Source organism: Lysobacter sp. A421 (assembly GCF_054052145.1).
Genome location: NZ_JBSVRL010000001.1, coordinates 747,011 through 804,681, shown reverse-complemented (window position 1 = coordinate 804,681; position 57,671 = coordinate 747,011). Strand labels below are relative to the sequence as shown.

The 57,671-nt window shown below is 64.3% G+C and carries 45 protein-coding genes and 2 pseudogenes (2 of these 47 running past the window's edge); 29 read left to right on the top strand and 18 right to left on the bottom strand.

The features are described 5' to 3' along the window. Nucleotides 1-742 carry the 5' portion of an asparagine--tRNA ligase gene (gene asnS / locus ACW7G6_RS03630; RefSeq protein ID WP_456979505.1) on the bottom strand. It extends 659 nt beyond the left edge of the window, so only the first 742 of its 1,401 coding nucleotides appear in the window; the start codon lies at nucleotides 740-742; its stop codon lies off the left edge, out of view. Nucleotides 743-883: 141 nt separating this feature from the next. On the opposite strand from asnS, the gene ACW7G6_RS03625 reads away from it, so the two are divergent. From ACW7G6_RS03625 to ACW7G6_RS03600, 6 genes are all read left to right on the top strand, one after another. After that, nucleotides 884-1,222, top strand: a complete 339-nt coding sequence (locus ACW7G6_RS03625) for a HesB/IscA family protein (RefSeq protein ID WP_456961592.1) — start codon at nucleotides 884-886, stop codon at nucleotides 1,220-1,222. Between the two features lie 171 nt (nucleotides 1,223-1,393). Beyond that, nucleotides 1,394-1,867 carry a 30S ribosomal protein S6 gene (gene rpsF / locus ACW7G6_RS03620; RefSeq protein ID WP_456979504.1) on the top strand — a complete coding sequence of 158 codons (474 nt, stop codon included), beginning with the start codon at nucleotides 1,394-1,396 and terminating at the stop codon, nucleotides 1,865-1,867. 26 nt (nucleotides 1,868-1,893) lie between these two features. After that, nucleotides 1,894-2,124: a 30S ribosomal protein S18 gene (gene rpsR, locus ACW7G6_RS03615; RefSeq protein WP_456961590.1), complete on the top strand. Its 231-nt coding sequence runs from the start codon at nucleotides 1,894-1,896 to the stop codon at nucleotides 2,122-2,124. 63 nt (nucleotides 2,125-2,187) lie between these two features. Next, entirely contained in the window at nucleotides 2,188-2,640 is a 453-nt protein-coding gene (gene rplI / locus ACW7G6_RS03610; protein WP_456979503.1) for a 50S ribosomal protein L9, read from the top strand. A 223-nt stretch (nucleotides 2,641-2,863) separates the two neighbouring features. Next, nucleotides 2,864-4,288, top strand: a complete 1,425-nt coding sequence (locus ACW7G6_RS03605; protein WP_456979502.1) for a replicative DNA helicase — start codon at nucleotides 2,864-2,866, stop codon at nucleotides 4,286-4,288. A gap of 123 nt (nucleotides 4,289-4,411) precedes the next feature. Next, nucleotides 4,412-5,113 carry an OmpA family protein gene (locus ACW7G6_RS03600; protein WP_456997544.1) on the top strand — a complete coding sequence of 234 codons (702 nt, stop codon included), beginning with the start codon at nucleotides 4,412-4,414 and terminating at the stop codon, nucleotides 5,111-5,113. Nucleotides 5,114-5,243: 130 nt separating this feature from the next. Here the strand turns inward: ACW7G6_RS03600 and ACW7G6_RS03595 are convergent, their stop codons facing one another. Both ACW7G6_RS03595 and ACW7G6_RS03590 read right to left on the bottom strand, forming a co-directional pair. Next, entirely contained in the window at nucleotides 5,244-7,712 is a 2,469-nt protein-coding gene (locus ACW7G6_RS03595; protein WP_456997543.1) for a membrane-bound PQQ-dependent dehydrogenase, glucose/quinate/shikimate family, read from the bottom strand. Between the two features lie 77 nt (nucleotides 7,713-7,789). Beyond that, complete coding sequence (locus ACW7G6_RS03590) at nucleotides 7,790-9,046, bottom strand: carbohydrate porin (protein ID WP_456997542.1); 1,257 nt, start codon at nucleotides 9,044-9,046, stop codon at nucleotides 7,790-7,792. A 258-nt stretch (nucleotides 9,047-9,304) separates the two neighbouring features. Here ACW7G6_RS03590 and prpB point away from each other — a divergent pair, with 258 nt between their 5' ends. After that, on the top strand, nucleotides 9,305-10,189 hold the full coding sequence (gene prpB, locus ACW7G6_RS03585) for a methylisocitrate lyase (protein WP_456997541.1): 885 nt from the start codon (nucleotides 9,305-9,307) through the stop codon (nucleotides 10,187-10,189). 51 nt (nucleotides 10,190-10,240) lie between these two features. Here prpB and ACW7G6_RS03580 read toward each other — a convergent pair whose 3' ends face one another. Beyond that, nucleotides 10,241-11,197: a LysR substrate-binding domain-containing protein gene (locus ACW7G6_RS03580; RefSeq protein WP_456997540.1), complete on the bottom strand. Its 957-nt coding sequence runs from the start codon at nucleotides 11,195-11,197 to the stop codon at nucleotides 10,241-10,243. A 53-nt stretch (nucleotides 11,198-11,250) separates the two neighbouring features. On the opposite strand from ACW7G6_RS03580, the gene ACW7G6_RS03575 reads away from it, so the two are divergent. The 12 genes and pseudogenes from ACW7G6_RS03575 (at nucleotide 11,251) to ACW7G6_RS03520 (ending at nucleotide 21,474) form a co-directional block, all read left to right on the top strand. Beyond that, nucleotides 11,251-12,273, top strand: coding sequence for a glutathione S-transferase family protein (locus ACW7G6_RS03575; protein ID WP_456997539.1), 1,023 nt, complete (start codon nucleotides 11,251-11,253; stop codon nucleotides 12,271-12,273). A gap of 4 nt (nucleotides 12,274-12,277) precedes the next feature. Continuing rightward, the gene (locus ACW7G6_RS03570; RefSeq protein ID WP_456997538.1) at nucleotides 12,278-12,907 is read left to right on the top strand and encodes a LysE family translocator; all 630 of its coding nucleotides are present in this window, start codon (nucleotides 12,278-12,280) and stop codon (nucleotides 12,905-12,907) included. A gap of 48 nt (nucleotides 12,908-12,955) precedes the next feature. Then, nucleotides 12,956-13,663, top strand: a complete 708-nt coding sequence (locus ACW7G6_RS03565; RefSeq protein WP_456979494.1) for an NADPH-dependent FMN reductase — start codon at nucleotides 12,956-12,958, stop codon at nucleotides 13,661-13,663. A 75-nt stretch (nucleotides 13,664-13,738) separates the two neighbouring features. Continuing rightward, nucleotides 13,739-13,885 (top strand): arylamine N-acetyltransferase, encoded by a 147-nt coding sequence (locus ACW7G6_RS03560; RefSeq protein WP_456979493.1) that lies wholly within the window; start codon nucleotides 13,739-13,741, stop codon nucleotides 13,883-13,885. 19 nt (nucleotides 13,886-13,904) lie between these two features. After that, nucleotides 13,905-14,517 (top strand): annotated as a pseudogene (locus tag ACW7G6_RS03555) (arylamine N-acetyltransferase family protein). A 272-nt stretch (nucleotides 14,518-14,789) separates the two neighbouring features. After that, entirely contained in the window at nucleotides 14,790-17,096 is a 2,307-nt protein-coding gene (locus tag ACW7G6_RS03550) for a hypothetical protein (RefSeq protein WP_456997537.1), read from the top strand. 146 nt (nucleotides 17,097-17,242) lie between these two features. After that, nucleotides 17,243-18,184 carry an RNA polymerase sigma factor SigJ gene (gene sigJ, locus ACW7G6_RS03545; protein WP_456979491.1) on the top strand — a complete coding sequence of 314 codons (942 nt, stop codon included), beginning with the start codon at nucleotides 17,243-17,245 and terminating at the stop codon, nucleotides 18,182-18,184. Next, nucleotides 18,181-18,654 carry a carboxymuconolactone decarboxylase family protein gene (locus ACW7G6_RS03540; RefSeq protein WP_456979490.1) on the top strand — a complete coding sequence of 158 codons (474 nt, stop codon included), beginning with the start codon at nucleotides 18,181-18,183 and terminating at the stop codon, nucleotides 18,652-18,654. The genes sigJ and ACW7G6_RS03540 overlap by 4 nt, the downstream gene beginning before the upstream one ends. Before the next feature lie 147 nt (nucleotides 18,655-18,801). Further along, on the top strand, nucleotides 18,802-19,446 hold the full coding sequence (locus ACW7G6_RS03535; RefSeq protein WP_456997536.1) for a hypothetical protein: 645 nt from the start codon (nucleotides 18,802-18,804) through the stop codon (nucleotides 19,444-19,446). Between the two features lie 60 nt (nucleotides 19,447-19,506). Continuing rightward, nucleotides 19,507-20,307: a hypothetical protein gene (locus tag ACW7G6_RS03530; protein ID WP_456997535.1), complete on the top strand. Its 801-nt coding sequence runs from the start codon at nucleotides 19,507-19,509 to the stop codon at nucleotides 20,305-20,307. 83 nt (nucleotides 20,308-20,390) lie between these two features. Further along, entirely contained in the window at nucleotides 20,391-20,657 is a 267-nt protein-coding gene (locus tag ACW7G6_RS03525) for a hypothetical protein (RefSeq protein WP_456997534.1), read from the top strand. After that, nucleotides 20,650-21,474 (top strand): arylamine N-acetyltransferase family protein, encoded by an 825-nt coding sequence (locus ACW7G6_RS03520; RefSeq protein WP_456997533.1) that lies wholly within the window; start codon nucleotides 20,650-20,652, stop codon nucleotides 21,472-21,474. The genes ACW7G6_RS03525 and ACW7G6_RS03520 overlap by 8 nt, the downstream gene beginning before the upstream one ends. A 12-nt stretch (nucleotides 21,475-21,486) precedes the next feature. Here ACW7G6_RS03520 and ACW7G6_RS03515 read toward each other — a convergent pair whose 3' ends face one another. After that, nucleotides 21,487-22,608 (bottom strand): alpha/beta fold hydrolase, encoded by a 1,122-nt coding sequence (locus ACW7G6_RS03515; RefSeq protein ID WP_456997532.1) that lies wholly within the window; start codon nucleotides 22,606-22,608, stop codon nucleotides 21,487-21,489. Between the two features lie 190 nt (nucleotides 22,609-22,798). Further along, nucleotides 22,799-23,371 carry a helix-turn-helix domain-containing protein gene (locus ACW7G6_RS03510; RefSeq protein ID WP_456997531.1) on the bottom strand — a complete coding sequence of 191 codons (573 nt, stop codon included), beginning with the start codon at nucleotides 23,369-23,371 and terminating at the stop codon, nucleotides 22,799-22,801. Nucleotides 23,372-23,790: 419 nt separating this feature from the next. Between ACW7G6_RS03510 and ACW7G6_RS03505 the strand changes: the two genes are divergently transcribed. Then, nucleotides 23,791-24,660, top strand: coding sequence for an NAD(P)-dependent oxidoreductase (locus ACW7G6_RS03505; protein WP_456979483.1), 870 nt, complete (start codon nucleotides 23,791-23,793; stop codon nucleotides 24,658-24,660). Nucleotides 24,661-24,817: 157 nt separating this feature from the next. Here the strand turns inward: ACW7G6_RS03505 and ACW7G6_RS03500 are convergent. The 5 genes and pseudogenes from ACW7G6_RS03500 to ACW7G6_RS03480 form a co-directional block, all read right to left on the bottom strand. Beyond that, a pseudogene (locus tag ACW7G6_RS03500) lies at nucleotides 24,818-24,992 on the bottom strand (DUF2268 domain-containing putative Zn-dependent protease); the annotation flags it as partial. A gap of 109 nt (nucleotides 24,993-25,101) precedes the next feature. Then, nucleotides 25,102-26,907, bottom strand: coding sequence for an efflux transporter outer membrane subunit (locus ACW7G6_RS03495; protein WP_456979482.1), 1,806 nt, complete (start codon nucleotides 26,905-26,907; stop codon nucleotides 25,102-25,104). Next, nucleotides 26,900-30,070, bottom strand: coding sequence for an efflux RND transporter permease subunit (locus ACW7G6_RS03490; RefSeq protein WP_456979481.1), 3,171 nt, complete (start codon nucleotides 30,068-30,070; stop codon nucleotides 26,900-26,902). The genes ACW7G6_RS03495 and ACW7G6_RS03490 overlap by 8 nt, the downstream gene beginning before the upstream one ends. Nucleotides 30,071-30,238: 168 nt before the next feature. Beyond that, complete coding sequence (locus tag ACW7G6_RS03485) at nucleotides 30,239-31,510, bottom strand: efflux RND transporter periplasmic adaptor subunit (RefSeq protein WP_456979480.1); 1,272 nt, start codon at nucleotides 31,508-31,510, stop codon at nucleotides 30,239-30,241. Then, a complete protein-coding gene (locus ACW7G6_RS03480) occupies nucleotides 31,507-32,316 on the bottom strand; it encodes an SDR family NAD(P)-dependent oxidoreductase (RefSeq protein ID WP_456979479.1) in 810 nt (269 codons plus the stop codon). Before ACW7G6_RS03480 ends, ACW7G6_RS03485 begins: the two co-directional genes overlap by 4 nt. 375 nt (nucleotides 32,317-32,691) lie before the next feature. Here ACW7G6_RS03480 and ACW7G6_RS03475 point away from each other — a divergent pair, with 375 nt between their 5' ends. Then, complete coding sequence (locus tag ACW7G6_RS03475; protein WP_456979478.1) at nucleotides 32,692-33,726, top strand: LysR substrate-binding domain-containing protein; 1,035 nt, start codon at nucleotides 32,692-32,694, stop codon at nucleotides 33,724-33,726. Between the two features lie 50 nt (nucleotides 33,727-33,776). Here the strand turns inward: ACW7G6_RS03475 and ACW7G6_RS03470 are convergent, their stop codons facing one another. Further along, entirely contained in the window at nucleotides 33,777-34,202 is a 426-nt protein-coding gene (locus tag ACW7G6_RS03470; RefSeq protein ID WP_456979477.1) for a hypothetical protein, read from the bottom strand. A 98-nt stretch (nucleotides 34,203-34,300) separates the two neighbouring features. Between ACW7G6_RS03470 and zwf the strand changes: the two genes are divergently transcribed. The 5 genes from zwf to tkt all read left to right on the top strand — a co-directional run bounded on the left by zwf (nucleotide 34,301) and on the right by tkt (nucleotide 42,271). Continuing rightward, complete coding sequence (zwf, locus tag ACW7G6_RS03465) at nucleotides 34,301-35,707, top strand: glucose-6-phosphate dehydrogenase (protein ID WP_456979476.1); 1,407 nt, start codon at nucleotides 34,301-34,303, stop codon at nucleotides 35,705-35,707. Between the two features lie 72 nt (nucleotides 35,708-35,779). Further along, nucleotides 35,780-36,892 (top strand): transaldolase, encoded by a 1,113-nt coding sequence (tal, locus tag ACW7G6_RS03460; protein WP_456979475.1) that lies wholly within the window; start codon nucleotides 35,780-35,782, stop codon nucleotides 36,890-36,892. After that, complete coding sequence (gene pgi / locus ACW7G6_RS03455; protein WP_456979474.1) at nucleotides 36,889-38,550, top strand: glucose-6-phosphate isomerase; 1,662 nt, start codon at nucleotides 36,889-36,891, stop codon at nucleotides 38,548-38,550. Before tal ends, pgi begins: the two co-directional genes overlap by 4 nt. Then, nucleotides 38,550-40,202 (top strand): phosphoglucomutase (alpha-D-glucose-1,6-bisphosphate-dependent), encoded by a 1,653-nt coding sequence (gene pgm, locus ACW7G6_RS03450; RefSeq protein ID WP_456979473.1) that lies wholly within the window; start codon nucleotides 38,550-38,552, stop codon nucleotides 40,200-40,202. The genes pgi and pgm overlap by 1 nt, the downstream gene beginning before the upstream one ends. Nucleotides 40,203-40,222: 20 nt before the next feature. Then, complete coding sequence (gene tkt, locus ACW7G6_RS03445) at nucleotides 40,223-42,271, top strand: transketolase (protein WP_456979472.1); 2,049 nt, start codon at nucleotides 40,223-40,225, stop codon at nucleotides 42,269-42,271. 233 nt (nucleotides 42,272-42,504) lie between these two features. On the opposite strand, the gene ACW7G6_RS03440 is transcribed toward tkt, so the two are convergent. The 5 genes from ACW7G6_RS03440 to ACW7G6_RS03420 all read right to left on the bottom strand — a co-directional run bounded on the left by ACW7G6_RS03440 (nucleotide 42,505) and on the right by ACW7G6_RS03420 (nucleotide 47,891). After that, nucleotides 42,505-43,296 (bottom strand): DUF6491 family protein, encoded by a 792-nt coding sequence (locus ACW7G6_RS03440; RefSeq protein WP_456979471.1) that lies wholly within the window; start codon nucleotides 43,294-43,296, stop codon nucleotides 42,505-42,507. Nucleotides 43,297-43,436: 140 nt separating this feature from the next. Beyond that, the gene (gene pgl, locus ACW7G6_RS03435) at nucleotides 43,437-44,201 is read right to left on the bottom strand and encodes a 6-phosphogluconolactonase (protein WP_456979470.1); all 765 of its coding nucleotides are present in this window, start codon (nucleotides 44,199-44,201) and stop codon (nucleotides 43,437-43,439) included. Next, nucleotides 44,198-45,103 (bottom strand): phosphogluconate dehydrogenase (NAD(+)-dependent, decarboxylating), encoded by a 906-nt coding sequence (gene gnd / locus ACW7G6_RS03430; RefSeq protein ID WP_456979469.1) that lies wholly within the window; start codon nucleotides 45,101-45,103, stop codon nucleotides 44,198-44,200. Before gnd ends, pgl begins: the two co-directional genes overlap by 4 nt. Continuing rightward, complete coding sequence (locus ACW7G6_RS03425; protein ID WP_456979468.1) at nucleotides 45,100-46,587, bottom strand: mercuric reductase; 1,488 nt, start codon at nucleotides 46,585-46,587, stop codon at nucleotides 45,100-45,102. Before ACW7G6_RS03425 ends, gnd begins: the two co-directional genes overlap by 4 nt. Next, on the bottom strand, nucleotides 46,584-47,891 hold the full coding sequence (locus ACW7G6_RS03420) for a glucoamylase family protein (protein WP_456979467.1): 1,308 nt from the start codon (nucleotides 47,889-47,891) through the stop codon (nucleotides 46,584-46,586). Before ACW7G6_RS03420 ends, ACW7G6_RS03425 begins: the two co-directional genes overlap by 4 nt. Before the next feature lie 87 nt (nucleotides 47,892-47,978). Here ACW7G6_RS03420 and ACW7G6_RS03415 point away from each other — a divergent pair, with 87 nt between their 5' ends. After that, nucleotides 47,979-52,007, top strand: a complete 4,029-nt coding sequence (locus tag ACW7G6_RS03415) for a GH36-type glycosyl hydrolase domain-containing protein (protein ID WP_456979466.1) — start codon at nucleotides 47,979-47,981, stop codon at nucleotides 52,005-52,007. 123 nt (nucleotides 52,008-52,130) lie between these two features. Beyond that, on the top strand, nucleotides 52,131-54,542 hold the full coding sequence (locus ACW7G6_RS03410; RefSeq protein ID WP_456979465.1) for a catalase: 2,412 nt from the start codon (nucleotides 52,131-52,133) through the stop codon (nucleotides 54,540-54,542). A gap of 70 nt (nucleotides 54,543-54,612) precedes the next feature. Here ACW7G6_RS03410 and ACW7G6_RS03405 read toward each other — a convergent pair whose 3' ends face one another. After that, nucleotides 54,613-56,346 carry a sulfotransferase gene (locus ACW7G6_RS03405; protein WP_456979464.1) on the bottom strand — a complete coding sequence of 578 codons (1,734 nt, stop codon included), beginning with the start codon at nucleotides 56,344-56,346 and terminating at the stop codon, nucleotides 54,613-54,615. A 394-nt stretch (nucleotides 56,347-56,740) separates the two neighbouring features. On the opposite strand from ACW7G6_RS03405, the gene ACW7G6_RS03400 reads away from it, so the two are divergent. Next, nucleotides 56,741-57,671: the beginning of an autotransporter-associated beta strand repeat-containing protein gene (locus tag ACW7G6_RS03400; RefSeq protein WP_456997530.1), read on the top strand. 11,243 nt of this gene lie beyond the right edge of the window; the window shows 931 of its 12,174 coding nt (coding positions 1-931); it begins with the start codon at nucleotides 56,741-56,743; the stop codon falls past the right edge of the window.

Below are 57,671 nucleotides of genomic sequence, written 5' to 3'. Positions count from 1 at the left end.
AGAACTCGGCCAGGTGGCGGGTGGTGTTGGAGTTCTCGGCACGGAAGGTCGGCCCGAACGTATACACCTTGCTCAGCGCCAGCGCATAGGCCTCGGCATTGAGCTGGCCGGACACGGTCAGGAAGGTCTCCTTGCCGAAGAAGTCGCGGCTGAAGTCGACCGCACCGGTCTTGTCGCGCGGCACGTTGGCCACGTCCAGGGTCGAGACCCGGAACATCTGCCCGGCGCCCTCCGCATCGGAAGTGGTGATGATCGGCGTACTGATCCAGAAGTAGCCGTTCTCGTGGAAATACCGGTGCACGGCCTGGGCCAGGCAGTGGCGGATGCGGGTGACGGCGCCAAACAGGTTGGTGCGTGGGCGCAGATGGGCGACCTCGCGCAGGAACTCCAGCGAGTGGGCCTTGGGCTGGATCGGGTAGGTTTCCGGGTCATCGACCCAGCCGACCACCTCGAGTTTGTGGGCCTGGATCTCGAACCCCTGGCCCTGGCCCTGGGAGGCGACCAGCTCACCGGTGGCGATCACCGAGCAGCCCGCGGTCAGGTGCTTCACCTCGTCCTCGTAATTGGACAAGGTGGCGGGCGCGACGACCTGGATGGGTGCGAAACAGGAGCCGTCACTGACATTCACGAAGCTCAGGCCGGCCTTGGAGTCACGCCGGGTGCGCACCCAGCCGCGGACGGTGATTTCACCACCGACCGGCAGTTGGCCTGCGAGCGCGTGCTGGACGCTGGTTATCGTCATGCGCAAACCGCCGTCATGCCTTGATTCCTTGCCCTTGAGGGCCGATATGGTGGGGAGTTGGAGTTTACGGGTGGGCCGGCGTGCTTGCGAGGCATCGCGTTGCCGTTCACCTATAATGGCAGCATCAACGGAGGTTTTTTTATGAGCGTCACCATGACCCCGGCCGCGCTGGCTCGCGTGCAGCGCTTCCTCGGCGACAGCCCGGATGCGATCGGTCTGCGCTTCGGGGCCGCCAAGACCGGGTGCTCCGGTTGGCAGCATCATGCTGACCTGGCCACCGAAGAGCGTCCCGGCGACACCGTGTTCGAGCAGGACGGCGTGCGCGTCTACGTGGACATGCTCAGCCTGCCGCAAGTCGATGGAACCCAGATTGACGTGGTCAAGCAGCGTCTGGGCGAGCAGTTCCTGTTCCGCAACCCCAATGCCAGTGCCGAATGCGGCTGTGGGGAAAGTTTTACCACCAGCGCCGACCTCGCCTAGGCGAACCACGCGCGCCGCGAGAAGCGCGCCTATGGTTCCCATACCGGAAAACTGCGATAATCACCGGCTTCCTTCGGCATCTTGCCGCAGGAACCTTGCCCCACCGCGTGTCGAGCCACGGCCACGGGGGGCTGACCGGCCAACAAGGCCGATATCCACAAGGACAACACCATGCGTCATTACGAAGTCGTGTTCCTGGTCCATCCCGACCAGAGCGAGCAGGTGCCGGCCATGATCGAGCGCTACAAGGGCTTGATCGAGGGCGGCGAAGGCAAGATCCATCGCCTCGAAGACTGGGGTCGGCGTCAGCTGGCGTACCCGATCGCGAACCTGGTCAAGGCCCATTACGTACTCATGAACATCGAGTGCAACCAGACTGTGCTGGCCGAGCTGGTCGACAGCTTCCGCTTCAACGACGCGATCCTGCGCCACCTGGTCATCAAGCGTGACGAGGCGGACACCGAGCAGTCGCTGATCATGAAGTTCAAGGACGAGAAGGGTGACAAGCCCGACCGCGGCGACCGTGGCGATCGTCGTCGCCGCGACGACGAAGGCAGCAGCTCTGACGGCGCCGGCGACAAGCCCGCCGCCCAGCCTGAAGCCGCGCCGGAAGCCACGTCCGACGACAGCACCGAAACCGCCTGATCACGCCCTCCCGGAGCAGCGTACCCATGTCCAAATTTTTCCGCCGTCGCAAGTTCTGCAAATTCACCGCCGAAGGCGTCAAGGAGATCGATTACAAGGATCTCAATACCTTGCGCCAGAACGTTTCCGAGACCGGCAAGATCGTCCCCAGCCGGGTCACCGGCACCAAGGCGAAGTACCAGCGTCAGTTGGCGACCGCGATCAAGCGCGCCCGTTTCCTGGCCCTGATCCCGTACACCGACAACCACCACGCCTGAGCCCATTCGGACAGCCATCAGTTGCGGGGCCTCACGCCCCGCTAACGAATACGGAGCAACACCATGCAATTGATCCTCCTGCAAAACGTGCAGAACCTCGGCAGGCTCGGCGACAAGGTCGACGTCAAGCCGGGCTACGCGCGCAACTTCCTGGTCCCCCAGGGCAAGGCCACGCCGGCTACCGCCGCCAACCTGGCCGAGTTCGAGACCCGTCGTGCCGAGTACGAGGCCAAGGCCAAGACGCGCCATGACGACGCCGAAGCCCGTCGTGCCGGCCTCGAGGACGTGTCCATCACGATCCACGCCAACGCCGTCGCCGAAGGCAAGCTGTACGGCTCCATCACCAGCAACGATATCGCCGCGGAGCTGACCAAGCTGGGCCAGCCGGTCGAGAAGTCCGAGGTGATCATGGGCAAGGGTCCCATCCACCACACCGGCACCTACGAAGTCGTGGTGCACCTGCACACCGATGTCGAAGCCATCGTCAAGGTGATTGTCGAAGGCGACGTCAGCTGATTGCTACCGGGCCGGGGTTCGCCCCGGCCTGCACGCTGGGCACGTTTGTCTGATAAAGCGAAGGGCGCCGCGAGGCGCCTTTCGTGTTTTTGCTGACTTGTCCCGCGCTATCCACCAGTTATCCACAGACTTGTCTGCAACCCCCACGCGCATCCCGCACTAGGATGCGTGTTCGACCTGCGCGCGTCCCTGCCGCACGGCCACTGCCAGGAACCTGTCCTTGATGAGTGCACGCCCCGGCTTTCACGGTGAACAGCGCAGTGATTCGCGCTTCGAGACCCGATCCGAACAACGATTGGACCAGTTGCGGATTCCGCCACAATCGATCGAAGCCGAGCAGGCCGTGCTGGGCGGCCTGATGCTGGCCCCGGACGCTTATGACCAGGTCGCTGACAGCCTCGCCGAGCATGATTTCTACCGGCGCGACCACCAGTTGATCTTCCGCGCGATCCGCGAGCTGGCCGAAAAGAACAAACCCTTCGACGCGGTCACCCTGGGCGAGTGGTTCGAATCGATGGGGGAGGGCGAGCAGGTTGCTGGCGGTGCCTACCTGATCGAGCTGGCCAGCACCACGCCGTCGGCTGCCAACATCAAGGCCTACGCCGAAATCGTCCGTGACAAGGCCGTCCTGCGCAAATTGATCGAGGTCGGCACCACCATCGTCAACGATGGTTTCCAGCCCGGGGGCCGTGAGAGCAGCGAGCTGCTGTCTTCGGCGGAGCAGCAGGTATTCGCGATCGCCGAGGCCGGTGCGCGGGGCCGCACCGATTTCACCGCCATCAACTCCGCGTTGTCGGAAGCCTTCGATGTCCTGCAGACGCGCTACGCCGCCGGCGGCACGGTCACCGGCCTGCCAACGGGCTACACCGAACTGGATGAGATGACCGCCGGACTGCAGCCGACCGACCTGCTGATCCTGGCAGCGCGTCCGGCGATGGGCAAGACCACGCTGGCGCTGAACATCGCCGAGTACGCCGCGATCAAGAGCAAGAAGGCGGTCGCAGTGTTCTCGATGGAAATGTCGGCCAGCCAGCTTGCGTTGCGCCTGATTTCCTCCAACGGGCGCGTCAATGCCCAGCGTCTGCGCAGTGGCCAGTTGGAGGACGAGGACTGGAGCCGGGTCACCAGCGCGATCCGGATGTTGAAGGAATCCAAGATATTCATCGACGACACGCCCGGCCTGTCGCCGGACGCACTGCGCGCCAAGGCCCGTCGGCTCAAGCGCGAGCACGACCTGGGGTTGGTGGTGGTCGACTACCTGCAGCTGATGGCAGTGCCGGGAAATACCGAAAACCGTGCCACCGAAATCTCCGAGATCTCACGCTCCCTGAAGCACCTCGCCAAAGAGCTCAACGTGCCGGTGATCGCGCTGTCGCAGCTTAACCGCTCGCTGGAAACCCGCGCCGACAAGCGTCCGGTGATGGCTGACCTCCGGGAGTCCGGCGCGATCGAGCAGGATGCGGACGTCATCATGTTCATCTACCGCGATGACTACTACAACAAGGAAAACTCGCCCGACAAGGGTCTGGCCGAGATCATCATCGGCAAGCAGCGTAACGGCCCGACCGGATCGCTGAAGCTGAAGTTCTTCGGTGAGTACACGCGATTCGACAATCTGTCGCACGACTCCATCGGCAGCTTCGAGTAACTTGTCGGCAGGCAATGCCTGCCGAAAGCTGAACAGGTAAAATTCGCCATCACCTTGTTCATACAGCAACGTGGTTAGCTTCACTTGATGTTTCTCAGGCCCACTGTCAGGAAGGACGCTCCCATGAAAAACCCAGTCAAAATCGTACTCGCCGTTGCCATGACGACCGCGTTGCTCGGTGGTTGCGCCACCGGCGGCGGGTACTATGGCCAACCGCAGGACCCGTATGGGCAGCAGCCTGACCCCAGCAATGATCGCACCAAGAAGGGCGCGATCATCGGTGCGGTGGCGGGCGCGGTTGCGGGCCTGCTCAGCGGCGGCGACGCCACCGAACGCCGCCAGCGTGCGCTGGTCGGCGTTGGCGTTGGCGGCTTGGCTGGGGGCGCTATCGGCAACTACCAGGATCGCCAGGAGCGCGCATTGCGCGACCAGATGGCGGGCACCGGCGTGGATATCGTGCGCCAGGGCGACAACATCACCTTGAGCATGCCGGACAGCATCACCTTCGGTTTTGACAGCTCATCGCTGCAGTCCCAGTTCTATCCGGTGCTCAACAATCTGGCCGGCACGTTGACCCAGTACAACCAGACCATCATCGAGGTCGCCGGTCATACCGACAGCAAGGGTACCGATGCCTACAACCAGCAACTGTCCGTGCGTCGGGCGGACGCGGTGGGCGATTACCTGATGGCCAGGGGCGTGGTGCGCGATCGCTTCATCATCACCGGTGCCGGCGAGAGCCGTCCGGTGGCCAGCAACGACACCGATTCGGGTCGCGCGCAGAACCGCCGCGTCGAGATCACGCTGGTGCCGCTGCGCTCCTGACCGATCTAACGGGCGTGTCTACCGGGCTTGTCCCGGACAGCGCAACTTCAAACGGGCTCCCCAGGGAGCCCGTTCTTGTATGTGAGGGGTCGAGGATCCATGACACCCGGACGGACCGGGGTTCATGGGTTCATTGAGCAGACGGCAGCGCGTAGGCGATCACGTAATCACCCGGCGTGGTGCCCAGCGAGCCGTGCCCACCGGCGACCACCACCAGGTACTGGCGCCCATCCGTCCCGGTGTAGGTCATCGGCGTGGCCTGTCCGCCGGCGGGCAGGCGCTGCTGCCACAACTGCTTGCCGGTGGTGACGTCGTAACCGCGCACGTAGTCATCCAGGCTGCCGGACAGGAACGCCACGCCGCCGCCGGTCATGATCGGACCGCCAATGCCGGGCACGCCCATGCGGAAGGGAAGCGGCAGCGGTGAGAGGTCGCGCACGCTGCCGTTGCGGTGCTGCCAGATGACCTCGCCAGTGGTGAGGTCGGCGGCGGCCACGTAGCCCCATGGCGGCTGCTGGCAGGGCAGGCCGATGGGCGACAGGAATGGCCCCATCTCGACCGCGAATGGCGCGCCGAAGTTTTCGTTCAGGCTCGGTAGCGCGCCGTGTGGAGGCGCGCCGCCGGGCTGCACGTATAGCGTTTCGTCGTCGTCGCGCGGAACCAGGGTGGAGGTGAACGCCAGGTAGGTCGGCGTGGTGAATGCGATCTGGCGCACCGGGTCCACCGCTATGCCACCCCAGTTGAAGACCCCGAAGTTGCCCGGGTAGATCAGCGATCCCTGCTCGGACGGCGGGGTGTAGCGACCCTCGTAACGCAGCTTGCGCAGCGCGATCCGACAGGCGAGCTGGTCGAACAGGGTCGCGCCCCACATGTCGGCGCCGGTCAGTGGCGGCGGGTTGAACGACAGCGCCGACACCGGCTGCGTCGAGGCCGTCCAGTCGCCTTCGGCGGCACCTTGCGGCGCGGGCGTCTCGGTGACAGGCAACAATGGCTCGCCAGTGCGGCGATCGAGCACGAACAGCTCCCCCTGTTTGGTCGGTTGCACCAGCGCCGGGACCGTGCGGCCATCCACGGTGAGGTCGATCAATGTCGGCTGGGCCGGCACGTCGTAGTCCCACAGGTCGTGGTGCACGGTCTGGAATACCCAGCGCACCTGTCCAGTAGCGAGATCGAGCGCGACGACGGCGGAGGAGAAACGCTCGACCGACTCGCTGCGATCACCGCCCCACTGGTCGGGCGGTTGGTTGCCGAGCGGTACGTATACCAGCCCCAGTGCCTCGTCGACACTGGAGATGGACCAGCTGTTGGGCGAGGAAGGCGTGTAGGTCTCACCGGGGCCCAGCGGCGCGGTGTCGTCGGGGTTGCCCGAGTCCCAGTTCCACACCAGCTCGCCGGTATCGACATCGAACGCGCGGATCACGCCCGACGCCTCGTTGACGCTGACATTGTCCAGCACCGTGCCGCCGACGATGACCAGTGAGTCGGTCACCACCACCGGCGAGGTGGAGTAATAGGAGCCCGGGTTGACGTTCGGCATGTGCTGCCACAGGTCGATCTGGCCGTCGCCGTTGCCGAAGTCCGGACAGACCTTGCCATTTTCGGGATTGATCGAGATCAGGCGCCCATCCGCAGTGGGCATGAATAACTGAGCGCTGCAGCTGTCGGCGATCGGCAGGTCGGTGACGGCGACGGCGACGGGCGCGCCGGAGGACGTGCGCTGCGACGCGTTACCCGCATCATCTCCTGCGTCAGCGGGCCGGGCAGCGTACGACAGCCCTCTGCAGGTCAGGTGCTGCAATGCGAGTTTGCCCTGGATCTTCGGGTCCAGCCGCCATACCTCCTCGCCGGTGGTGGCGTCCAGGGCAATGACGGACTGATGCGGCGTGCAAAGGAACAGGCGATTGCCAACCTTCAGGGGCGTGACCTCGAAGGTGGTTTCCACCGGGTCGCCGGGCTGGCCCCGAAAATCGCCGGTGCGGTACGTCCAGGCGACCTCCAGGTCGGCCACGTTGGCCGGGGTGAATTGGGTCAGTGGCGAGTAGCGCTGGCCCTGCCGGGTACGCCCGTAGGCATGCCATTCGTCGGTGGGCACGGCCTCGGTGATGGCGCCGGTCGCGGGTCGCGGACCGGGTGCATTGCCCTCGATGCGATGCGGATCGTTCCACCACGAGGCAACCGACAGCAACAAGGTCGCGATGACGACGGCCGCCAGGGGCATCCAGGAGCTGCGTGCAGTCGGTTGCCGGCGCGGCGTGGCGTGGTGCTGATCCAGCCCGCGGCGGACCCAGGGCAGCAGCAGCCAGACACCGAGCAGGAATGGCACCCCGAGCCGGCTGGCCAATGGCCACCAGTCCAGCCCCGACTCCCACAACGCCCACACCAGCGTGGCCAGCAGCAACAGGGCATAGAGGATCAGCGCCATCCGGCGGCGCATGCACAGAAGCACCCCGACCAATGCGAAACCCAGGCCGGCCAGCAGGTAGTACCAGGACCCGCCAAGCAGCACCAGCCACCCACCGCCGCCCAGAAGGGCCAGTCCGATCAACAGGAACACGGCGCCGGTGATCATGGGGGCGCGATACGACTGGGTATCTGGCACGGTGATTTCCTCCGGTGATGACCCTGCGACCTTCCCGCAGCGGACGTTTGTAAAATGTATACAAGCGCTCGACGCTCTCAGAAGACCAGGCTGCTTTTGAGTCCGACCACCAGCGCGTCGCTGTTGCGGCTGCTGCCGCCCGGATGGACGACGTACTGAAGGTTGGGCCGCAACGTGAGTCCCGGGATGGGACGCCAGGCGTAGATCAACTCGGCTGCATACTCGTTGCCATCCAGCACCAACCCCGGATCCTCCGGGTGCAGTTGGTTGTGTAGCTGTTGATGGTCGGCGGCGCGACCGTTGGGATGGGTGGCGCCGATGGCGAAACCGACCGTATCCTGCTCCCGGCCAAATGGCCCGGCATATTGCACGCCCAATGCGATCTGCCGGTCGGTGGCCGCTGTTGCGCGATCGGCTTGCGTTGCATTGAGGAACACGGTCGCCCCGGACTGGCCGCTATCGCCACTGATCTGTTGCTCGACGTTGATGTAGCCACCGTAACGCGCGTCGCGATGCAGCGGAGCACCAGAGGTGATCGCAAGCGGCTGATGCCTGGTATCCAGGAACAGGTCCGGACCGCCGGACGTGTCGTACCAGAGTCCAATTTTGTAGCTGCCGGGTCGACCATCGGTCGTCGGCAACCAGCCAAACTCCAACGGAACCAGTGCGCCGGTGGTACCGCCGGGGAAGTCGAGCTTCCAGCCGTTCTCGCGCGCGTACTGGTCATCGATATATTTTGGATTGACCTGGTACGCGCCCACCTGCAGGTACATTTGCTTGCTGATGTCGAGCTTGAGCCGCGTGGCCCACTGGCTGGTGGGCCAGTTGACCCAGTAGTCGCCCACCAGGTTGCCCGGCTGCGAGCCACAGAAGGTGAGATTCTGGAAGTCACAGGAGAACGCCGCAAAGTCGCCGCCCACCGTCATCCGGCCAATGCGCCACTGCAACCGGTTGGCGAGGAACGACTGCTCCAGCGCGAAAACGGTCAGGTGCCAGGTCTGGCCGCGGCCGTAAACCTCCTGCAATAGCTGGTTGTTGCCTATCCCGGCGTCGCTGCCAAGGTCATTGCCGCTGCGGTGGGTCATGACTACCTGGAAGCTGGCACCATTCCAGCCCCAGAGTTTTTCCAGATCCAGGTCGGTGCCGAATTTCCACTGGTCGGCGTGACGCGTGATCTGTCGCTCGCCACCGCTGAAGTTGTGCGCCAGCTCACTGTCGTATCCGATGTCGAAGGTGATACCGGTATCGGCGAGGCGGCCGCGCGCGCCGTCCCAATCACCCAGCAGGTAGTGATCGTCAGCAGCGCTCGCCTGTCCGGCAAAGCACAGGGCCATTGCCGCCAAAGCCCATGACACTGCTCGATCGCCCTTGTGCCGGATGTACACGATTACCGCCCTCCATGCGGGCATCTTCCATGAACGATGTGATGGGGCGGTGGACTCGCCACATCAGCGTCAATCGGCTCGCCGCGTTGACGCTCCCCGTTTTTGATCGGGTGCCTGACCCCAAGCGAGGTATTCTTCAACCATGATCAGCGTGCACTTCAAAGTTGAATCCGCTGACTTCATGAGCATTTTACAAGGACACCATAGATGTCGATCCCAATTTCTGCAGGCGCACGTTTCCGCGCAGCCGTTTCCGAAGAGTCCCCGCTTCAAGTGATGGGTGCCATTACCGCCTACGCCGGCCTGATGGCCAAGCGTACGGGCTACAAGGCGCTGTATCTGTCCGGTGGCGGTGTCGCAGCCAACTCTCTGGGCATACCCGATCTGGGTATCAGTACGATGGAGGATGTGCTCACGGACGCGCGTCGCATTGTCGATGCCACGCAGATGCCGTTGCTGGTCGACATTGATACCGGCTGGGGTGGCGCCTTCAATATTGGCCGCACCATCCGCTCTTTCATTAACGCCGGCGTCGCTGCGGTTCATATGGAGGATCAGGTCGGCCAGAAACGCTGTGGCCACCGTCCTGGCAAAGAAGTCGTGACGAAACAGGAAATGGTCGACCGGATCAAGGCCGCGGTGGATTCACGCACAGACGATGGGTTCGTGATCATGGCGCGCACCGACGCAGCGGCAGCCGAAGGGGTTGATGCGGCGATCGAGCGTGCGACGGCCTACGTCGAGGCCGGTGCCGACATGATTTTCCCCGAGGCAATCAGTACGCTGGAGGACTTTGGCCGGTTCAAGGCGGCGGTGAAGGTGCCGGTGGTAGCGAACCTCACCGAGTTTGGCGAGACTCCGTTCTTCAGCACCGGCGAACTTGGGGATGCCGGGGTCGACATTGCACTCTACTGTTGCGGCGCGTATCGAGCGATGAACAAGGCCGCGCTGAACTTCTATGAGACGGTACGTCGCGAGGGCACGCAGAAGAGCATCGTAGACACGTTGCAGACGCGGACCGAACTCTACGATTTTCTCGACTATCACGCGTACGAGGACAGACTCGACCAGTTGTTCGCGCAAGGCCGGTAGGATGCCGCTGGATGTCGACCTCGGCGGGTTCCGGGGGACTACCGGTTCGCCTCATCTGTTTGGCAACTCTCCGTCGTTTCGCGCGGTCTGATGCTTGAGCCATTTGATGACGTCGAGCGTCCCGGCCCGGATGCGTCCGTGCCGGGGAAGCACGATCCAGTAGGCGGGTTCAAGCGTCACGCCGAGATTTTCGATTGGTCTGACCAGTGCGCCGGAGGCCACGTCGTCGAACGCAAGCCGGTGGCGGGCGAGGGCGACGCCCTGGCCCTGAATCGCCGCCCGCAGCACAAGGTCGGATGACGCGAAACGGGGTCCGGCCAACACATCCAGTGATTCAGGTCCGTGCGCCTGTCGCCACGTCTCCCACGACGCGTGGGGATCGCGGTCGTGCAGCAGCCGCATGCCGAGCAGGTCTTCTGGTCGACCGGGATGACCAGAAGTCTCGAACAGCGCCGGACTCATGACTGGATACAAGATGTCGTCCATCAGTGGCTCGCAGCGAACCTCAGGCCAGGGGCCGCGCCCCATCCGGATCGCGAGGTCGATGCCGCCGGCCGCCATGTTGTCGATTCTTTGATCCACGACCACCGACACTTCCAGGTGCGGATGGGATTGTTCCAGCCTTGGCAGGCGTGGCAGCAACCAGCGTGCCGCGAAGGAAGGTGTCGTCGATACCGTCACCGAACGGCTCGACCGGGTTTCGCGCAGTGACGTTACGGCGTGCTCGATGTCGCGAAAGCCGGCCAGCGTTGCCCTGCCCAGCGCCTCGCCCTGCGGCGTGAAAGAGATGCCACGCCGGCCAGCGGACTGATTGATCAAGGCAACGCCCAGCCAGGCATCCAACTCCGCCAGATGCCGGCTGACCGATGAATGCGCGATGCCAAGCTCACGCGCGGCCGCACGCACCCCGCCTTGGGCATAGACGGTGGCGAAGGCGCGCAAGGCGTTGAGGGGGAGTTTCATAATGGACTGGATAATAGACCGTAAATTGCGTTCCTGAGACCGCATTTCGCTTGCAGTATGTCCCCACCGACTTTAGGGCAAAGGGACGAGTCATGGGAATGCTGATTGACGGCCGCTGGACGAACGCTGATTCAAACATCGTTGAAGGTCGCTTTATAAGACCAGATAGCGCGCACTCCTTGCCGCTTGATGACGTCGCCGGACGGCTGCGTTCACAGCCCGGCCGCTATCACCTGATCGCCTCACTGAGTTGTCCCTGGTCCCATCGCACCTTGATCGTGCGCGCACTCATGGGGTTGGAGAGCTGTGTGCCGGTGCAGATCGCGGGTGGGGCCCGGAGCGAGGGCTATGCGATTGATGGCGGTGAGCCTTGGTTGGTTCCGGGATGCGGTCGGCGCATTCGGCACGTGCATGAGCTTTACAGCTTGTCAGATCCGGTCTACTCCGGCCGAGCGACGGTTCCCGTGCTCTGGGACAGTCACGCTGGGCGGATCGTCAGTAACGAGTCGGCGCAGATCATGCGTGCGTTCGACGCGGCGGACGCGGACATGAAGGGTGCGTTCACGCTCACCCCGCCGGTTCTGCGCGACCGGATCGACGCCCTCAACACCGACCTGCAGACTGAGCTCTCCAACGCCGTCTACCGTGCCGGCTTCGCGCAGCGCCAGGACGCCTACGACGAAGCGGTGGAGAGTGTGTTCGTGATGCTCGACCGGCTCGAGCACCGTCTGGGGAAGGGTCGCTACCTGTTTGGCCAGACGAACACCGAGACCGACTGGAGGCTGTTCCCGACGCTGGTGCGGTTCGACGCGGTTTACCACGGCCACTTCAAGTGTGCGCGCCGGCGCCTGGTCGACCTTCCGCATCTTTGGGCCTATGCGCGTGACTTGCACGCGTGGCGAGGCGTGTCCGCCACGGTCGACTTGGCCGCGATCCGCGCGGGCTACTACGTCCACGATCGCAGCATCAACCCGTTCGGCATCGTCGCGACGCAGCCCGATGCCAACTGGTCTGCAGCGCATGGTCGCGAGCGGTTCGGCCCGGCCCGGGTAGCGCTGGTTTCGGGGCGTGAGGTCGAGATCGAGCCCACCACGCTGCAGCTTTGCTCGCGGCGGGACTGAACCGATGGACGCACTGATGATCGGTGCCGCCGGCCTCATCGCCGTGGCGGCCATCACGCCAGGGCCGAACAATCTTATCGTCATGCGTGCCGCCTCCCAGTCCGGGTTCATGGCGGCGTTGCCGGCAATCACCGGCGTCGTGGCCGGTGGACTGGTCATGCTATTGCTGGTGATGGCCGGTGCCGGCGTGATGTTCGCGGCCGAACCGCGACTGCAGCGCGTCATTACTGTCGGCGGCGCGGCGTATCTGTGCTGGCTGGGGGCCAGCCTGGTCATGGGCAGCTTCGCCAGACACGGAGCCAACGGCGTGGCCCCGGTCCGCGCGCTGCCCATCGGCGCCGCGGCGCTGTTCGGCTTTCAATTCCTCAATCCAAAGAGCTGGGTCATGGTGCTGACGGTGACCGCGGCGGTTCGCAGCGGCGCGGAGGCATCGCAGGTGCTCTTGCCGTTGGCAGCATTGTTCACGGTCATCCCCGCGCTTTGTCTGGCGCTCTGGTGCGCCCTCGGCGTCCTGATGACGACCTATTTCGATCGACGGCGTGTCCGCAGTTGGCTGGACCGAGTGATGGGCTTGCTCCTGTTCGTGTCGGCACTGCTGCTCGTGCTCGTCCCGGTCGATGCACCGCTTCCGTAGTGGCGGTGCCAACGCTTGCAGCTTCAAACACCACAAGGGCTCACAACGATGACAAATATCTTCGTTCCCCCCGGCCACCCGGATCTTGTCCGCTTGGTGAAGTGCGCGATTCTCTCAACGAAGACAAGTGTTTCCGTTCCTGTCGACTTTCCAGGCGAGTCTGTCCGCGACTCCTCCGATGCCGGGCAGCCCGGCAAACGCATACTCGCCATCGCCGGCAGCCTCCGTCGTGGCTCCTGGAATCTGCGCCTGCTCGAAGCTGCCGCCGAAAGCGCACCCGCCGGAATGACCGTCAGTGTTTACTACGATCTGGCGTCCATTCCGCTGTTCAACGAGGATCTCGAGCAGGAGACCGATGGCGGACCGGAGGTCGTTCAACGAATTCGCCGTGACGTCGCCGCCGCCGATGGCTTGTTGATCGCGACGCCCGAATACAATCAATCCATCCCCGGCGTACTGAAGAACACGCTCGATTGGCTGTCGCGGGCCGCACCCGACGAAGTACTGGCCGGCAAGCCGGTGGCGATCATCGGCGCATCGGGCGGACGCTGGGGCACGCGTCTTTCCCAACAGGCTTTGCGCCAGACCTTGTACGCCACCGAATCACTGGTCATGCCGGCGCCAGCGCTGTTCGTCCGGGACGTGACTGGAGTGTTCGACGCCACTGGTCGGTTGACGGATATCCCGACGCGCCGGGCGCTTGAAGAGGTGCTGGCATCGTTCGCGAACTGGATCGACCGGGTTGCCCCGCCGTAGTCGACAGGATATCCAGGTACGCCGCCTTTGCAGAATGCCGCCACTGTTGAAACGGGAGAAGTCATGAATCAGTCGATGAGATATCAACTGCGACACACCGGTGCGATCGCCTTCGAGACGCTGGCTACGATGCTGCATTCGCCGGTGCCGATCGATCTCGCGTCGCTGCAGCGCAAAGTCCTGCACAACGGTCGCGGCGGATATTGCTACGAGCTAGCTTAACCTGCTGTTTCTGGCCCTGTTGCAGGAACTCGGCTTCGATGCCCGTGGCCTGACCGGACGGGTAGTGATGGGTGGTCCGAAGGACGCGCTGACACCGTGAACGCACATGCTCGTGCTGGTCACTCTCCAAGGTCGCCGCTACATTGCCGACATCGGCTTCGGCGGCATGGTGCCGACCGCGCCGCTGCTGCTCGACTCGGACTTGGCCCAGATCACGCCGCACGAGCCGTATCTGGTGGAGCATCGCCGCCTGGAACAGCGCGATGATCATTACCTGCTGCGTGCGCAGGTAGCAGGCGTCTGGCAGGCGCTGTACGCCTTTGACCTGGTACCGCCGGCCGATCGACTACGAAGTCGGCAACTGGTACGTGGCGACGCATCCGGACTCGCCTTTCGTTGGCCAGTTGGTGGCCGCCCGTACTAGAGAAGGCTGGCGCAAGACCTTGCGCAACGGTGATTTCGCCCTGCACCGGATCGGCGTCGGCACGGTGCGGCGGCGTCTGGCCGAACCCGACGCCGTCATCGCGGTGTTGCGCGACGAGTTCGGCATCGAGGTGCCGGAGCATCCGCGATTGCGCACCACGATCGAGCACCTGCTTGCCGGCGAAGACGCGGGCAATTCAATGGCCTGAACGTGGCCCCGTCACGATTTGGCATTGCGCGGATAATGGACTGAATAATAGACCATAAATTGCATTCTTGAGACCACATTCCAGTTGCAACATGTACCCCCTCGACTTCAAGAGGTAGGAACTGGTTATGGGAATGCCGATTGAAGGGTGCTGGGCAAGCGCCGATTCAACCAGCGTCAAAGGTCGCGTTTCAAGGCCAGTTAGCGTGGACTCCGCGACCGCGGGCCCCATCCCCCGACCTGTCTTGCGGAAATATTTTGCCGGGGCACGCCATGCGCTATTCCACAGATGAGCAGACGCGACGCAGCCGCTGGCGACGATGGACGATTGATCGGCTCGATTCCCTGCGGCGCCGGATCACGCGCGCGGCGCAGGTGCTGCCGTCGGCTTCGCCGCACTGGCGCGACGCGGCGTGGGGCGTCATCGGCGCCGGGATTGTGGTTCTCGTGGTCTTCGTCGTGCCGCTGTCGCTGGGGACGTCGGCCACCGATTGGCGTGCTCTGCTGTACATCGCGAGCCTGGTCGCCGTACCAGTGCTCGTCGCGCTCGCACTGCTGTTGCCGGCACGCCTCCTGCTCGCGTTGCCGGCGTTGTACCGGCGCAGCTTCGTCGTGGTTGTCATTGCGGCGGTACCGCTGTTCGACTTCTATGCCACCCGGCGCGGCGCCATCATGGGAGCGATCGTGGTCGTGCTGGCGGCCTCCCTGTTTGCCAGTGGTCTTGGTGCCATCGTCAGGCAGCGAACTGTCCGCACTGCGAGACGGGGCAAGGTCGTTGCCTTCGCCGCGGCGATTGCGGGCCTGGCGTTCTTCGCCTTCGCGGCATGGTGGCTGCTCACGCCCGGCAAACCGGCCCAAGGGCGCACCATCACCGCATGGGCGGCCGGCGCCGAGTCGTTGGATGCGCCCGATCCATCGCTTCATGGCCCGCACCGCGTCGTGACCTGGACCTATGGGAGCGGCACGGACCGGTATCGCCCGGAGTTCGCGGCTGACGTCGACGTCAAGACCCGGTCCGTGGACGGTTCCAAGCTGGTGTCCTGGAGTGGTACACCTGCCCGCATCCGCGCGGCCTACTGGGGGTTCGATACCGATGCGCTGCCGCTGCAGGGCAGGGTATGGCAGCCAGACGGAAACGGCCCCTTCCCGCTCGTGCTCGCGGTTCACGGCAACCATCTGATGGAGGACTTCTCGGATGCCGGCTATGCCTATCTTGGCGAGCAGATGGCCAGCCGCGGCTTCATCTTCGTGTCGGTGGACCAGAACTTCCTCAATACCGGTATTGCCGACTTGCCCACTGGTACTGCCGACGAAAACGACGCGCGTGGCTGGCTCCTGCTCGAGCACCTGCGGCTCTGGCACGAGTGGAACGCCGATCCGGATCGTCTCTTCTTCAGGAAGGTGGACACCACGCGGATCGGCCTGGTCGGCCACTCGCGCGGCGGCGAGGCGGTCGCAATCGCTGCCGCGTTCAATCATCTGCCGTTGTACCCCGACGACGCGACCCTGAGCTTCGACTACGGCTATGACATCAGGGCCGTCGCGGCTATCGCCCCCGTCGACGGCCAGTACCGCCCCGCGCGGGTCGGGACGCCGCTGCGCGACGTGCACTATTTCACGATGCAGGGCGGCCATGACGCCGACCAGACCTCGTTCGAGGGGATCAAGCAGTTCGATCGCGTCGCATTCTCGGACGATTTTGACGGGTTCAAGTCGGCGCTCCATGTCGCCGGGGCAAACCACGGCCAGTTCAACACCGATTGGGGTCGGCTAGATATCACCGCGCCCTTTGGCTGGCTGCTCAACGTCAGACCGCTGATCCCGGCACAGGAGCAGCGCCGCGTCACCCAGGTTTACCTGGGTGCATTCATGGAGGCCACGCTGCGCGGGGATGCGCGGTACGTTCCATTGTTCCAAGAGCCGCGTCTGGGTGCGGACTGGCTGCCCGAAAACGCCTACGCCGCAGAGTTCGTCGCTACTGGCGAAGTCGTCGTGGCGTCGTTCGCCGAAGACCTTGATCTGAGCACTGCGACCCTGCCTTGTGCCGTGATTTCGCAGACGGGACTGAGTGACTGGCGCGAGCAGCGTATCGGGATGCGTCATGGTCAGCGCGACACGAGCGCGGTCTATCTCGGTTGGAGCACAACCGGCCCGTCGGCCCACTATGCAATCACCTTGCCTGATGCCGCGATCGACGGAGAAATGGAAGCACTGGCGTTCTCGATGGCCGACACCGGGCAGGGCGCCGCGACTCCAGACGATGATGACGCCGTGGACGACCCTTCCGGGGTCGACCTCACTGTGCGCCTGACCGACGCGGCCGGTAATACGGCGGAGCTAACGCTGGGCAGCCAGGCGATGCTGATTCCCGCCGAGCATCCGGACCTGTTCAAGTCGGCACTGGTGCGTGCCCGGGTGGATCCCGAACCCGCGTTCCAGACCTACGTCTTCCCGCTCGACGATTTCGTTGCCGTCAATCCCGACTTCGACCGCGACGGCGTCCTTGAGATCGCATTCGTGTTTGATCGCACCCGCGAAGGCACCGTGGCGCTGAGCAGGGTGGCGTTCGTACCTGAGTGAAATCACGCCCTATCGTCGATATGCAGGAGTCCAGCGTCCGAGCAACTGGCTATTCCTGCGGCATCGCTGGCGACAGGAACCACGGATGGGCGGTCACGAATCCAGCCGCCCCCGCGTCCTCGCCCTATGTGACCGAGAATCTCACCATGGACCCGACCACCGCGCTGTTCGAACATCATCGGTCCCGGCTGTTCGGCCTGGCCTATCGCATGCTCGGCACGCCGGCCGATGCGGAGGATGTGTTGCACGATGCATGGCTAAGGCTCCACGTGCAGGACGTGGCTACGCTCGACGACCCGGAGGCCTGGCTGGTCACCGTGACCACGCGCCTGGCGCTGGACCGCCTGCGCCAGGCACGGCACGAACGCGAGCACTACACCGGCCCGTGGCTGCCCGAGCCGCTGGTGCCGGATGCCGAGCACCCGGATGCCGCGCTCGAGCGCAGCGAATCGCTGACGCTGTCGTTCCTGCTGCTGCTCGAGCGCCTGGGCCCGGAGGAGCGTGCGGCGTTCCTGCTCCATGAGGTATTCGATTACAGCCACGCCGAGGCGGCGGCGATCCTGGACATCGCGGAAGACGCCTGCCGCCAGCGCGTGCACCGCGCCAAGGCTCGCCTGCGCGAGGGGCGGCCGCGCTTCAGCGTGGATGAGGCCGCACAGCGCCGTCTGCTGCAGCGCTTTGTCGACGCGATGGCGGAACCCACGCTCGATTCGCTGCGCGCGCTGTTCGCCGAGGACGCCATCCACATCAGCGATGGCGGTGGCGTCGTGCGCGCCACGCTGCGACCGCTGCACGGCGCCGATCGCGTCGCCCGGCTTTACCTGCAGGTGGCGCGCAACCTCGGCGGCCCGGACACGCGCTACGTGCCGGCCACCCTCAATGGCGCGCCGGCGCTGCTGCTGCGGGACGGTGAGGCGCTGCTGGCGGCGATCTGGATCGAGTGCGACGGCGGCCGCATCACCGCGATCCACGCACTGCGGCATCCGCGCAAGCTGGCCCGCTGCTGGCTGTCACGAAACCGGCGGCGGCTGCGTCCTTGCTTTGACGTGGCCGAATCGCGACCACCCGATCGAGGAGCATTGCCGTGACCCGTTTTTCCGTGCAGAAGCACTACGCCGCCCTGCAGCCGCTGATCGCCCTCAATGATGCTATCCACACCGCTGGCTGGCTGGAGCCCGCCCTGATCGAACTGGTGCTGATGCGCGTGTCGCAGATCAACCGCTGCGCCTACTGCCTCGACATGCACAGCAAGGATGCCCGCGCCGCCGGCGAGACCGAGCAACGCTTGTACCTGCTGCCGGCATGGCGTGAGACAAAGCTGTACAGCGAGCGCGAGTGCATCGCCCTGGCCTGGGCCGAGGAGCTGACCGAGCTCGCCTCACCCGAAGCGGTGTCCGACGCGCTGTACGAACGGGCGCGCCAGCACTTCAAGGAGCCCGAGCTGGTCGACCTGACGCTGCTGGTGGTCGCGATCAACGGCTTCAACCGCATCAACGTCGCCGCACGCAGCATCGGGGGCCACTACAAGCCGGAGGCGCGGCACGCACGAACGTCTTAACCGTTCATTCGCAAGTTAGAGCGCACTAATACATTTACGACATTTTGGAGCAATCGATGACTCCTTACGCTGTTGCTGTGATACGCGAAACCCGGTTTGGTGACGAGATCAGCGTTAGACCCTTAATCATTGCCTGAGGAGTTGTGGATGACAAATAACGAGAATACCAAGATTGCCCGTGACGTCCGCTGGCTCAAAGTTTATGCCGTTTGCACAACCCTCGCACTTACAGTTATGGCGCTCACTGCGGCCAAGTCTCCGCGCGATCAAGCTGAACTAACTGTCGAGCGAATCAACATCGTTGACCCTTCGGGAGTATCACGCCTAGTGATCTCCAACGCCGAGCGTTTCCCCCTGCCGAAGCTCAACGGAAAAGAGTACCCCCGCGCTGTGCATCCAGCCGGCATCGTCTTCTATGATGCCGGGGGTAGCGAGATGGGCGGCCTGGCAATTACCGACGCCAGCATCGGTAAAGTTTCAGCACTTGCGTTTGACTACCCAAACTATGATGCAATGGGAATGGTCACCCGCGTAAGCCCGGACGGAAAGAGCGCTCTGACTGGATTGCATATCAACTCGCGCCCTCCTGCCGATCTAGACGTTATTGGAGCCAGCAAGGTCGTACAGCGGCGCATTGCGATCCACAACGAGAATGAAGACGCTGAAATCTTACTGGCTGACCCACAGGGCCGAGATCGCATTCGCTTGAGAGTGGATCATTCCGGGCAGGCTCGAATCGAGGTGCTTGATGCAAACGGCAAGGTAACATTCAGTGCTCCAGACGGGGCCTAACAATTCATTCAAGCCGAACTGCTTCGCCAGTCGGCTTAATCCCGGCGTTAGGTGTCTGCAATGTTGCTACTGAAGCTTTTAATAGTCCCTCTCTTTCTCGCCGGCATCTCCGTCGCGGCTCGCCGCTGGGGGCCCCAAGTGGCTGGACTGCTTGCCGGCTTCCCTGTGGTTACAGGCCCAATCCTCTATTTTCTATCCCAAGAGCAAGGGGCACTTTTTGCGGCCAAGGCGGCACAAGGCTCATTGCTTGCCGTGATTGCCTGCGTCGTTTTCGGCATCGCCTATTCTCATGGCAGCCGCAAGCTCGGGTGGCCCCTCACAGTCGTTCTGGGCCTTTCAAGCTGGGTTGTTGTCGCGTTTGTCCTCTCGCACCTGCCAGCGAGTCTTCCCTTGGCAGCCGGCTTCGCATTGCTAGCCTTGGTGACAGGCCCGTTCTTACTGCCGGCCATACTTGATACGGCGCAACCCGCGCAGCCCCTTCCCACGACGGAACTCGTCGCCCGCATGGTCGCTGGTGCGGTCCTGGTCGTCGCCGTCACGGCGGTCGCAGGGGCTGTCGGCACTCGCTGGTCAGGCCTCATGGCCATGTTTCCGGTACTGGGAACGGTGCTTGGGCTGTTCTCGCATAGACGTAGCGGGCCGCTGTTCGTCGCCCGGCTTTTCCGCGGTATGTTTCGTGGTTTCTATTCGTTCGCCACATTCTGTATCTCGCTTTCGCTGCTCCTACAACTCCTGCCTGTCGCGGGCGCATTTTTGGCATCGGTAGTGATGGCGATGCTCGTGCAGGCCGGTGTTCACGGGGTCACGACGCCCAACAATTCGTTCAAGCCGAAACCGAAGCCGCTTGGCGGCGCGACTTGATTCAGGCGTTGGGCAAGCACCGGGCAACTCCCGCACAGCGGTACTTTGAAGGCATCTGCGGTGCCCCGAAAGGATCCTGCCCCATGACATTTATTCGTCATCATCGAGAAACCCACTCGCCGGAAATCCGGCCCCTATCGCACGTCACCGTCGCGGCGGGCGAGGCCACGGCTGCAAAACGGTTCGAGGCCAGCGGCTGGCAACCGTCATGCAACGAGGCGACGCTCCACGACGCCGACACCGTCCATCAGATCAGCTCGAACAGATGGATGTACCTGGGGGTCAGGGTAGCGGGCAACCTGCCCGAATCACCCATTTCCATGTTCCACGGATGGCGCTCGCATGGATAACGATCCCATCGACGTCACTGCGTACTTGCGACGCATCAACTACACAGACGCGACCATACCGACCGTGGACACGCTGCGTGCGCTGCAGCTGCACCATGTCGCGGCCATCGCGTTCGAGACGTTGTCCCCGATGCTGCATGACCCGGTGCCACTCGACCTGCCGGCGTTGCAGCGCAAGGTGTTGCACGGGGGCCGGGGTGGCTACTGCTACGAACTCAACCTGCTGTTCATGCAGTTGCTGCGCGCGCTCGGATTCGACGCGAAAGGACTCACAGGACGCGTTGTCATGGGCGGGCCGGAGGATGCGGAAACACCGCGCACGCACATGCTGCTGCTGGTGACGATTGCCGGCACGCGCTACATCGCCGATGTCGGATTCGGCGGCATGACGCCTTCGGGCCCGCTGCTGCTGGACAGCGAAGACGTCCAGGCCACGCCGCACGATCCCTACAGGGTGACGCGGGTCGACGGACGTTACACGCTGCGCGCGCAGGTGCGTGGCGAGTGGCGTGCGCTCTACGTCTTCGACCTGGTCCCGCCGATGGACGTCGATTACGAGGTCGGCAACTGGTATGTGGCCACGCACCCCGATTCGCCTTTCAGAGGGCAACTTGTCGCGGCTCGTGTTGAATCGCAGGCGCGGCACACCTTGCACAACGGCGATTACGCGATCCACCGCCTCGGTGCCGCCAGCGAGCGACGGCATCTCGACAGTCCGGATGAGGTGATCGAGCTGCTGGGCACGGTGTTCAAGCTGCGTGTTCCGGAAGATCCGCGCCTGCGCGCCACCCTGGAGCGACTGATCGCACAACCGTGAGCCAGATGGGATTCAAGGCGCTGCGTCGCCCGCGCGTTCGGCGATGGGGCGAACGTGCTGCACCAGCGTGACCAACGTCTTGCCCGGCTCTTCATTCATGACTTCATGAGCGGACTGTTCGAACCAGACCAGCTGCTTCTGCGGTGCCTGCAGCGTCTCGAACCACTCGGCAGCCAGCGCGGATGACACGTTGTGGTCATGGCGACCCAGGAACAGGAACAGAGGCGTCTCGATCTTGCGCACCGTCGTCATGTTCAGCGTCAGGACGTCGGCCAACAGGTGCTCCATCGAGAACGCGTTGCCTTTCCAGATGCCGGCCACGTCGAGGTCCGAGTACTCGGGCGACAGTTTCACCGCAGCCGCTTCGGCATCGCCACCTCTCCGGTTGTGGACCATGCCACCGTAATGATTCAGCCATTTGCGCTGTTTGAACAGGCTGTCGAGTGCAACAGGCGCGCTGCCCTGCGCATAGGGCGCGAGCGCTTCGAGTTCGGCCACTGCCTGCGCGTTACCGTCCCGCTGCGCCTGCTGCAGGGCCCACGACCAGCCGCGACGCTCACTCTCGGGCGCATTCGTGATCTGCCCGATGCCGATGTACGCGTGCAGCCACTCGGGCCTGCGCTGCGCCAGTTCAAGCCCGAGATAGCTGCCCCAGGAATGACCGAGCACGAAGATCTTGTCTTTCTGGAACTCCTTGCGCAGCCAGGCGACCATCTCTTCGGCGTCAGCGACCATGCGCTCGCGCGTCATGGTCGGTGCGACCGTGGCCGGATCGTTGGCGACATAGGTCTTTCCAGCGCCGCGCTGGTCCCATTGCACGACAGTGAAGTACTCCTCCCAGCCTCGCTGGAAGTACCAGCTGGTCGGCATCGCGACCCATCCCGGACCACCGTGCAGCATCAGCAGCACCGGATTGCGACGATCGCTGCCGCGAATCGATATCCACTGGTCGATGCCGCCGATCCGGATCTTCTCGAGCCGCTCAACGCCGCTGTCGGTCACGACCCGGCGCATGTCCGCAACGATGCGGACAGCTTCTGCGCGATTGTATGGCGCAGCCGTTTCAGCGGCGGGTGCCGGCATGCACAGGCCTGCGATGGCGATGGATAGCAGTCCAGAAATCAGCATTCTCATCGTCAGCATCATTGAGTGGGAACCATGCGGTGATTTCGGATTTTGTCACGTCCTGCCACTGGCGGCTTCATCCTCCTGTTCGCGGCGCCGGCTAAAGTTGCGGTCCGCAATCGCGAGACTGGCGATCGCGTTTTCGTCACCTTTGTCGACGTGGCGGCGCTTAACATCCAACCCAGCCAGCGCAGGCAAATCAGGCCCGGCCGCGTCGCAGCAGCATCGACGCTTCCGCGCCGAGCACGCGTCGCATGCAGCGCACCATATGGCTCTGGTGGGAAAATCCCGCTTCCAGTGCGACCTGACTGGCGGGAATACCCCGCGCCAGCAGCAAGCTCCGGGCGCGCTCCACTCGGCGCTGGACAACATACGCATGGACCGGCAGGCCCATCGAGCGCTTGAACAGCGTCTTGAGGTGCGAAGTGCTGATACCGGCTACCCCTGCAATGCGTGCCAGGGACAGATCCTGGTCGAGGCCAGACTCGATGTAATCGGTGACTCGTCGCAACTGCGGTTTTGACAAGCCTCGTAAGGGCGGTTGTGGGGCGCGGTGGCGGCTGACCAGGTATGTCGCCAATGCTGTGGTGAGGCTATCGACATACAACCTCCCGCCAGGGTTCCCCGCCTCGCGGTCGGCATCCAATGCCCAGGCAATGTGCTCGATCTGTGAGTCGCGCAACTTGTGCCGCGGAATGAGGCCCACCCGCGATCCGTCCAGGCCCAGTTCGTCGGCGACACCCACCAGCAGCGACGGTGGGAGTTGCAACATCACCGATGTGCTGCCGGTGTCCTCCTCCCAAAGATCCGAACTGCCTGCAGGAAGCAGGTCGATGTCACCGTGGTCGTAGCGAAATCGGCTGCTGCCGCAACTGCCGGTGACGGGCGCACCGGTATGGACCTTAACCCTGTGGTATGGGACGGCCGCCAGGACTACTTGGCCTGGCTGGGTGACGTGGCGTCCGATCCGCATCGCACTTGCGTGGATCGGGCTTGAGACGGAGAGGTCTGTGGTTGCCATCGGACGGGGCCGCGCTCGGAATCTGCACTGATTGTCGGTGTTCAATTGGCCCATGGGGACGAAGACAGCATCCCATTGTCCGAACGTGCTCCAGCCGCGGCCGATTTGGAGCGACCCCGATTGCCGACCACCGCAGGATGGCTCCTCCAATCCAACGTGTAGGAGGAATCATGAAAAGTGCAACGGTGATCGGACTCGGGCAGATGGGCAGCACGTTGGCCCGGCTGTTGCTGGACAGCGGCTATCGGGTGAGCGTGTGGAACCGGACCGCGGCGAAAGCGGAACCACTGATAGCCCGGGGTGCGGTGCTCGCACCCACCGCGCTGGCGGCGGTGTCGGCCAGCACGGTCGTGGTGGTTTGCGTGCATGACTATGCGGCGACGCACGAGATACTCGGAACGAGCGAGATTGCTGCCGCCTTGGCAGGAAAGCTACTGTTGCAATTGACTACCGGCAGCACCGGCGAGGCGCGCGAAAGTGACGCCTGGGCACGTGGGCATGGGAGCGCCTATCTAGATGGTGCCATCCAGGCTGCGCCAAGTCAGATGGGACGACCCGATACGCCGATTTTGGTGTCCGGCGCGGAAGCAACCTACCGCGAACATGAGGCGCTGTTGCGGGTGTTCGGTGGTGAAATCAGCTACTTGGGCGACGACCCGGGCGCGGCTTCCGCGATGGACATGGCGACGCTGTCGTACATCTATGGTGCCTCGATCGGATTCTTCCATGGCGCGCGCATCGCCGAGGCCGAAGGCTTCCCGGTGGGCAAGTATGGTGCGCTGGTCGCAGGCATCGGCCCGACCTTCGCCGACTTTCTCAAGTATGAGTCCGAGGTGGTCCAATCCGGGGACTTCAGCGTCGGAGAGAGCCCGCTGAGCATTTCGGTCGAAGCCACCGAACGGATCGCACACGCCGCGCGCGCGCGCGGCATCAACGACGAGTTCCCATCCTTCGCCTCCGGTCTATTCAAGCGCGCCGACGAGGCTGGACTTGGAGGCGAGGAGGTAGCGGCGATCATCAAGGTGCTGCGCGCTAGATAGACGCCGCCCAGTGGTCCCGGGGACTTGGTGGTCCAGCAGATGGACCAGCGAGTCCCGCTTGCGGCGTGTGGCAACGAGGCGCGGCCGCCCCGGGATGATCAGACCGACAGCGTATGAGGAACTCCCGTTCCAGCGCGCATTCGCGGCCGATCGTTCAGGGTTGCGAGTGGGCATTGGCCACATGACCCGATATCAGTTCACCGATATCCTCCGCCCCGCCTTCCAGCAGTACTTGGTAGACAAGCGCGGAGCACGTCAGCCTGCATCCAGTCCACGCTGCATAACGTCTCCAGACCGATAATCACCCCTGCCGGCGTGGTGACCCCACCCGTGGCGAGGAAGTCCGGCCAGCAGGTGTCGGCGTTCATGGGTGCACCGAACTTCGATCGCCACTTGTAAAACGTGGTCGAACTGAAGCTGTGCTCGCGGGCGCGAAGGGACTCAGTCCGATTTTGCCACATCCTCCCGCAACGGAATGCGGCTCGGCCAACCCCCGGCCATTGCCTTGTAGAGTGCCACCGCACTGGTAGCAGCCCGGGTGCGAACGTCGGCCAGCGCGTCCTGTGCCTGCAGTTTCGTGCGTTCCGCGTCCAGCACCTCCAATAGACCGGTCGCGCCGGCGTCGTAGCGGACGTGGGCCAGTTCAGCGGCGCGGGCGCTGTCTTCGGATGCCTGTTGCAGGTGCTGGTCCTCGGTGCGGGTGCGGGAGTAGCGGACCAGCGCGTTTTCGGTTTCCTCCAGCGCCAGCATCACCGTCTGCTGGTATGCCGCCAACTCACCGGCGGCATCGGCATCGGCGGCGGCCATGCGGGCGCGGACGCGGCCGATGTCGAGGAACGACCAGTCGATGCCCAGTGCAATCAGGCTGGTTTCACTGTCGCGTTCGAACAGGTTGCCGCTGTCGATGGCCTGGCTGCCGATCAGCCCGCCCAGGGTGAAGCGTGGAAACAGGTCGGCGGTGGCGACGCCGATGCGCGCAGTGGCGGCGTGCAGGCGCTGTTCGGCGGCGGCGATGTCGGGGCGACGGCGCAGCAACTCGCCGGGGGTGCCGGGATCGATCGGGGTGGGCAGGGCGGGGAGGTCGGCGGGTTGTTCCAGTTCGACGACGAGGGCGCCCGGTGCCTTGCCGGTCAACACCGCAAGTCGGTGCATCATTACTGCGGCGTCGGCCTCCAGCGCCGGCACGCGGGCGAGGGTCGCCTGCAACTGCGCGCTGGCGCGGGCGCGATCGAAGCCGGTGGCACTGCCTGCATCGAGGCGGACCTGCACGATGCGCAGGGTCTCGCGCTGGTTGTCGGCGTTCTCCCGGGCGACATCGAGGCGCTCCTGCAGGCCACGCAGATCGATGTAGCTGCGCGCGACCTCGGCGACGATGGCGACCTGCAGCGCGGCGAGGTCGGCAGCGGTCGCGGCGGTTTCGGCGCGTTGCGACTCGACCCCGCGGCGGATGCGGCCGAACAGGTCGAGTTCCCAGACCACGTTGATACCTGCCGAGTAGCTTTCGCTGTCGCGTTGCTCGCGCGACAGGCCCGGCGCCTGGTCGGCGCTGGCGCGTCCATCGCTCGCCTCGGCGCCGACGGTAACGGTAGGTAACTGGTCGAAGCCGGAGCCGCGCAGCAGCGCATTGGCGCGGTCGAAGCGGGTCAGGGCGATGCGCAGGTCGTAGTTGGCCACCAGCGCCTCGTCGACGAGCCGGGTCAGCATCGAGTCGTCGAAGGCGTTCCAGAAGTCCGCATCGGGCTGGGGCTGTGGCGCGACCGCGACGGGATTGGCGTCATCGCGGACGAACTGCTCCGGCACCGACAGGGTGGGGCGGACATGGTCGGGACCGACCATGCAGGCGGCGAGGGCGATTGGCAGCAGCGCGATGGCGAGGAAGCGCGTGGCGATTCGCGCAGATCGGATTCCCGCAGCTCCGCTCCCTCCCGTCACCCCGCCGCCTCCCGTCGTCCCGCCGCCTCCCGTCACCGCGCGGCGTCCCGTCACCGCGCGGCCTCTCGTCACCCCCGCGAAAGCGGGGGCCCAGTGACTTCGTGGGGCAGCGGCAAGTCGCTGGGTTCCCGCTTTCGCGGGAATGACGTTGCGGAGAGCTTCCGCTTTCGCGGGAATGATGTTGCGGAGAGCTTCCGCTTTCGCGGGAATGATGTTGCGGAGAGCTTCCGCTTTCGCGGGAATGATGTTGCGGAGAGCTTCCGCTTTCGCGGGAATGACGGTGGTGGGGGAGACGGCTGTCGTGAGGTTACGCATGGGTGATCTCCTTCATTTCGCTGTGCGCCCGCTTGCCGGCACGTCGCGACACCAGCTTGCGCAGGGCGACGTAGAACACCGGAGTCAGGAACAGGCCGAACAGGGTGACGCCGAGCATGCCGGCGAAGACGGTGATGCCGGTGACCGAGCGGACTTCCGCGCCGGCGCCGGTGGCCATGACCAGCGGGATGGTGCCGGCGATGAAGGCGATCGAGGTCATTACGATCGGGCGCAGGCGCAGGCGGCACGCTTCCAGCGCGGCCTCTACGATCCCCATGCCCTGCATCTCCAGCTCGCGGGCAAATTCGACGATCAGGATCGCGTTCTTGCACGCCAGCCCCATCAGCACGACCAGTCCGACCTGCACGAACACGTTGTTGTCGCCGCCGGTCAGCCACACGCCGACCAGGGCCGACAACAGGGTCATTGGCACGATCAGGATCACCGCCAGCGGCAGCGTCCAGCTCTCATACAAGGCCGCCAGCACCAGGAAGGCGAGCATCACCGCCAGCGGGAAAACGATCAGTGCCGAATTGCCTTGGGTCGCCTGCTGGTAGCTCAGGTCGGTCCACTCGATCTCCATGCCATTGGGCAGCACCTGCGGCGCCATCGCCGCCACGGTCGTCATGGCTTCACTCGACGACAGCACGCTCGGGTCGGCATCGCCCAGCAGGTCGGCCGCCGGATAGCCGTTGTAGCGGATTACCGGGTCCGGTCCGAAGGTGCGACTGAGCTTCACCATGCTGCCGATCGGCACCATCTCGCCGTTGTTGTTGCGCGTGCGCAGGTCGGCGATGTCACCGATCTCGTCGCGGAACTGGCCATCCGCCTGCGCGATCACCTGGTAGGTGCGGCCGAAGCGGTTGAAGTCGTTGACGTACGCCGAGCCCAGATAGGTCTGCAAGGTGTCGAACAGGTTGGTCAGCGACACGCCCTGCGCCTTGGCCTTGACCCGGTCGACCTCGACGTCGAGTTGCGGCACGTTGGCCTGGTAGCTGCTGATCGGGAAACTCATGCCCGGGGTCTGGGATATCGCACCCTGGAAGCCGTTGACCGCATCCTGCAGCGCCCCGTAGCCCAGTCCCGCGCGGTCCTGAATGAACAACGAGTAGCCCGAACCGGTGCCCAGGCCGAGGATCGGCGGCGGCATGATCGAGAAACCGAAGCCTTCCTGGATGCCGGCGATCTTCTGGTTGATCTCGGCGTTGATCTCGGTGGCAGTGCGGTCGCGCTCACTGAACGGCTTGAGGCCAAAGAACACGGTGCCGGTGTTGGGCGTGTTGGTGAACTGCAGCGCGTTGAGGCCGGGGAATGCGATCGCGGAATCGACGCCTTCGGTCTCCAATGCGATCTGGCTCATCTTGCGGATCATCGCGTCGGTACGCTCCAGTGATGCGCCTTCGGGCAACTTGGCGCCACCGAGCAGGTACAGCTTGTCCTGGGTCGGGATGAAGCCACCGGGCACCGCCTGGAACATCAGGCCGGCGGCTACCAGCAGCACCGCATAGACCGCGAACACCGCACCACGCTTGTTGAGCGAACGTGACACCGCGCTTTGATAACGCTCGGAACTCTTGCCGAAGAAGCGGTTGAATGGCCGGAAGATCCAACCGAACAGCCGGTCGATCAATCGCGTCGGCGCATCCTTGGCCGCGTCGCGCGGCTTCAACAGCAAAGCGGCCAGCGCCGGCGACAACGTCAGCGAATTGATCGCCGAAATCACCGTGGAGATCGCGATGGTCACCGCGAACTGCTTGTAGAACTGGCCGGTCACGCCTGACAGGAACGCCATCGGCACGAATACCGCGCACAGCACCAGCGCGATCGCAACGATCGGGCCGGAGACCTCCCGCATGGCCTGGTGCGCGGCTTCAAGTGGAGTCTTGCCTTCCTCGATGTTGCGCTCGACGTTCTCGACCACCACGATCGCGTCATCGACCACGATGCCAATGGCCAGCACCAAGCCAAACAACGTCAGCGTGTTGATCGAGAACCCCAACAGGTACAACGCAGCGAAGGTGCCGACGATCGACACCGGTACCGCCAGCAGGGGGATGATCGAGGCGCGCCAGGTCTGCAGGAACAGGATCACCACCAGCACCACCAGCAGCACCGCTTCAAGCAGGGTGGTGACGACCGATTTGATCGAGTCGCGCACGAATACGGTGGGGTCGTAGACGACCTTGTATTCCATGCCCTCGGGGAAGCGCGTCGACAATTCGGCCATCTTCGTGCGCACCGCGTCGGACAGCTCGATGGAGTTGGCGCCGGGTGACTGGAAGATCGGGATCGCGACCGCGTCCTTGTTGTCCAGTTGCGCGCGCAGGGTGTAGTCGCCGGCGCCCAGTTCGATACGGGCGACATCGGACAACCGCACGATCTCGCCGTCGTTGCCGCTCTTGATCACGATGTTGCCGAATTCCTGCTCGGTTTGCAGGCGGCCACGGGCGTTGATCGAGATCAGGAAGTCACTGTCGTTCGGGGTCGGCTCGGCGCCGAGCTGGCCGGCCGAGACCTGCACGTTCTGCTCGCGTACGGCGTTGACCACGTCGCTCGCGGTCAGGCCGCGCGAAGCGACCTTGTCGGGGTCCAGCCACAGCCGCATCGCATAGTCACCGGAACCGAACAACGCGGCCTGGCCGACACCGGGAATGCGTGCCAGCTCGTCCTTGACCTTCAGCGTCGCGTAGTTGCGCAGGTACAGGGCGTCGTACTTGCCGTCGGGCGAGACCAGGTGCACGACCATGGTCAGCGTCGGCGACTGCTTCTGCGTGGTCACGCCTTGCCGACGAACGTCCTCGGGCAACCGCGCCAGCGCCTGGCTCACCCGGTTCTGCACCTGTACCTGGGCCTGGTCGGGATCAGTGCCGGGACGGAAGGTGACGGTGGTGACGAGCACGCCGTCGGAGCCGGCGATCGACTTGATATACATCATGTTCTCGACGCCGTTGATCGCCTCTTCCAATGGCGTTGCGACGGTCTCTGCGATCACCTTCGGGTTGGCGCCGGGGTAGACCGCGCGCACCTGCACCGAGGGCGGCACGACGTCGGGGTATTCGCTGATCGGCAGCAACGGGATCGCGATCAGGCCGGCGGCGAAGATCACGATCGACAGCACCGCGGCGAAGATCGGCCGGTCGATGAAGAACTTGGAGAAATCCATGGGGGATGTCCTGTTTCGGCTTGTGGTGTCAGCGAGGAGCCGTCGTTGCGAAAGGGTCGTCATTCCCGCGAAGGCGGGAATCCAGTGCCACGTCGAGCGCCAAAGTCACTGGGTCCCCGCCTTCGCGGGGATGACGTTGAGGTGTTGGAAGTCAGGTGGGTGAAGGCGTCATTTCGAACCGGCGGTGGTGGCCACCTGGTCGACCGGCAGTTCCACGGCCGGCGGCTCTACGACCGGCGGCTCCACTACAGGCTTTCCGGCCGGTGGCCCGCCCATTGCGATAGTCTCCGGGTCGACCTGCATGCCCGGGAAGAACACCTTCTGCACCCCGTGCACGATCACCTTGTCCTCCGCAGTCAACCCAGCCGTCACCACGCGCAGGCCCTCGGCCTTGTCGCCCAGTTGCACGTCCTTGCGCACGGCCTTGTTGTCCTCGCCCAGCACGTAGACGTACTTGCGGGTCTGGTCGGTCATGACCGCCTTGTCGTCGATCAGCAGCGCCTCGGACTTGTTGCCGCCGGCCAGTTGCACGCGGGCGAACAGGCCCGGGGTGAACACGTGCTCCGGATTGGGCAGCACCGCACGCAGGCGGATGGTGCCGGTGGCCGGGTCGACCTGGTTGTTGACGAAGTCGACCGTGCCCTCATGCGGGAATCCGGTCTCGTTGGCCAGGCCGACCCGGACCGGGTTGCTCGAATCGGCGCGGTCGCCGTTGCGGGTCAGCTCGCGATAATTCAGGTAGGTCTGCTCATCACCCTCGAAATACACGTGGACCGGGTCCAGCGAGACCACGCTGGTCAGCACCGTGGCATCAGCTTGGGCGAGGTTGCCGGCGGTGATGAGCGCGCGCCCTGCGCGGCCGTCGATTGGCGATCGAACTTCGGTGAACTGCAGGTCGAGCCGCGCGGTGGCGACCGCCGCCTCGGCGGCGCGCACCGCGGCATTGCCCTGGGCTGCACCGGCCTTGCGGGCTTCGGCTTCCTCGCGCGAGATCGCCTTGGCTTCCACCAGCGTCTGGGCGCGCTTGCTCTGTGCCCGGGCGAGTCCGGATTCGCTGCGCGCGCGTTCCAGATTGGCCTGGGCCTGCGCCAGCGCCGCCTTGTACGGGCGCGGGTCGATCACGAACAACAGGTCGCCCTTGGCGACTTCCTCACCCTCGTCAAAAGCAACGCGTTCGACGTAGCCGCTGACCCGCGGGCGCAACTCGACCGATTTCACCGCTTCGATCCGGCCGGTGAATTCGTCCCATTGCTGGACGGGTTTCTCGATCACCTGGGCGACGCTGACGGCAGGCGCTGGCATGGCGTCAACAGGGGCGGCCTGGCTGCCGCAGCCGGACAGGCCCAGGGCCAGCAACGCGGCGACGATGGCGAGGGTGAGTTCGGGCAGGACGCTGCGGTTCAACCGGGCGGCGTGCTTTTTGATCAGGGGGGAGCTCATGGCGAAATATCCTTTTTGGAACCAGTGGAAGAAAAGCGGCCCAGCAGCGCGCGGACGGCGACGAGGGAGGGGCAGCTGTCCGGTGGGGGAGGTGCGCTGTCCGGGCCAAAGAGAGAAGAGGTTTCGGGTGATGGTGCGTAACGCACCACTGGGGTGTCGGGCGGGGACCGTTCGATCAGCGCCACCGCCTGCTGGCCGATCGCCAGCGCGCTGGGCCAGCGATCGCAGGCGTGCTTGCGGTTGGCGCCGGTGCAGACCGGCATGTCGACGGTCAGCAGTTGCACCCGCACATCCAGTGCGCGCGCCTCGTCGTGCAGGACTCGTGCGAGCATCTGCAACGCCGCTGCGCCGATCGAGCGATGGCCGTAGCCAGCCCAGGGGTGCTCGCTGCCAGGGCCGCCGATCAGCAGGTAATTGCCGCGCCCGGCCTCGGACAGCAATGGCAGCAGATGCCGGGCTGCGGCGAGGTGCGGCAGCAGGTCCTCGTCGAGCTTGCGGCGCAGGAAATCGGCGGGCTGGTCGAGTACCCGGCCGCTGCTGGCGCTGCCGCAGACCGAGGCGACGATGCCGGCGAATGGGCGTTGGAGCTCACGCAGCCGATCGGCCAACGTGGCACCTTCGAGATCGCTGGCAACCGAGCCGGGCAGGGTGGTGAGGTCGGCGCCGGGGTTTTCGAGCGCCAAAGCGTCGAGGGCATCTACGTGGCGCGCCACTGCGATCACCGGATGCTTGCGCTCGAGCGCGGCCTGGACCACACCCCGGCCGATGCCACCGCTCGCGCCAAGAATGACGAAGGCTGGTCTCATTGTCCCATTCCCGGGATTTTCTCTCCCAAAATTGACGTGGAATATTTCGTCGGCAGGTGATTCGGCAGGTACAAAAGACCAAACCCTCCGCGGTCGAACAGCGGCGGCGCTGTGCGCCACTGACCCCCGCCGGGGGCGGCAGAACCCGCGGCTGGCCCGTTCCAGCGTTGGCCAACGCGCGCAACGAGCTCCGCCTGCATCGAGCCGGTGGGGGCAAACTGGTTGATCGGGATAGGGTTCACGAGACGGCCTGCGGCGCTTCCTGTTTGGATGCAACACAGACTAGGGGTGAACCCGGCACTTGATTAGTCAGCAAATCGGGGAATAATTGTCCCGACTGCGGGCCAATGCCGGCGCGTATCACTGGAGTCCCTCATGGCCCGCGATCTCAACGACACCCTGATTTTCGTTCAGGTGATCGAGCACGGCAGCTTCATCGCCGCGGCCCGGTCGCTGCGCCTGCCCAAGACCACCGTCAGCCGCAAGGTGCAGGAACTGGAATCCCGTCTTGGTGCGCAGCTGCTGCACCGCACTACCCGCAAGCTTGGCCTGACCGAGGCCGGCAACATCTATTACGAACACTGCAAGCGCATTGCCCAGGAGCTGGCCGATGCCGAGAACGCGGTCGGCCAGTTGCAGGATGGCCCGCGGGGCTGGTTGCGCATCACCGCGCCGTACTCACTGGGCATCGAGCACATCGCGCCGCTGCTGGGCGAGTTCCATGCGCGCCATCCCGAAGTGCGGGTGGAGATGCTGCTGTCCAACGAATCGCTGGACCTGATCGGCAAGGAGATCGATGTCGCCCTTCGGGTTGGCACTCTCCCCGACTCCAACCTGGTTGCCCGGCGGCTTGCGGTGTTGCGCACCCAGGTTTACGCCAGCCCCTCTTATATCGAGCGCCACGGCGAACCGCTGCATCCCGACGACCTGCAGCACCATCGGACCTTGGGGATGCAGAAGTTGCGTCGCAACGGCCACTTTTTTTGGCCGCTGAGCGACGGCGAGGACAGCGTTGAGTACCGGATCGATCCGATCATGGTTGCCAACGATCCGGCTGGCGTGCGCGGTGCGCTGGTGTGCGGCGAAGGCCTGATGCTGGCCAGCGACATCATGGTCAAGGCCTACGCCGAGAAGGGATACGTGCGCCGGGTTCTGGCCGGCTGGACCGGCCCGGAACTCGAATTCAACGCCGTGTTCCCGCGTGGCCAGGTGACCTCGCCGAAAGTCCGTGCATTCGTTGACTTCCTGGTCGAGCGGCTCAACCTCGACGCCGACTACATGCAGACTTTGTGTCCCAACCATCGCCACTTTGAGGAAGCCAAGGCGACCGATCCGGTGGAGGCGGAGCAGAGGAAAGCCGCATCGATGGCGTCAGCCGACGAGGATGAGGAGCAGGCGGTCACTGCCTGACGTGTCTCGCCGGGCGGTGCAGGCCGCGTAGCTTCCGCTCGGGCCGGACTTCAGTGGGCCGTGGATCCGGATTGCCCGGCTGTCACCGCCGGCGCGCTGCCGGTCATGTCGGCGTCCAGGTGTGCCTCGAACTGCTCCAGGCTCAAACCCTGCGCACGCGCCTCCTCGTTGGCGGCGTCGCGCAGCGCATCGGAGAAATTCAGGGTGACCTGGGTGCCGGTGCGCTCAAGCATCGCCGCGGCCCGCTTGATCATCGCCAGGATCGTGGCGGCGCTGCTGGAGCCGCCGACCATCTTGCCGTCCAGCCCAAGCTCCCAATCGCCATCGCGCTTGGCAATGCCGCCCAGCAGGGTGCCGTCTTCGTGGCGCAGCTCGGCATGTGCCTCGATCGCCGGGCGCAGGGTGCCGGTAACCACCCGCTGGCGAGTTGCCTTCTTCCGGTTCGCATCACGTTTGGCTTTGGACTGGATCGACATGCGGGCTCCCCCTTCTATCAATGGATATTTTTTCGGACTTCATCACGCGGCAACGGGCAGACTGTAGTTCGCGTCAGCCAACTATCAGGTGAACCGGTATGACGATACCCAGCTCGGATGCCTTCGTGTTTTTTGGTGCCACCGGCGATCTTGCCTACAAGAAGATATTCCCGGCGTTGCAGGCGATGATCAAACAAGGTGGCTTGTCGATGCCGCTGATTGGCGTGGCCCGGGGCGACTGGACACTGGAGAAGCTGCGCCAACGCGTGCATGACAGTCTGCGTGACAACGGCGGCGTGGATCCTGCGGCGTTCGCCCAGCTGTCCGCACAACTGCAATACATCAACGGCGACTACAACGATGCGTCGACCTTCGTCCGGATCAAGCAGGCACTGAAGGACGCGGCGCGGCCGATCCATTATCTGGCGATTCCGCCGAGCATGTTCGGCGCCGTGGTCAAGGGTCTGGCCCGGGCGGATTGCACCAGGGATGCGCGGGTGATCGTGGAGAAGCCCTTCGGGCGCGACCAGGCCTCCGCCGCGGCCCTCAACCACACCTTGCATAAAGTGTTTCCGGAGTCGTCGGTGTTCCGCATCGACCATTACCTGGGCAAGGAAGCGGTGCGGAACCTGCTGTATTTCCGTTTCGCCAACACCTTCCTGGAGCCGATATGGAACCGCAACTATGTCGCCAGCGTCCAGGTCACCATGGCCGAGTCCTTTGGCGTGCAAGGCCGGGGCAGCTTCTACGATGAGGTCGGTGCGGTCCGCGACGTGGTCCAGAACCACCTGCTGCAGGTCATTGCATTGCTCGGGATGGACGCGCCCGTCGGCGGCGACCCCGACTCCATGCGCACGGAAAAGCTGCGTCTGTTCCGCGCCATCCGGCCGCTGGAACCGGACGAGGTGGTGCGCGGTCAGTTTGCCGGCTACCGCGATGTAGCGGGTGTCGCGCCTGATTCGCAGGTGGAGACCTTTGTCGCACTGCGGCTGCATATCGACAACTGGCGCTGGGCCGGGGTGCCGTTCTACATCCGTGCCGGCAAGCACCTGCCGCTGACCAGCACCCAGGTGGTGGTGGACCTGAAGCGCCCGCCGTTGCCGATCTTCGATGACATCTCGGCCGAGCAGTCGAACTACTTCCGCTTCCGGCTTGGCCCGGAGGTGGTGATCGCCACCGGTGCCCAGGTCAAGAAGACCGGTGAAGCCATGGTCGGCGAGCAAGTGGAGCTGGTCGCGCGTAGCCGCTCCGATGCGGGCAAATCACCGTATGAGCAGTTGCTGGGCGATGCGATCCGTGGCGATGCGTCGCTGTTTACCCGCGATGACTCGGTCGAGGAAGCCTGGCGCGTGGTGGGTCCGGTGTTGTCCGGTTCGCACGGCGATCACGCCGCCCCGATCAATATCTATGAGCCGGGCAGCTGGGGTCCATCGAGTGCATCGGACATTGTTGTCGGCGACGAAGGCTGGCATGACCCCAAGCCCGAGACCAGCCATCCCTGCTGATGGCCTGGCGCAACCTTCCAGTCGTCATTGCGTGATCTACCATGGGTCCGGACGGCATCTACCGGAGGACACATGAGCACGATCACCGCACCCACCACTACCACCGAACAACTGCACCAGTTGGGCCAAAGCCTGTGGCTGGACAACATATCCCGCGAGCTGCTCGATAACGGCGGATTGGCCGACTACATCGAGAACTTCTCCATTACCGGCCTGACTTCCAACCCGAGCATCTTCAACCAGGCAATCGGCGGCGGCGATAGCTACGACGAGGGAATCCGGTCGAAGGTGGCATCGGGGAAATCCGGCGAGGCATTGTTCATCGAGCTCGCGCTGGAGGACCTGCGACGGGCCGCCAAGCTGTTCCAGCCGATCCACCAGTCGACCAACGGCGTTGATGGCTGGGTCTCGATGGAGGTCTCGCCGCTGTTGGCCGCCGACACCCAGGGCAGCGTCGCCGCCGCGCGCAGGATCCACGCCGACGCGGCGTGCGAGAACCTGTTCGTCAAGATTCCGGGCACACCGGAAGGCGTCCCCGCCATCGAAGAGTCGATCTTCGCCGGGGTGCCGATCAACGTGACCCTGTTGTTCTCGACCGAGCAGTACCTGGCGTCCGCCGAGGCGTACCTGCGCGGCATCGAGCGTCGACTCCAGGCCGGTCTCGACCCCAAGGTCGCATCGGTCGCATCGTTGTTCGTCAGCCGGTGGGACAAGGCGGTGGCCGACCAGGTCGATGACAGCCTGCACAACAAGCTGGGCATCGCGGTCGGCCAACGCACCTATCGCGCCTACCGCGAAATGCTGGCATCCGATCGCTGGCAGCGGTTGGCCGGGCAAGGCGCGTTGCCGCAACGACTGTTGTGGGCGAGCACCGGAACCAAGGATCCGAAGGCGTCCGATACCCTGTATATCGAAGCGCTCGCCGCTCCGGACACGATCAATACCATTCCGGAGAAGACCCTGCGCGCGTTCCAGGATCACGGCACGGTCGGCGGCGAGATGGCCATGGATGGCGGCGATGCGGAAGCGACGTTGGCGGAGTTCACCAAGGCCGGGGTCGACATCGACGCCCTGGCAACGCAATTGCAACACGAAGGTGCGCAATCGTTCGTCGACTCATGGCAGGAGCTCATGGGCTGCATCGAATCCAAGGGCCAGGCATTGGCGGGGAAGGGCAACGCGTGACACCAGTCCCACTTACCGCGCGACCGCAATGGGCGGCGCTGAAGCAGCATCTGGCGCAGGTCCAGCCCCGGCACCTGCGCGAGCTGTTTGCCCAGGATCCGCAGCGTGGCGAACGCATGGCGGCCGAGGCGGCCGGACTGTACCTGGACTATTCCAAGAACCGGATCACCGACGAGACCCTGGACTTGCTGCTGCAGCTGGCGAGCGCCTGCGGTGTGGCAGAACGCCGCGATGCGATGTTCGGCGGTGAGGTCATCAACGCCACCGAGCAGCGGGCCGTGCTTCATGTCGCCCTGCGCGCACCTGCTGATGCGAGCATCGATGTGGACGGTCACGACGTGGTTGCCGACGTGCACGCGGTGCTGGAGCGGATGGCAGGGTTCAGCGACAAGGTCCGCAGCGGCGAGTGGACCGGACACACCGGCAAGCGCATCACCCATGTGGTCAACATCGGCATCGGAGGCTCGGATCTCGGGCCGATCATGGCCTACGAGGCGCTGCGCGATTACAGCCAGCGCGATATCGACTTCCATTTTGTGTCCAACGTCGACGGCACCGACTTCGTGGAAGCGACCCGCGGTCTCGACCCGGCGCAGACCTTGTTCGTGGTGTGTTCCAAGACCTTCACCACGCTGGAGACGCTGGCCAACGCGCATGCCGCGCGCCGGTGGTGCCTGGAGGGTTTGGTTGACGAGGCGGCAATCGCGAAACATTTTGTCGCCGTATCCACCAACGCCGACGGTGTGCAGGCATTCGGCATCGACACCGCCAACATGTTCGAGTTCTGGGACTGGGTGGGCGGGCGCTATTCGATGGATTCGGCAATCGGCCTGTCGACGATGCTGGCCATCGGCGCGGATGGATTCCGGGACATGCTGGCCGGGTTCCGCGCCATGGACGAGCATTTTCGCGATGCACCGCTGGAACGCAACCTGCCTGTGTTGATGGGTCTGTTGGCGATCTGGAACAACAACTTCCTGGGCGCCGATACCGTCGCGGTGTTGCCGTACGAGCAGTACCTCAAGCGCTTCCCCGCCTATCTGCAGCAGCTGACGATGGAAAGCAACGGCAAGCACGTCACCAACGATGGCCGGCAGGTGGATTATCAGACCGGCCCCATTTACTGGGGCGAGCCGGGGACCAACGGCCAGCATTCGTTCTATCAGCTGATCCATCAGGGCACGCGGCTGATCCCCTGCGATTTCATCGGGTTCTGCCAGCCGCTCAACCCGCTGCCGACCGCCCAGGGCGATCAGCACGACATGCTGATGGCCAGCCTGTTCGCGCAGAGTGAGGCGCTCGCATTTGGCAAGACCGAAGCCCAGGTGCGCGCTGAAGGCACCGAGGAATCCGTGGTGCCGCATCGGGTGTTCGAAGGCAACCGGCCGAGCAACACGATCCTCGCCGAACGGCTCACGCCATTCTCGCTGGGGACGCTGGTCGCGCTGTACGAGCACAGTGTTTTCGTGCAGGGCACGGTCTGGAACATCGATTCATTCGACCAGTGGGGTGTTGAGCTGGGCAAGCAGCTGGCGAAGGCGACGGCGGCCGAGCTGACCGCCGCGGATGAGCCCGAGCTGTCCCATGACAGCTCCAGCAACACCTTGATCCGCCGCTATCGAACATCCCGCTATAGAGCATCGCGGAGGCCGCGCTGATGGGCACCGATGTCAGCCCACGTGCCGGCACTCCCGCGCGCCCGGAAGACCTGGTCGATATCGGCAAGCTGGTGGATGCCTATTACCAGGTGAAGCCCGACCCGGGGACTGCCGCCCAGCGAGTGTCGTTTGGCACCTCGGGGCACCGGGGCTCGTCGCTGGATGGCAGCTTCAACGAGGACCACATCCTCGCCATCACCCAGGCGATTTGCGCGTATCGCGTTGGCCAGAAGATCGATGGGCCGTTGTACATCGGCATCGACACCCATGCATTGTCGGGGCCGGCATTGGACACGGCGTTGGAAGTGCTGGCTGCCAATGAGGTCGAAGTCCGCCTCTCTCAGGGCGGCGAGTATGTGCCGACGCCCGCAATCTCCCACGCGATCCTGTGCCACAACCTGGGACGCACGAGCGGGCAGGCCGACGGCGTGGTGATTACGCCCTCGCACAACCCGCCCGCCGACGGTGGGTTCAAGTACAACCCGCCCAACGGTGGCCCGGCCGACACCCAGGTGACCGGCTGGATCCAGCAGCGCGCCAACGCCATCCTGGAAGCCGGGCTGAAAGACGTGCGACGCATCCCGGTAGCCAAGGCACGGGGTGCATCCAGCACGCGCGAACACGATTACCTCGGCGCCTACGTAGCTGACCTGGGCAACGTGATCGACTTCGACCTGATCCGCGCATCCGGCCTGCGCATGGGCGTGGATCCGCTGGGCGGGGCAGGGGTGCACTACTGGGCCCGCATCGCCGAGCACTACCGGATCGACCTGGCGGTGGTCAGCGAGCAGGTCGACCCGCAGTTCGGCTTCATGAGCCTGGACTGGGATGGCCGGATCCGGATGGACCCTTCATCGACGTATGCAATGCAACGTCTGATCGGTATCAAGGATCACTACGACATCGCGTTCGCCTGCGATACCGACCACGACCGCCACGGCATCGTCACCTCCGAGGGTGGCCTCATGCCGCCCAACCACTACCTCAGCGTGGCCGTCGACTACCTGTTCCGGCATCGGCCGCAGTGGAGCGACAACGCCGCGGTCGGCAAGACGGTGGTCAGCAGCGCGATGATCGATCGGGTCGCGGCTGGCCTGGGTCGCCGGCTGCACGAGGTGCCGGTGGGGTTCAAATGGTTCGTGGACGGATTGTTCGATGGCTCGCTGGGCTTTGGCTGCGAGGAGAGCGCCGGTGCCACGTTCCTGCGTCGCGACGGCCGGACGTGGACGACCGACAAGGACGGCATCGCCGCGGCATTGCTGGCCGGCGAGATCACCGCCGGCAACGGCGCGGACCCTGCGATCGGCTACCGGGACCTGTGCAATCGCTACGGCGAGGTGTTCGCAGACCGGATCGAAGCGGCTGCGAACCCGGCCCAGAAACGCGTATTGGCCAACCTGGCCCCCGCGCAAGTCACCCAGACCGAACTGGCAGGCGATCCCATCGTCGACGTGCTGGACAAGGCGCCGGGCAACGACGCGCCGATTGGTGGCATCAAGGTCACCTCCGCCAATGGCTGGTTCGCCGCGCGCCCCTCGGGCACCGAGGACATCTACAAGATCTACGCAGAAAGTTTTCGTGATGAGGGTCATTTGCAACGCCTGTTACAGGAGGCCCAAGCGATCGTGGACGCTGCACTGGCCAACACGTAACCACACAAGAGGATTCCGCCATGTCCGCCGAACTCGACCAGCTTTGCATCAACACCCTGCGTTTCCTGTCCGTGGACATGGTGCAGAAGGCGGAAAGTGGGCATCCCGGATTGCCGCTGGATGCCGCGCCGATGGCCTACGTGTTGTGGACACGGTGGCTCAAGGACAATCCGCGCAATCCGGCCTGGGCCGATCGCGATCGCTTCGTGCTCTCGGCAGGACACGGCTCGGCATTGCTTTACAGCCTGCTGCACATGAGTGGCTACGACTTGTCACTGGATGACATCAAGACCTTCCGCCAATGGGGCAGCAAGGCGCCTGGTCACCCCGAGCGCGAGCACACGCCCGGCGTGGAAGTGACCACCGGGCCGTTGGGGCAGGGCTTCGCCAACGCAGTCGGCATGGCAATTGCCGAGGCGCAGTTGGCCGCTCGCTACAACCGTCCAGACCACACGGTCGTTGACCACCGCACCTATGTCCTGGCCAGCGACGGCGACATGATGGAGGGTGTGGCGTCAGAGGCGGCCTCGCTGGCCGGGCACCTGGAACTGGGCAAGTTGACCTGTCTGTATGACGACAACCAGATCACCCTTGCCGGCGGCACGGACATCACTTTTTCCGAGGACCGCGCGGCGCGCTTCCGGGCGTACGGATGGCATACCGTGTCGGTCGCCGATGGCAACGACGTGGCCGCGATCGATGCCGCACTGAAGGCGGCGCACGAGGAATCGGCGCGCCCATCACTGATCCTGGTGCGCACCGTGATCGGCTACGGCTCGCCCAACAAGCACAACACTTTCGAGGCGCACGGTTCACCGCTGGGCGAGAAGGAAGTGCGCCTGACCAAGGAAAACCTGGACTGGCCGACCGAGCCGCCATTCCTGGTACCCGACAAGGCGTTGGCGCACATGCGCCAGGCGCTGAAGATCGGCGCGGCCGAGGAGGATGCATGGAACCGGCGCATGGAGGCCTACGCGGAAGCGTTTCCCGAGCTGGCGAAGGAACTGCAGGGCAGCTTGCGCGCCCAATTGCCCTCGGGTTGGGATGCGGACATTCCGGTGTTTCCAGCCGACGCCAAGGGCATGGCGACTCGTGCGGCCAGTGGTAAGGTCATGAACGCCATCGCCCCCAAGCTGCCTGCCCTGAGCGGCGGTTCGGCGGACCTGGACCCGTCCACCAAGACCGCGCTCAAGGGCTTGGGCGACTTCAATCCGCCTGCCACCACAGGCGAGGACCTGCAGGGGTCGGACGGTGGTGGTTGGAGTTATGCCGGTCGCAATGTCCACTTCGGCGTCCGCGAACATGCGATGGGCGCCATCGTCAATGGCATGGCCGCCCATGGTGGGTTCATCCCGTATGGCGCGACCTTCCTGATCTTCTCCGATTACATGCGGCCACCGATCCGGTTGGCGGCGCTGATGGGCTTGCACGTCATCCACGTGTTCACCCACGACAGCATCTTGCTCGGCGAGGACGGCCCGACCCACCAGCCGGTCGAGCAACTGATCGGCTTGCGCGCCGTGCCCGGCCTCACCTTGATACGACCCGCGGACGCCAACGAAACCGCGGTGGCCTGGCGGGTCGCGATAGAGACGAAGGAACGCCCAGTACTGCTGGTGCTGACCCGGCAGGACGTGCCTACCTTGGACCGCGACCAGTTCGCATCCGCCGACGGCTTGCGGCGTGGCGCCTATGTGTTGAGCGACCCCGTCGATGGCAAGCCCGAGTTGATCCTGATCGCCAGCGGTTCGGAAGTCGGCTTGATCGTGGAAGCGGCCAGCCGACTGAGCCAACAGGGCATCGCGGTGCGCTGTGTGTCGATGCCCAGCTGGGATCTTTTCGATGCGCAGCCGCAGGACTATCGCGACGGTGTACTGCCTCCGGCGGTCACCGCGCGATTGGCGGTCGAGGCAGGCAGCTCCCTCGGCTGGCACCGCTACGTGGGTGATGGTGGCGATGTGATCGGTGTCGATCGCTTCGGAGCCTCGGCACCGGCTGCGGACATTGCGCGCGAGTACGGGCTGACCGTGGACAACGTCTGCCAGCACGCGTTGACGCTGCGGCGCTGATCGGGGACGAATTGCCGTCATTCCCGCGTCCGACTGGACTTCCTGCGGTCGAAGGCGGGAACCCATGGACGTTACGTGCGTGACTATCAAAGTCCATGGATCCCCGCCTTCGCGAGGATGACGAGCAAAAGCCGAGTTGTTGTCGTCCTTAAGCGGTCCTTCCTGCAGACCCCATAGACGGAGCTAATCGCTGTCAATGTCAACAACACCGCGCCGAGTGCAGACCGCTCGAGTCAGTGGGCATCCATAGGGTAGACGGACCGGACAGGGCATCCAAACTTTGCCCCCAATATCTGCAGTCGGTCGCTTCCCGTCATAAGGAAGTCCGGCGGCCTACCGCCGGCAAACCCACGGGTTCCAGTCTGGATCGTGTCCCCCGGGTTTCCGCAAACCAGACCGATACCCATGCCAGAACGCATGGACATGGCGCTTCCGCCTGACAGTTGAGGGCATGAACCGGTCAGTTCCACCCGATAGAATCGGTTACCGCCGGAGCGGCGTGGGTCCATTTCCACCACTACGCCTTCAGGGTCTTCCGACCAGCCCCGTATATATCGCGGGTTGATGCAGTAGTTGGAAGAAGCTGCGAACCCACGTCGCCGTTCGCCCTGTACCCGGACGGTGGACAGCGTTACGGTGCCGTCCGCGCTGGTATGACTGGCCCGGGCGTGCTCGGCATACTCGGCAGCACTGATCCTGGCGACACTGTCTACTGGGCAGAGACGATCGTTCATCGCGATGAACTCGTTGCCGGTGCCGCACATCCACCCATCCTTGGCCAGCATCTTCGCGTCGGAGGCGGTCGTGACGTCACCGCAAGCATCCGCGAAGCTCAATCGATAACGCAGCCCGTCGGATGCCGCCACGGCAAGAGTGCGCTCATCCGCTTGGAACACTTCGTTGACCAATCGGGTATCCAGGCAGTTAGCTGCAGGCGCTGTTCGCTCGGATCCGAAGCTTGGTGCAGCTAACAACATGCCTAATGCCACCGGCAGGAAGAACTGGTTGTTGCTGACATTACCCATGCATCACTTGTCCGTCTTATTTGCTTGCAATCGACAGGGCGGTCTCAGGAATCAAGTGCGACCGAGCTCCTGACTGCATGAATTCCTGCCGCCCCTCAGGTACGACCATACTGCCGATCGCGCCTTGACCAACTGACAGCTCAGGCCGGATATCCCGTCGACGGCAGCAACGACGCGTCCAGCAGTACATCGACTCCGGCGGGTGGGCAGATGGCTGCGACCGGCAAGTCATTGCCGGTCCGCCACTGGGCCACGGCATCGCGCTTGGAATCTCCCTCGATCAGGAACAGAACCTCGCGAGCCCGGCTCAAACGGGCGGCGCTGAGCGACACCCGCTGCGACGGCGGTTTGGGCGAGTCGAAGACGGCCAGTACGTCGTCGGCATTGTCCGGTACTCCCCAGTCGTGCCCCGGGAACAGGCTGGCGGTATGCCCGTCCTCGCCGACGCCCAGCATCACCAGATCGAATGGCTCGGTACTGGCCGGCGGCGATCCGTTCGGCCCTGGCGCTTTCAGTGCTTCGGCATAGGCATCCGCGGCGGCCTCGGCACCCAGTTCGGCCGGCATCACATGGACCTGGCTCGCTGGTATCGGGACGTGCGCGAGCCAGGCGTCACTGGCCATGAGACTGTTGCGCCCCGGGTCGTCCACCGGCAGGCAGCGTTCGTCGCCAAACCAGATTTCCCAGCGTGACCAGTCGGTGTCGGCGCTGCGCAGGAGCGCATGGACATCCTGCGGCGTGCGGCCCCCGGACAGGACGAGTACGAACCGCCCGCGCGCGGCAATGGCGCGCTTCGACGCGTCCAGGACCCACAAACAAGCCGCTTGCGTGAGTACCGCCAAACCCTCGACTTGATGCCAGCGCACCCGCTGGGGCAGGGGACCGGCTGCATCGACGATGCTCATTCTTTTTTCACCGCGTGACCGCCGAACTGGTGGCGCATCGCGGCCAGCAGTTTGTCGGAGTACGAGTCGGTATCGCGCGAGCGCAAACGCTGCAACAGCGACAAGGTGATGACCGGTGCGGAGACGTCCAGGTCGATGGCTTCGGCCACCGTCCAGCGTCCCTCGCCGGAGTCGTCGACCCATGGTGCGATCCCGTCCAGGCTCGGGTTCTTGTCCAGCGCGCGGGCGGTCAGGTCCAGCAGCCAGGAGCGCACCACACTGCCGCTGCGCCAGATCTCGGCCACCTGGTGCAGGTCCAGGCCGAAATCCTTCTTGTGCTCCATGATCGAGAAGCCTTCGGCGTAGGCCTGCATCATTCCGTACTCGATGCCGTTGTGGACCATCTTGGTGAAATGGCCGGCACCAACCGGGCCGACGTGGCCCCAACCCTGGTCCTTGCCCGGTGCCAGCACTTCGAACACACCTCGCAATCGCTCGACCGGCTCTTTCTCTCCGCCGATCATCAGGCTGAATCCTTCCGCCAGCCCCCAGACCCCGCCGCTGGTACCGCAGTCGACGTAGTGGATCTGCTTGTCGGCCGTCAGCTGGCCGCGACGCAGGGTGTCCTTGTAATTGGAGTTGCCCCCGTCCACCACAATGTCGCCAGCCTGCAGCAGCTTCAACAGGGCAGTGACAGTGGTTTCGGTGACGTCGCCGGCCGGCACCATCATCCACACGGTCCTGGGCGCCGGGAGTTTTTCGACCATCTCCTTCAGCGAGGCCGCCGACTGGCCACCCTTGCCCTCCAGTTCGGTGCGCGCCTCGGGTCTGGGGTCGAAGCCGACGATTTCATGGTCACCGTGCATCAGCCGTTCGGCCATGTTGGCGCCCATTTTTCCCAATCCGATCATTCCAAGTTTCATGATTGTCTCCTTGTCGATGTGGTGGCCAGGCCGGCGACGTAGGCCTGGGCGGCCTTCCTGATCGCGTCGGCCTGGGTGGGGTAGGCGTGGATGACCTGGGACAGCGTGCCCAGGCCGATCCCGGCCACCATGGCCAGGGTTATCTCGCTGATCATCTCGCCGGCGTGGCGGGCGACGATGGTCGCGCCGATAATCAGGTCGCTGCCGTCCCGGACGTGGATCTTCACGAAGCCGACCTCCTCGTTGTCGGTAATCGCGCGGTCCACATCGTGCATCGGGACGGTGAAGGTGGTCACCGGGATGCCAAGCTCGCGGGCATGGCGCACGTGCAGGCCGACGTGGGCGATCTCCGGATCAGTGTAGGTGCACCAGGGGATGACCAGCCCGCTCAGCTTTTCGCCGGCATCGAACAGGCCATTGTGCAGCGCGATCCGCCCCGAAGCCTCGGCGACATTGGTGAACTTGTGCTCCAGGCAAACATCACCGGCCGCATAAACCAGCGGGTTGGTGGTCTGCAGGAAGTCATCGACATGGATCCCCCTGTCCGGGTCGTATTGAACCCCGGCGGCTTCCAGCTCCAGGCCTTCGACGTTGGGCGCGCGGCCGGTGGCGGTCAGGATGGCATCGGCCTCCACCGTGCTTTCAAAATCGTCGCTGACCAGGTCGATGAGCTTGCGTCCCGCCTCCACCCGGACCCGGACGGCGCGGGTATTGAGTCGGATCTCCAGCCCGTCACGGGCCAGGACGCTGGACAGTACCTGCGCGGCGTCACGCTCCTCCCTGGGCAGAAACAGCGGCCAATGCTGGGCAATCGTGGTCCGGCTGCCGAAGCGGGAGAACGCTTGCGCCAACTCGCAACCCAACGGGCCGCCGCCGATGACCAGCAACCGGCGCGGCAGTTCGGTGATCTCGAACGCATCGTGATTGGTCAGGTAACCGGCCGTCGCGAGACCCGGAATGTCGGGGATCAGCGCATGAGCGCCGGTTGCGATCAGCGCCTTGCGGAACCGCAATGTCGCCCCGGCCACCTCGACCGAGTCGTTGCCACGAAAGCGTGCCTGGCCAAAGAATACATCGATGCCGGCATGCGCCAATCGGTGCGCCGAGTCGGCACGACTGATGCGCGCGCGAACCCCCCGCATGCGCTCCATCAATGCCGCAAAATCGACCGGCATCTCCGGTGGCACCTGCGCGCCATATCGGGTCGCCTCATGCATCTGTGCGTACACCCGCGACGTACGCAGCATTGCCTTGGACGGCACACAACCGGTATTCACGCAGTTGCCGCCGAGCATTTCGCGCTCGACCAGGGCGACCCTCACCCCGAGTCCCGCGGCTTCCTGGGCGGCAACCAGACCGGCGGGTCCCGCGCCGATCACCACCAGGTCATACCGCGTCGCCGGTGGGGGATTACGCCAATCCGGCGGGCGCAGGTTGTCGAGCCGATCGCGTTCGTTGACGCTGGGCGTCTGCATCGTGCTCATTCCAGCCAGCCTCCACGGTATCCGGCATGGCGCAAGCCGGCCTGGAGATAGTCGCAGTCGCGCATCAGCCGCCAGGGCAGGCCGGTACGATAATTCTCGATCATCAGCACCACGATGCCCTGATCAAGTCCGAAGTACCCATCCGATGTCCACGCTGGCGGCTGCTCACCGCCCAGGGTCGGGTTGAAGCTGCTCGCGTACTTGCCCTGCGTCAGCATCTCCGGATAGCGTTTCAGCATATGACGAGCCGCGGCCAGCGAGGCGGCGGGATCGAAGGGCATGCAGGCGATCGCCGCCCAGCCACTCAAGGTGCCGTCGTCAGGGCCATAGGGCACGGCGCGGGCAGCATAGCCGTACAAGCGTTGCACTCCCTGGACGACCGCCGCGGTGCCCTCGTTGGGTCCATCGCAAGCGGTCAGGCCCCAACAGTCCCTGTCGTAGCCGCGGAACCAGCGCGGGTTGCGCCATGCGTACTCACGCTGGACCGCCACCGCTCGTCGCGTGTTCTCGAAGTAATCACAGTTTTTCTGGCGCATGAACTCGTCCTGGATGCCGCGAAAATCGATCCAGGTGTGGGAGAACTGATGCACGAACAGCGGCCCGGCGAACAGGAACTCGTGGCCGTAGAGGTTCTCCCACTGGTAGGTGGCTGTCCACGCGTCGTAGTGCTTCGGGTCAATGGGATGCGTGGGCGATCCGAGTGCGAGGACATACAGGATGATGCCTTCGTCATAACCATCCCAGCCGTAATGAAGGAACCCGCATTCGGGTTTCCAGCCATGCCGGATGGTGGCCTTGCCGCCTTGTGCCCAAGCCCAGTCCACGCGCCGATACAGGGTGTCGGCGAGCTGCCGCAATTCGGTCTCCTCCGGATTGTCCGCATCGAAGTACTCCGCTACCAGCAATACCCCGGCCATCAGCAATGCGGTGTCGATGGTGGACAGTTCCGAGCGCCACATGCGGGCGCCGGTATCCATGTGAAGGAAGTGGTAATAAAAGCCCCGGTAGCCGGTGGCCGTTTCGCTCCCGCTCTGGTCGCTGCCAGCGAAAAACCGTAGCGACGCAAGGCAGCGGTGAGCGGCTTCGCTGCGGTCCATCCAGCCACGTTCGACCGCAACCGGGCAGCACGAAAGCATGAACCCCACGACGGCGATGCTGCAGGGAGAGCCGGGCCGCGATGTGTCGGCCACCAATCCGTTGATCGGATTGAAGGCTTGCTGGAAGTAGCCGAACGCCGCGTGTTGCAACTGGTCCAGTAATGCATCGTCATCCAATGCATCGTCATCGGGAGCAAAGTTCTCCATCCACGGAGCGTAGCGGACTGGCGTGCAAGGAATCGTCACGGTCGAAGCGTAGGATGAAAAGTCAGGTTCCGTAGAGGTCCGATTGCCATGCCAACGACGCCGCTTGCCGCCGCGCCGCGCGCCAACCTGCTATCCAACGGCCGTTACACGGTGATGGTCACCGACGCCGGGTCGGGTTTCAGTCACTGGAATGGGACGGCCGTCACCCGTTGGCGGGAAGACCCGACCCGCGACCCGTGGGGCAACTACATCCTGTTGCGTGATGTCCGCAACGGCGCCTCATGGTCGGCCGGCTTGCAGCCTTGCGCGAGTCGACCGGATAGCTACGAGACGTTCGCGGAAGATGGCATGTTCCGCATTGAACGACGCGATGGGAGCCTGGACACGATCCTGCAGGTTGCCGTCGTGGGCAGCTTCGATACGGAAGGTGTCGATGCAGAGCTGCGACGCATCACGCTGGTCAATAGCAGCGATCAAGCGCGCGTTGTCGAGCTGACCTCCTATGCGGAACTGGTCCTTGGCTCGGCGGCGGGAGACGCGTCCCACCCGTCTTTTTCCAAGATGTTCGTGCAGACCGAATGGCTGCCCGATGCCGGCATCCTGTTGGCGACCCGGCGTCTACGCGATGCCGGCGAGTCGCAAACCTGGGCGGCACACGTGGCAGTGGTGGAGGGACAGGGCAGCACGACCAGTGAGTACGAGAGCGATCGCGCCCGGTTCCTCGGCCGCGGCCGGACATTGCGCAACGCGGCAGCGATGCAGGATAGCGTGGCTTTGTCGAACACCGCCGGCTCGGTGCTGGACCCGGTATTCAGCTTGCGCCGACGGGTGTGCGTCGACCCGGGCTCCTCGGCGCGGATCGCGTTCTGGACCTGCGTCGGACCGAGCCGGGACGCGGTGCTGGAAACCGCGCGCAGGCTTGCCGATGGCCTCGGCAGCTGTCGACAATGCGAACAGGTCCTGGAGGCGGCAGCTACCCAGGCCAGCAAGCAGCGCGAGCGGTTCGGTATCGATGATGCCGCCAGCGACCGGAGCCGGGAGCTCGCGTCGCCGTTGCTGTATGCCGATCCGGCATGGCGTGCGCCGGCGCAGCAGATCGAGCGTGGCGCCGGCGGTCAACCGAGTCTGTGGCCGTTGGGCATATCCGGCGACCGGCCCATCGTGTTGTTGCATGTTTCCAGCGCGGCCGATCTGGACGGGATCGACCAACTGCTGCGGATACAACGCTACCTGCATTGGCAGGGGCTCGGCGCCGACATCGTGCTGTTGAACGACCTGCTGTTGAACGACGCGCTGTTGAACGACGCCTCCGCCGATGACGGCGACACGCTGCACGAGTCGCTCGCCAGCAGGATCGAGACGCAAACCGCAGCTTTGGCATCCGATGCCACGGCGGCGGGTCGCGGCGTCGATGCCAGTGTGTTCCTGGTGCGCGGCGACCAGACCGAGCAGGCCCAGCGCGACAACCTGGCAACGGCTGCGCGGGTCGTCCTGGACGCCGGTACGGGTGGCAGGCATCAAGGTGCGACCAAGAAGGGTCGCGCCGAAGCGAGTCAGGTCGAAGTGGGTCACGATGAAGCGCAGGGCGCCCCAGATGTTGAACGGGGCACGCATGCCGCCGGCCAACGTCAGACCGCCTCGGGGCCTGGCACCCAACCCGTGTTGGTGTCGGCTCCCGCGCCGATTGCAGGGATCGAGTTCGACAACACATACGGTGGATTCACCGGCGAGGGTCGTCACTACACAATCCGTCTGTCCGGCAGCCGGTGTACGCCGTCACCGTGGACCAACGTGATCGCCAACCCGGACTTCGGCTTCATGGCAACCGCCGAGGGGGGCGGGCACACGTTCTCGGGAACCAGTCAGTTGAACCCGCTGACGCCGTGGCCGAACGACCCGGTCAGCGACATGCCAGGCGAGGTGCTGTACCTGCGTGATCTGGATAGTGGCGAGCTGTGGAGCGCGACGCCGTCTCCGATCCGGGTGCCGGGTGCGGACTACACCAGCGAGCACGGCAAAGGCTGGACCCGCTACGAACATGCTGCCCACGGACTGGAGATCGAACTGCTGCAATGCGTGCCGACCGCAGACCCGATCAAGCTGTCGCGCTTGCGCATCACCAACCCATCGGGCAATGCGCGGCGATTGTCGATCACCGCTTATGTCGAATGGGCGCTGGGGCCGAACGGGAAAGTGCCGGCACCGTACGTGGTCACCCGCCACGACGACGAGACCGGCGCGGTGTTTGCCTGCAACCGCTGGCGCGCCGAGTTTGCCGAACGCGTTGCCTATGCCGACCTGGGCGGCCGGCAGACATCGTGGACCGGCGACCGCGGCGAATTCCTCGGACGGCTGGGATCGGTAGAGGCGCCCGCCGCGTTGATGACCGATGCGGCGTTGTCGGGTCGCGTGGGCGCCGCGCTGGATCCTTGTGCCGCGCTGCAGACCGACATCGAGCTGGCCCCTGGCGAGCAGGTCGATGTCATGTTCCTGCTCGGCGACGCGCCCTCGGCCGGCGCGGCGCGGCGGTTGTTGGCCCGCTACCGTGCCCAGGACATCGAACGCGTGCTGGCGGACGTCACGGCATTGTGGGACGGCGTCCTGGACCAGGTGCAGGTGCAGACGCCGGACCGGGCGATGGACATCCTGCTCAACGACTGGTTGCTCTACCAGACCCTGTCGTGCCGGATGTGGGCGCGCACGGCGTACTACCAGTCCAGCGGCGCCTATGGGTTCCGCGATCAATTGCAGGATGTCACCGCGCTGTGCATCACCCGGCCGGATATCGCGCGCGAACAGTTGTTGCGCGCCGGCGCCCGGCAGTTCGTGGAAGGCGACGTGCAGCATTGGTGGCTGCCACCATCGGGGCAGGGTGTACGCACGCGGATGACCGATGACCGCATCTGGTTGCCGTTTGTCGCGATGCATTACATGGACACCACCGGCGATACCGGCGTGCTTGATGAGGACTTGCCTTTCCTGGAAGGGCCGCTGCTGGAAGAAGGCCAACACGAGGCGTTCTTCCTGCCCAAGGTGTCCGACCAGCACGGCAGCCTGTACGAACATTGCGCACTGGCACTGGATGTCAGCCTGTCACTGGGCCCACACGACCTGCCACTGATCGGCACCGGCGACTGGAACGACGGCATGAACCGGGTGGGCGAGCAGGGCAGGGGTGAGAGCATCTGGCTGGCGTGGTTCTTGCTGGACAATATCCAGCGTTTTGCGCCGATCGCCGAAGCACGTGGCGACCATGAGCGGGTTGCACTCTGGCGTGGTTGCGCTACGACCGTCAAGGCCGCACTGGAAACCGCAGGTTGGGACGGGCAGTGGTACCGCCGCGCGTACTACGACGACGGCACGCCGTTGGGTTCGCACACCAGCAAGGAGTGCCGGATCGACACCATCGCCCAATCGTGGAGCGTCATCTCGGACATGGGTGACCTGGCCCATGCCGCGCAGGCCATGGCGTCGGTGGACAAGCACCTGGTCGACCGGGAGCACCAGGTCGCGATGCTGTTCACCCCGCCATTCGACAAGTCCACGCATGACCCCGGCTACATCAAGGGCTACCTGCCAGGCATCCGTGAGAACGGCGGCCAGTACACCCACGGCTCGCTGTGGGCGATCTTTGCCTGGGCGAAGCTGGGCGACGGCAACAAGGCCGGCGAGTTGTTCGACATCTTCAACCCGATCCGCCACAGCGAAACCGCGGCCGCTGCCGAGCACTACAAGGTCGAACCCTACGTGTCCTGCGCCGATGTGTACTCGGTTGACGAGCTGGCGGGGCGTGGCGGTTGGACCTGGTACACCGGCTCGGGTGGATGGCTGTACCGCGCTGGCCTGGAAGCGATCCTGGGCATCCATCTGCGCGGCGACAAGTTGCTGATCGACCCGTGCATTCCCGCCGCATGGCCGGGTTTCACCATCCGCTACCGGCGTGGCGCGTCGCGGTATGTCATCAACGTGGAGAACCCGGATCGGGTCAGCCACGGCGTTGCCACGGTGGAGCTTGATGGTGTCGGCGTGCCATCGCAACAAGACGGTCAGCGGGGTGGGGTGATCGCCCTGATGGACGACGGCGCGGAGCACCGGGTGCGTATTCAGCTGGGCTGAACTGCCCGGTTCATTTCACCCAGGATAATGGGGCATGCCTGCGGTCGTTATCCCGTGGCAATGCTTCGCGTTGGCGTCACGCCCAGCCGCTCAAGTTGAGTGCACGCGCAAAGGACCAATCCAATGACCACTTCGAAGCGTACCCGTTCCAACGGCAAGGCGAAGAAGGTTGCCGGAAAATCGGCAGCGCGAGCGTCCGATAGCGGCGCCTCGACTGCGCCACCTTCTGGCACCGGCGACGCGCTCGCCCAACGGGCGGCAGATGTCGAGGCCACCGTCGCGGCTGTGCCGCACAACGCCAACAAGGCTGCCGAACACGGTCACAAAAATGCACTCGCGCCACCCGAAGGCCTGCACGTCCAACCACCATCCGACCTCGTCGGCGCCAGCACGCTAGCCGAAGCGAACCGCTCCAGCAAGACCGGCAATCCGGCGGTAGCGGGCAGCAACCCGACCGTCGGTCCGCTGGATCGCGTGCGCGTGGATGGCAGCGGCCAGCGCCTGACCACCAACCAGGGCGTGGCGGTCGCCGACAACCAGAATTCGCTCAAAGCCGGCCTACGTGGCCCCGCGCTGCTGAAGGATTTCATCCTGCGCGAGAAAGTCACCCACTTCGACCACGAACGCATCCCAGAGCGCGTCGTGCATGCGCGTGGGTCGGGTGCGCATGGGGTGTTCGAGTGCTACAAGCCGCTGACCAGACTCACTCGCGCGGCGCCGTTCCAGACCGCTGGCAAGACCACGCCGGTGTTCGTGCGTTTCTCCACCGTGGCCGGCGAACGCGGCTCCAAGGACACGGCGCGCGATGTGCGCGGGTTCGCGGTCAAGTTTTATACCGACGAAGGCAACTGGGACCTTGTCGGCAACAACATGCCGGTGTTCTTCATCCAGGACGCGATGAAGTTCCCCGACCTGGTGCACGCGGTCAAGCCCGAGCCGAACAACGCGATGCCACAGGCCGCCTCGGCCCACAACACGTTCTGGGACTTCGTCGGGCTGATGCCCGAGTCCATGCACACGATCCTGTGGCTGATGTCCGACCGCGCAATCCCGCGCAGCTTCCGGATGATGCAGGGTTTCGGCGTGCACACGTTCCGGTTCGTCAACGAAGCCGGCGAGTCGGTGTTCGTGAAATTCCACTGGAACCCACTGCTCGGCACCCACTCGCTGGTCTGGGACGAGGCGGTCAAGATCGCCGGCGCCGACCCGGACTACAACCGCCGCGACCTGTGGGAAGCGATTGAAGCTGGCGAGTACCCATCGTGGGAACTGGGCGTGCAGGTATTCACCGAGGAACAGGCCAACAAGTTCAGCTTCGACGTGCTCGACTCGACCAAGATCGTGCCTGAAGAGCTGGTGCCGGTGACGCCGATCGGGCGCATGACGCTCAACCGCAATCCCGACAACTTCTTCGCCGAGACCGAACAGGTCGCGTTCTGCAGCGCGCACGTCGTGCCCGGCATTGATTTCACCAACGATCCGCTACTGGCCGGTCGCATCCACTCGTATGTCGATACCCAGTTGACGCGACTGGGCGGGCCGAACTTCCACGAGATCCCGATCAATGCGCCGATCGCACCGGTGCAGAACAACCAGCGCGATGGCATGCATCGGCAGGCGATCCATCGTGGCGCTGCCGCTTACGAGCCCAACAGCCTCGGCGGCGGTTGTCCATTCCAGGCGGGTACCGCGGGTTTCGTGTCGTTTCCGGAGCCGGTGCAGCACGATGAGGTACGCGGCAAACCGGAGAAGTTCGCCGAACACTACAACCAGGCGGCGTTGTTTTATAACAGCCAGAGCCCGCCCGAGCAGGCGCATATCATCGCCGCGTTCCGTTTCGAGCTGAGCAAATGCACCGTGCCGGCGATCCGTGAGCGCGTGGTGTCGATGTTGCGCAACGTGTCCGAGCCCCTTGCGAATGGTGTCGCGCAGGGCCTGGGCATGGCAATGCCGGCGCCCATGCCGCGAGCACTGGCCAAACCGCCCAAGCCCGAAGTGGATCGGTCGCCCGCGCTGTCACTGCTGGCGCGCCCGGGCGATGGCGGCATTCGAACCCGCAAGATCGCGCTGCTGGTCGCCGACGGCGTTGACGGCGAGGCCGTGACCGCAGTGCAGGCGGCATTGCTTGCGGCCGGCGCGGTGCCGCGTCTGGTCGGCAGCCGCATCGGTCCATTCAAGACCGCGGCGGGCGACATGCTCGACGCGGATGCATCAATGGAGAATGAGCCGGCGGTGTTGTTCGACGCGCTGGTGCTGCCCGACGGTGCCGCCGGGCTGGCAGCGTTGAAACAGGACGGGCACACGGCCGAATTCATCAAGGACCAGTACCGTCACGGCAAGGCGATCCTGGCATTGGGTGAATCGCTGGCGCTTCTCGAAAGCGCCGGAGTGCCCCATACATTGCCGACAGGTGAAGACGATCCCGGGATTGTGATCGGGGGTGTCAAGAAGCTTGGACGAAGCATTGAAAGCTTTGTCAGCGCCGTTGCCGGCCATCGCCACCCAGAGCGTGAGACCGATCCCCCCGTGGTGTGATCGCCTCCTTCGGTAGCCGAAGCTGCGGTGGATGCGCTTGTCATACAGAGACGGATTGTTGGACTCTGTCTTACCGGACTGATGCGAGGCCATTGATCAACGGCGAGAGCCACGGTTCGTAATTGCGCCAGCGATCCAGTCCAGACCGATTGATCGGGAGCCGGACCTGCTGGGCGCTCGGAGTGTGAACTGGTCGGCGATTCTCGTGGAAACGGAGGCAGGACTGGTCGAAGTCCAGCCCAATATAGTTGAGAAGACGGCGAATCTCCGCATCTGGGTTTTCCACCAGCGATTCGTAGTGCAGTCGATAGACATGCCCTGGAAGGATCGCGTCGATATAATCCATCATTCGAATGTAGTCATTATTATATCGGGCCAGATCGTGCAGATTGGCAGGCAAGCTGCTTTCCCGATTGAAATAAGTGAAGTAAGTCGAAAGACAGCACGACAAGGGGTCTCGCCTGACGTCCACGATCCTGGCGTTCGGCAGGATCAGCCGGATAAGCGCGATGAATCGCCAATTGGCCGGCATTTTGTCGGTGAAATAGCGGCGGCCGCTTCTTCTGTGTCGACGCGTTGCGTCAAGATAGCGTCGCCCCAGTGCCTCCAGTTCGCTCGGTGTGAGCCTGGCCATGGCGCCGGGCAGGGATTCCCCTGTCGTATCGGTGCCGGAGATCGAGGCCGCAATGTCCTGAAGCTCGGACAACTCCCCCGCACCCTCCACCATCGGGTGGCTGGCAAGCATCTGTTCGACGAGCGTAGAGCCGGAGCGGGGCATGCCGACGATGAAGATCACATCGTCGGCGGGATGTCCGCAACCATGGCGTTCGGAAAAGAATGAAGGAGAAAGTGCTTCTTCATGGGACACAACCAGCTCCCGGATCTTTCGTGGATCGTAAGGGACGAGCGCTCCACGCAGAGCATTTGCCTGTTGGTAATGGCCGAAGGATTGCTCGAACCGCCCACGGTCGGCGAACGCCTTTCCAAGCGCGAACTGGAACTGGACTTTCTGAAACGGATCGCTGGCCTCCGGCAATACCTGTTCCATCATCCGGATGTCGTCCGCGCCCAGCGGGATCGTGCGCAGATTGGCAAGGTTCCACCATGCAGCGCCATTTGCGGGATCCAGCTGCAATGACCTGCGATAGGCCGCTACGGCCTGTTCGGTCTGGCCCATGGTTTTCAGGGCGTATCCATAGTTCATCCACAACACGGACGAGTCCGGCGCTCGCGCCACCAGTTCCTCGTGGACGTGAAGGGACTCCTCGATCCGGCGCGCGGCCGAGAGTACGCCCGACTTGATCGACAGCGGCCAGATGCTGGCCGGGTGCCGGACTATTTCGAGGTCGAGAAGCACGAGTGCTTCATCGTCCCGCCCCATGCGACAAAGCAGCGATGACAGATCCGCATGACCGAGGATGAAATCCGGTCGATAGGCGATGGCGCTTCGCAGCAACCGTTCCGCATCCGCGGCACGTCCGGTTCTGGCTGCGATCATGGCGAGCAGGCGCAAGGCTTCGACGTCATCGGACGCCTCCGCCAAACGGGAGCGGACGAGCGCCTCGGCTTTTGCCAGTTCATTGGATTGCAAGGCGTGTAGAGCTGCTGTCAGGGGCGTTTGTGCGGTGGTCACGAGTGGCCTGGATGGATGTTGGTCACGATGGCGGTTGTATCGGGATGCGCTCGAGATTGGTCGGATCCCATTGTGCTCGCTGTCGCGAGTGTGCCGTGTTCCGGCGAAAAGCGGTAATGCGGCCCAGCGTTTTACGAACGAAATGATCTGGAATGGAATTTTCAGGGACATCTGCGAGTTCTCATTGATTCTAATCATGGGAAAGAATCACCATTTATTTCGAAAACTCATCATTGATTTAGAACATTCACCATGTCCACGTCCAGGGGGGTTGCGGAGTGTGACGCCAGACAAACACCCAGCTAAGGCGATCGGTTAACGTAGAAAAACGTCGACGACGATGGAATACCCAGCTCGACTTTTGTCCGGGGATCGGCGATGGTGGTATGCGGGGAAAAATGGGAACGATAGAAATCGTCACAGTCGCCGGCCTGATGAGGGCCGGCGCGATTGCTTTCGACAGTCGAACTGATCCAGTTCATCTCACCTAGATGGTGAGCATTACCAATCGCGCCATCATGCCCACTCGTGGAATGAGGCTTGCAGCACTACTAGGGGACAATCCATGGCCGACAGAACGAAGCAGTTTCAACGCACTCGTGGTTCGAGAACGCTTTCGAAGAGCCTGCTGTGCACTGCGCTGGCGGCGGTCCTGGCTGCCGGTGTTCCAACGGTCACCCATGCGGAAGACCGTTACTGGGATGCGAACGGCACGGCTGTCGGTTCCGGTGGTTCCGGAACGTGGAACCTGAGCAACCTCAACTGGAGTCCCAACGGCGACGGCGTCAGCGGTCCTTTCGCGCTTCCCTGGAGCAACGCGCTGCTCGACAACGCGATCTTCGGCGGCACCGCCGGAACCGTGAACCTGGGTGACCCGATCGCGGTTCACAACCTCACTTTCAATACGGCAGGGTATGTCCTCACCGGCAATACGCTGACGCTCGGCGGCGCTTCGCCCACCATCACCGCGGCCGGCAGCGCTACGATCAATTCGATCATCGCCGGCACATCGGGTCTCACCAAGGCCGGTGCCGGGACGCTGCAACTGTCAGGCGCAAATACATACAGCGGCGGCATCTCCCTTCTCGGCGGCACCCTGTATGGCGTCACCGACGGTGCGCTCGGTGCGGCGGGCAACGACATCACTACCGCGGCAGGCACCACTGTCGGCCTCAGAATAGACGGCGCGGGAACCGCGAGGTCGATCACGATCGGAGATGGCGGCACCCTGACCGTGAGTGGTGCCGGCGTCGGCTCGGCCCTTATCAGCGGGAACGGCAGGGTCAATGTCGCGCCTTCCAACAATGCACTCAGCATCGTCCAGCTGACGAATGACGCCAACAGCTATACCGGCACAACGATCTTCAACGGCTGCAACGGCGTTTGCAGCGCCTATTTCTCCTCGATCGCCGATCTCGGCCAGGCAAGCTCGCTCGGCGCACCGACGACCGTAGTCGACGGCACGATTGTCTTCAACCAAGCCAGCCAGTACAGCG

Bases quoted from the DNA above. Each gene is read 5' to 3' on its own strand.
- ACW7G6_RS03625 (WP_456961592.1), top strand. From the start codon at position 884: ATGAGCGTCACCATGACCCCGGCCGCGCTGGCTCGCGTGCAGCGCTTC.
- rpsF (WP_456979504.1), top strand. From the start codon at position 1,394: ATGCGTCATTACGAAGTCGTGTTCCTGGTCCATCCCGACCAGAGCGAG.
- rpsR (WP_456961590.1), top strand. From the start codon at position 1,894: ATGTCCAAATTTTTCCGCCGTCGCAAGTTCTGCAAATTCACCGCCGAA.
- rplI (WP_456979503.1), top strand. From the start codon at position 2,188: ATGCAATTGATCCTCCTGCAAAACGTGCAGAACCTCGGCAGGCTCGGC.
- ACW7G6_RS03605 (WP_456979502.1), top strand. From the start codon at position 2,864: ATGAGTGCACGCCCCGGCTTTCACGGTGAACAGCGCAGTGATTCGCGC.
- ACW7G6_RS03600 (WP_456997544.1), top strand. From the start codon at position 4,412: ATGAAAAACCCAGTCAAAATCGTACTCGCCGTTGCCATGACGACCGCG.
- ACW7G6_RS03590 (WP_456997542.1), bottom strand. From the start codon at position 9,046: ATGGCCCTGTGCTTTGCCGGACAGGCGAGCGCTGCTGACGATCACTAC.
- prpB (WP_456997541.1), top strand. From the start codon at position 9,305: ATGTCGATCCCAATTTCTGCAGGCGCACGTTTCCGCGCAGCCGTTTCC.
- ACW7G6_RS03580 (WP_456997540.1), bottom strand. From the start codon at position 11,197: ATGCGGTCTCAGGAACGCAATTTACGGTCTATTATCCAGTCCATTATG.
- ACW7G6_RS03575 (WP_456997539.1), top strand. From the start codon at position 11,251: ATGCTGATTGACGGCCGCTGGACGAACGCTGATTCAAACATCGTTGAA.
- ACW7G6_RS03570 (WP_456997538.1), top strand. From the start codon at position 12,278: ATGGACGCACTGATGATCGGTGCCGCCGGCCTCATCGCCGTGGCGGCC.
- ACW7G6_RS03565 (WP_456979494.1), top strand. From the start codon at position 12,956: ATGACAAATATCTTCGTTCCCCCCGGCCACCCGGATCTTGTCCGCTTG.
- ACW7G6_RS03560 (WP_456979493.1), top strand. From the start codon at position 13,739: ATGAGATATCAACTGCGACACACCGGTGCGATCGCCTTCGAGACGCTG.
- ACW7G6_RS03550 (WP_456997537.1), top strand. From the start codon at position 14,790: ATGCGCTATTCCACAGATGAGCAGACGCGACGCAGCCGCTGGCGACGA.
- sigJ (WP_456979491.1), top strand. From the start codon at position 17,243: ATGGACCCGACCACCGCGCTGTTCGAACATCATCGGTCCCGGCTGTTC.
- ACW7G6_RS03535 (WP_456997536.1), top strand. From the start codon at position 18,802: ATGACAAATAACGAGAATACCAAGATTGCCCGTGACGTCCGCTGGCTC.
- ACW7G6_RS03530 (WP_456997535.1), top strand. From the start codon at position 19,507: ATGTTGCTACTGAAGCTTTTAATAGTCCCTCTCTTTCTCGCCGGCATC.
- ACW7G6_RS03525 (WP_456997534.1), top strand. From the start codon at position 20,391: ATGACATTTATTCGTCATCATCGAGAAACCCACTCGCCGGAAATCCGG.
- ACW7G6_RS03520 (WP_456997533.1), top strand. From the start codon at position 20,650: ATGGATAACGATCCCATCGACGTCACTGCGTACTTGCGACGCATCAAC.
- ACW7G6_RS03515 (WP_456997532.1), bottom strand. From the start codon at position 22,608: ATGAGAATGCTGATTTCTGGACTGCTATCCATCGCCATCGCAGGCCTG.
- ACW7G6_RS03510 (WP_456997531.1), bottom strand. From the start codon at position 23,371: ATGTTGCAACTCCCACCGTCGCTGCTGGTGGGTGTCGCCGACGAACTG.
- ACW7G6_RS03505 (WP_456979483.1), top strand. From the start codon at position 23,791: ATGAAAAGTGCAACGGTGATCGGACTCGGGCAGATGGGCAGCACGTTG.
- ACW7G6_RS03495 (WP_456979482.1), bottom strand. From the start codon at position 26,907: ATGCGTAACCTCACGACAGCCGTCTCCCCCACCACCGTCATTCCCGCG.
- ACW7G6_RS03490 (WP_456979481.1), bottom strand. From the start codon at position 30,070: ATGGATTTCTCCAAGTTCTTCATCGACCGGCCGATCTTCGCCGCGGTG.
- ACW7G6_RS03485 (WP_456979480.1), bottom strand. From the start codon at position 31,510: ATGAGCTCCCCCCTGATCAAAAAGCACGCCGCCCGGTTGAACCGCAGC.
- ACW7G6_RS03480 (WP_456979479.1), bottom strand. From the start codon at position 32,316: ATGAGACCAGCCTTCGTCATTCTTGGCGCGAGCGGTGGCATCGGCCGG.
- ACW7G6_RS03475 (WP_456979478.1), top strand. From the start codon at position 32,692: ATGGCCCGCGATCTCAACGACACCCTGATTTTCGTTCAGGTGATCGAG.
- ACW7G6_RS03470 (WP_456979477.1), bottom strand. From the start codon at position 34,202: ATGTCGATCCAGTCCAAAGCCAAACGTGATGCGAACCGGAAGAAGGCA.
- zwf (WP_456979476.1), top strand. From the start codon at position 34,301: ATGACGATACCCAGCTCGGATGCCTTCGTGTTTTTTGGTGCCACCGGC.
- tal (WP_456979475.1), top strand. From the start codon at position 35,780: ATGAGCACGATCACCGCACCCACCACTACCACCGAACAACTGCACCAG.
- pgm (WP_456979473.1), top strand. From the start codon at position 38,550: ATGGGCACCGATGTCAGCCCACGTGCCGGCACTCCCGCGCGCCCGGAA.
- tkt (WP_456979472.1), top strand. From the start codon at position 40,223: ATGTCCGCCGAACTCGACCAGCTTTGCATCAACACCCTGCGTTTCCTG.
- ACW7G6_RS03440 (WP_456979471.1), bottom strand. From the start codon at position 43,296: ATGGGTAATGTCAGCAACAACCAGTTCTTCCTGCCGGTGGCATTAGGC.
- pgl (WP_456979470.1), bottom strand. From the start codon at position 44,201: ATGAGCATCGTCGATGCAGCCGGTCCCCTGCCCCAGCGGGTGCGCTGG.
- gnd (WP_456979469.1), bottom strand. From the start codon at position 45,103: ATGAAACTTGGAATGATCGGATTGGGAAAAATGGGCGCCAACATGGCC.
- ACW7G6_RS03425 (WP_456979468.1), bottom strand. From the start codon at position 46,587: ATGAGCACGATGCAGACGCCCAGCGTCAACGAACGCGATCGGCTCGAC.
- ACW7G6_RS03420 (WP_456979467.1), bottom strand. From the start codon at position 47,891: ATGGAGAACTTTGCTCCCGATGACGATGCATTGGATGACGATGCATTA.
- ACW7G6_RS03415 (WP_456979466.1), top strand. From the start codon at position 47,979: ATGCCAACGACGCCGCTTGCCGCCGCGCCGCGCGCCAACCTGCTATCC.
- ACW7G6_RS03410 (WP_456979465.1), top strand. From the start codon at position 52,131: ATGACCACTTCGAAGCGTACCCGTTCCAACGGCAAGGCGAAGAAGGTT.
- ACW7G6_RS03405 (WP_456979464.1), bottom strand. From the start codon at position 56,346: ATGTCCCTGAAAATTCCATTCCAGATCATTTCGTTCGTAAAACGCTGG.